This is a genomic window from Massilia sp. Root335 (genome assembly GCF_001425685.1).
GTDB classification, from domain to species: domain Bacteria; phylum Pseudomonadota; class Gammaproteobacteria; order Burkholderiales; family Burkholderiaceae_D; genus Telluria; species Telluria luteola.
On record NZ_LMCY01000005.1, the window covers coordinates 271 to 56941 of the forward strand.

At 65.2% G+C, this 56671-nt stretch carries 54 protein-coding genes and 2 pseudogenes (1 of these 56 cut by a window edge); 38 read left to right on the top strand and 18 right to left on the bottom strand.

Translation table 11 applies throughout. From position 1 onward, the window contains the following. Positions 1-39 precede the first annotated feature (39 nt). Positions 40-942 (bottom strand): LysR family transcriptional regulator, encoded by a 903-nt coding sequence (locus ASC93_RS04215; RefSeq protein WP_056437577.1) that lies wholly within the window; start codon positions 940-942, stop codon positions 40-42. A 102-nt stretch (positions 943-1044) separates the two neighbouring features. Here ASC93_RS04215 and ASC93_RS04220 point away from each other — a divergent pair, with 102 nt between their 5' ends. After that, positions 1045-1572 (top strand): ester cyclase, encoded by a 528-nt coding sequence (locus ASC93_RS04220; protein ID WP_082547763.1) that lies wholly within the window; start codon positions 1045-1047, stop codon positions 1570-1572. A gap of 11 nt (positions 1573-1583) precedes the next feature. Continuing rightward, positions 1584-2204 (top strand): annotated as a pseudogene (locus ASC93_RS04225) (SDR family NAD(P)-dependent oxidoreductase). Positions 2205-2208: 4 nt separating this feature from the next. Here ASC93_RS04225 and ASC93_RS04230 read toward each other — a convergent pair. Continuing rightward, the gene (locus ASC93_RS04230) at positions 2209-2808 is read right to left on the bottom strand and encodes an FMN-dependent NADH-azoreductase (protein WP_056437580.1); all 600 of its coding nucleotides are present in this window, start codon (positions 2806-2808) and stop codon (positions 2209-2211) included. Positions 2809-2959: 151 nt separating this feature from the next. On the opposite strand from ASC93_RS04230, the gene ASC93_RS04235 reads away from it, so the two are divergent. After that, positions 2960-3367: a MarR family winged helix-turn-helix transcriptional regulator gene (locus ASC93_RS04235; protein ID WP_056437583.1), complete on the top strand. Its 408-nt coding sequence runs from the start codon at positions 2960-2962 to the stop codon at positions 3365-3367. A 5-nt stretch (positions 3368-3372) separates the two neighbouring features. Here the strand turns inward: ASC93_RS04235 and ASC93_RS04240 are convergent, their stop codons facing one another. Further along, on the bottom strand, positions 3373-3915 hold the full coding sequence (locus ASC93_RS04240; RefSeq protein WP_056437586.1) for a PaaI family thioesterase: 543 nt from the start codon (positions 3913-3915) through the stop codon (positions 3373-3375). 132 nt (positions 3916-4047) lie between these two features. Between ASC93_RS04240 and ASC93_RS04245 the strand changes: the two genes are divergently transcribed. Continuing rightward, on the top strand, positions 4048-4509 hold the full coding sequence (locus ASC93_RS04245; protein ID WP_056437589.1) for a MarR family winged helix-turn-helix transcriptional regulator: 462 nt from the start codon (positions 4048-4050) through the stop codon (positions 4507-4509). A gap of 99 nt (positions 4510-4608) precedes the next feature. Then, positions 4609-5793: an acetyl-CoA C-acyltransferase gene (locus ASC93_RS04250; protein WP_056437591.1), complete on the top strand. Its 1185-nt coding sequence runs from the start codon at positions 4609-4611 to the stop codon at positions 5791-5793. 131 nt (positions 5794-5924) lie between these two features. Here ASC93_RS04250 and ASC93_RS04255 read toward each other — a convergent pair whose 3' ends face one another. After that, positions 5925-6311, bottom strand: a complete 387-nt coding sequence (locus ASC93_RS04255; protein ID WP_082547764.1) for a substrate binding domain-containing protein — start codon at positions 6309-6311, stop codon at positions 5925-5927. Positions 6312-6313: 2 nt separating this feature from the next. On the opposite strand from ASC93_RS04255, the pseudogene ASC93_RS04260 reads away from it, so the two are divergent. Next, a pseudogene (locus ASC93_RS04260) lies at positions 6314-7033 on the top strand (zinc-binding alcohol dehydrogenase family protein); the annotation flags it as partial. 3 nt (positions 7034-7036) lie between these two features. Here ASC93_RS04260 and ASC93_RS04265 read toward each other — a convergent pair. The 8 genes from ASC93_RS04265 to ASC93_RS04305 all read right to left on the bottom strand — a co-directional run bounded on the left by ASC93_RS04265 (position 7037) and on the right by ASC93_RS04305 (position 15684). Next, the gene (locus ASC93_RS04265) at positions 7037-8089 is read right to left on the bottom strand and encodes a hypothetical protein (RefSeq protein WP_056437598.1); all 1053 of its coding nucleotides are present in this window, start codon (positions 8087-8089) and stop codon (positions 7037-7039) included. 45 nt (positions 8090-8134) lie between these two features. Further along, positions 8135-8695, bottom strand: a complete 561-nt coding sequence (locus ASC93_RS04270; RefSeq protein WP_056437600.1) for a GNAT family N-acetyltransferase — start codon at positions 8693-8695, stop codon at positions 8135-8137. A gap of 7 nt (positions 8696-8702) precedes the next feature. After that, entirely contained in the window at positions 8703-9830 is a 1128-nt protein-coding gene (locus ASC93_RS04275) for an acyl-CoA dehydrogenase family protein (RefSeq protein WP_056437601.1), read from the bottom strand. A gap of 29 nt (positions 9831-9859) precedes the next feature. Further along, positions 9860-10528: an SDR family oxidoreductase gene (locus ASC93_RS04280; protein WP_056437604.1), complete on the bottom strand. Its 669-nt coding sequence runs from the start codon at positions 10526-10528 to the stop codon at positions 9860-9862. A 111-nt stretch (positions 10529-10639) separates the two neighbouring features. After that, positions 10640-11839 carry an acetyl-CoA C-acyltransferase gene (locus tag ASC93_RS04285; protein WP_056437607.1) on the bottom strand — a complete coding sequence of 400 codons (1200 nt, stop codon included), beginning with the start codon at positions 11837-11839 and terminating at the stop codon, positions 10640-10642. After that, positions 11832-13673 carry a bifunctional isocitrate dehydrogenase kinase/phosphatase gene (gene aceK, locus ASC93_RS04290; RefSeq protein WP_056437610.1) on the bottom strand — a complete coding sequence of 614 codons (1842 nt, stop codon included), beginning with the start codon at positions 13671-13673 and terminating at the stop codon, positions 11832-11834. Before aceK ends, ASC93_RS04285 begins: the two co-directional genes overlap by 8 nt. 303 nt (positions 13674-13976) lie before the next feature. Next, a complete protein-coding gene (locus tag ASC93_RS04300; protein ID WP_056437617.1) occupies positions 13977-15161 on the bottom strand; it encodes an isovaleryl-CoA dehydrogenase in 1185 nt (394 codons plus the stop codon). Positions 15162-15258: 97 nt separating this feature from the next. Beyond that, entirely contained in the window at positions 15259-15684 is a 426-nt protein-coding gene (locus tag ASC93_RS04305; protein ID WP_056437620.1) for a MerR family DNA-binding transcriptional regulator, read from the bottom strand. 135 nt (positions 15685-15819) lie between these two features. Here ASC93_RS04305 and ASC93_RS04310 point away from each other — a divergent pair, with 135 nt between their 5' ends. From ASC93_RS04310 to ASC93_RS31600, 3 genes are all read left to right on the top strand, one after another. Continuing rightward, positions 15820-16872 (top strand): MBL fold metallo-hydrolase, encoded by a 1053-nt coding sequence (locus tag ASC93_RS04310; protein WP_056437622.1) that lies wholly within the window; start codon positions 15820-15822, stop codon positions 16870-16872. 336 nt (positions 16873-17208) lie between these two features. After that, complete coding sequence (locus ASC93_RS04315; protein ID WP_056437625.1) at positions 17209-17622, top strand: hypothetical protein; 414 nt, start codon at positions 17209-17211, stop codon at positions 17620-17622. A gap of 224 nt (positions 17623-17846) precedes the next feature. Continuing rightward, the gene (locus ASC93_RS31600; protein WP_200958267.1) at positions 17847-18020 is read left to right on the top strand and encodes a hypothetical protein; all 174 of its coding nucleotides are present in this window, start codon (positions 17847-17849) and stop codon (positions 18018-18020) included. An 8-nt stretch (positions 18021-18028) separates the two neighbouring features. Here ASC93_RS31600 and ASC93_RS04320 read toward each other — a convergent pair whose 3' ends face one another. From ASC93_RS04320 to ASC93_RS04335, 4 genes are all read right to left on the bottom strand, one after another. Next, positions 18029-18655 carry a UbiX family flavin prenyltransferase gene (locus ASC93_RS04320; RefSeq protein ID WP_056437627.1) on the bottom strand — a complete coding sequence of 209 codons (627 nt, stop codon included), beginning with the start codon at positions 18653-18655 and terminating at the stop codon, positions 18029-18031. Next, positions 18648-18965 (bottom strand): Grx4 family monothiol glutaredoxin, encoded by a 318-nt coding sequence (grxD, locus tag ASC93_RS04325; RefSeq protein WP_056437630.1) that lies wholly within the window; start codon positions 18963-18965, stop codon positions 18648-18650. The genes ASC93_RS04320 and grxD overlap by 8 nt, the downstream gene beginning before the upstream one ends. A 202-nt stretch (positions 18966-19167) precedes the next feature. Next, positions 19168-21519, bottom strand: coding sequence for a Tex family protein (locus ASC93_RS04330; protein ID WP_056437633.1), 2352 nt, complete (start codon positions 21517-21519; stop codon positions 19168-19170). Positions 21520-21630: 111 nt separating this feature from the next. Next, on the bottom strand, positions 21631-22386 hold the full coding sequence (locus ASC93_RS04335) for an SDR family oxidoreductase (protein ID WP_056437636.1): 756 nt from the start codon (positions 22384-22386) through the stop codon (positions 21631-21633). A 208-nt stretch (positions 22387-22594) separates the two neighbouring features. Here ASC93_RS04335 and ASC93_RS04340 point away from each other — a divergent pair, with 208 nt between their 5' ends. From ASC93_RS04340 to ASC93_RS29435, 12 genes are all read left to right on the top strand, one after another. Next, complete coding sequence (locus tag ASC93_RS04340; RefSeq protein ID WP_056437640.1) at positions 22595-23512, top strand: LysR family transcriptional regulator; 918 nt, start codon at positions 22595-22597, stop codon at positions 23510-23512. 209 nt (positions 23513-23721) lie between these two features. Then, positions 23722-26832 carry a DEAD/DEAH box helicase gene (locus ASC93_RS04345; RefSeq protein ID WP_056437643.1) on the top strand — a complete coding sequence of 1037 codons (3111 nt, stop codon included), beginning with the start codon at positions 23722-23724 and terminating at the stop codon, positions 26830-26832. A gap of 167 nt (positions 26833-26999) precedes the next feature. Then, the gene (locus ASC93_RS04350; RefSeq protein WP_056437645.1) at positions 27000-28124 is read left to right on the top strand and encodes a PAS domain-containing protein; all 1125 of its coding nucleotides are present in this window, start codon (positions 27000-27002) and stop codon (positions 28122-28124) included. A gap of 72 nt (positions 28125-28196) precedes the next feature. After that, positions 28197-28877, top strand: coding sequence for a response regulator transcription factor (locus tag ASC93_RS04355; RefSeq protein WP_056437648.1), 681 nt, complete (start codon positions 28197-28199; stop codon positions 28875-28877). Between the two features lie 148 nt (positions 28878-29025). Continuing rightward, positions 29026-29733, top strand: a complete 708-nt coding sequence (locus ASC93_RS04360) for a transposase (protein ID WP_056437652.1) — start codon at positions 29026-29028, stop codon at positions 29731-29733. A 199-nt stretch (positions 29734-29932) separates the two neighbouring features. Then, on the top strand, positions 29933-34648 hold the full coding sequence (locus ASC93_RS04365) for a glutamate synthase-related protein (RefSeq protein WP_056437656.1): 4716 nt from the start codon (positions 29933-29935) through the stop codon (positions 34646-34648). A gap of 188 nt (positions 34649-34836) precedes the next feature. Beyond that, positions 34837-36300 carry a glutamate synthase subunit beta gene (locus tag ASC93_RS04370; RefSeq protein WP_056437659.1) on the top strand — a complete coding sequence of 488 codons (1464 nt, stop codon included), beginning with the start codon at positions 34837-34839 and terminating at the stop codon, positions 36298-36300. 159 nt (positions 36301-36459) lie between these two features. Then, positions 36460-37362, top strand: a complete 903-nt coding sequence (locus ASC93_RS04375; protein ID WP_162251792.1) for a PA14 domain-containing protein — start codon at positions 36460-36462, stop codon at positions 37360-37362. 43 nt (positions 37363-37405) lie between these two features. After that, complete coding sequence (locus tag ASC93_RS04380; protein ID WP_056437666.1) at positions 37406-38305, top strand: NAD(P)-dependent oxidoreductase; 900 nt, start codon at positions 37406-37408, stop codon at positions 38303-38305. A 161-nt stretch (positions 38306-38466) separates the two neighbouring features. Next, positions 38467-39051, top strand: coding sequence for a PAAR domain-containing protein (locus ASC93_RS04385; protein WP_056437669.1), 585 nt, complete (start codon positions 38467-38469; stop codon positions 39049-39051). 2 nt (positions 39052-39053) lie between these two features. Further along, positions 39054-40043, top strand: coding sequence for a hypothetical protein (locus ASC93_RS04390; protein ID WP_056437672.1), 990 nt, complete (start codon positions 39054-39056; stop codon positions 40041-40043). Next, the gene (locus tag ASC93_RS29435; protein ID WP_082547765.1) at positions 40040-41284 is read left to right on the top strand and encodes a type VI immunity family protein; all 1245 of its coding nucleotides are present in this window, start codon (positions 40040-40042) and stop codon (positions 41282-41284) included. Before ASC93_RS04390 ends, ASC93_RS29435 begins: the two co-directional genes overlap by 4 nt. A 53-nt stretch (positions 41285-41337) precedes the next feature. Here ASC93_RS29435 and ASC93_RS04400 read toward each other — a convergent pair whose 3' ends face one another. Next, the gene (locus ASC93_RS04400; protein WP_056437677.1) at positions 41338-42345 is read right to left on the bottom strand and encodes a CapA family protein; all 1008 of its coding nucleotides are present in this window, start codon (positions 42343-42345) and stop codon (positions 41338-41340) included. A gap of 1 nt (position 42346) precedes the next feature. Further along, positions 42347-42985: a dienelactone hydrolase family protein gene (locus ASC93_RS04405; RefSeq protein ID WP_056437680.1), complete on the bottom strand. Its 639-nt coding sequence runs from the start codon at positions 42983-42985 to the stop codon at positions 42347-42349. Between the two features lie 376 nt (positions 42986-43361). On the opposite strand from ASC93_RS04405, the gene ASC93_RS04410 reads away from it, so the two are divergent. The 17 genes from ASC93_RS04410 to hisA all read left to right on the top strand — a co-directional run. Then, positions 43362-44165, top strand: coding sequence for an ABC transporter ATP-binding protein (locus tag ASC93_RS04410; RefSeq protein ID WP_056437684.1), 804 nt, complete (start codon positions 43362-43364; stop codon positions 44163-44165). After that, a complete protein-coding gene (gene mlaE, locus ASC93_RS04415; RefSeq protein WP_056437687.1) occupies positions 44162-44941 on the top strand; it encodes a lipid asymmetry maintenance ABC transporter permease subunit MlaE in 780 nt (259 codons plus the stop codon). Before ASC93_RS04410 ends, mlaE begins: the two co-directional genes overlap by 4 nt. A gap of 21 nt (positions 44942-44962) precedes the next feature. Next, entirely contained in the window at positions 44963-45436 is a 474-nt protein-coding gene (gene mlaD / locus ASC93_RS04420; RefSeq protein ID WP_056437690.1) for an outer membrane lipid asymmetry maintenance protein MlaD, read from the top strand. Continuing rightward, positions 45433-46338 (top strand): VacJ family lipoprotein, encoded by a 906-nt coding sequence (locus ASC93_RS04425; protein ID WP_229412593.1) that lies wholly within the window; start codon positions 45433-45435, stop codon positions 46336-46338. Before mlaD ends, ASC93_RS04425 begins: the two co-directional genes overlap by 4 nt. Before the next feature lie 76 nt (positions 46339-46414). After that, entirely contained in the window at positions 46415-47068 is a 654-nt protein-coding gene (locus ASC93_RS04430) for a phospholipid-binding protein MlaC (protein ID WP_056437693.1), read from the top strand. Positions 47069-47070: 2 nt separating this feature from the next. Then, entirely contained in the window at positions 47071-47346 is a 276-nt protein-coding gene (locus tag ASC93_RS04435; RefSeq protein ID WP_082547766.1) for a lipid asymmetry maintenance protein MlaB, read from the top strand. Between the two features lie 220 nt (positions 47347-47566). Beyond that, positions 47567-48514: an ABC transporter ATP-binding protein gene (locus ASC93_RS04440; protein WP_056437696.1), complete on the top strand. Its 948-nt coding sequence runs from the start codon at positions 47567-47569 to the stop codon at positions 48512-48514. Beyond that, a complete protein-coding gene (locus tag ASC93_RS04445) occupies positions 48511-49278 on the top strand; it encodes an ABC transporter permease (protein ID WP_056437699.1) in 768 nt (255 codons plus the stop codon). Before ASC93_RS04440 ends, ASC93_RS04445 begins: the two co-directional genes overlap by 4 nt. A 6-nt stretch (positions 49279-49284) precedes the next feature. Further along, the gene (locus ASC93_RS04450) at positions 49285-49521 is read left to right on the top strand and encodes a BolA family protein (RefSeq protein ID WP_056437702.1); all 237 of its coding nucleotides are present in this window, start codon (positions 49285-49287) and stop codon (positions 49519-49521) included. A 2-nt stretch (positions 49522-49523) separates the two neighbouring features. Further along, positions 49524-50774: a UDP-N-acetylglucosamine 1-carboxyvinyltransferase gene (murA, locus tag ASC93_RS04455; protein ID WP_056437706.1), complete on the top strand. Its 1251-nt coding sequence runs from the start codon at positions 49524-49526 to the stop codon at positions 50772-50774. 156 nt (positions 50775-50930) lie between these two features. Beyond that, positions 50931-51602, top strand: a complete 672-nt coding sequence (gene hisG, locus ASC93_RS04460) for an ATP phosphoribosyltransferase (RefSeq protein WP_056437709.1) — start codon at positions 50931-50933, stop codon at positions 51600-51602. A 5-nt stretch (positions 51603-51607) separates the two neighbouring features. Beyond that, the gene (gene hisD / locus ASC93_RS04465; protein ID WP_056437712.1) at positions 51608-52939 is read left to right on the top strand and encodes a histidinol dehydrogenase; all 1332 of its coding nucleotides are present in this window, start codon (positions 51608-51610) and stop codon (positions 52937-52939) included. Then, complete coding sequence (locus ASC93_RS04470) at positions 52936-53766, top strand: site-specific DNA-methyltransferase (protein WP_056437715.1); 831 nt, start codon at positions 52936-52938, stop codon at positions 53764-53766. Before hisD ends, ASC93_RS04470 begins: the two co-directional genes overlap by 4 nt. Beyond that, on the top strand, positions 53763-54863 hold the full coding sequence (hisC, locus tag ASC93_RS04475; protein ID WP_056437718.1) for a histidinol-phosphate transaminase: 1101 nt from the start codon (positions 53763-53765) through the stop codon (positions 54861-54863). The genes ASC93_RS04470 and hisC overlap by 4 nt, the downstream gene beginning before the upstream one ends. 20 nt (positions 54864-54883) lie before the next feature. Further along, positions 54884-55474 carry an imidazoleglycerol-phosphate dehydratase HisB gene (hisB, locus tag ASC93_RS04480; protein WP_036233394.1) on the top strand — a complete coding sequence of 197 codons (591 nt, stop codon included), beginning with the start codon at positions 54884-54886 and terminating at the stop codon, positions 55472-55474. 16 nt (positions 55475-55490) lie between these two features. Next, the gene (gene hisH / locus ASC93_RS04485) at positions 55491-56129 is read left to right on the top strand and encodes an imidazole glycerol phosphate synthase subunit HisH (protein WP_056437721.1); all 639 of its coding nucleotides are present in this window, start codon (positions 55491-55493) and stop codon (positions 56127-56129) included. Between the two features lie 42 nt (positions 56130-56171). Further along, positions 56172-56671 carry the 5' portion of a 1-(5-phosphoribosyl)-5-[(5-phosphoribosylamino)methylideneamino]imidazole-4-carboxamide isomerase gene (gene hisA / locus ASC93_RS04490; protein WP_056437724.1) on the top strand. It continues 277 nt past the right edge of the window, so only the first 500 of its 777 coding nucleotides appear in the window; its start codon is at positions 56172-56174; its stop codon lies beyond the right edge, outside the window.

The following is a 56671-nucleotide window of genomic DNA, read 5'->3' on the forward strand; positions in this document are numbered from 1 at the left end:
TGCACCGCGGGAACGACGGTTCAAGGGCGTGGTCGTGTTTTACCAGCGCCACGCCTCCCGCAGCTTTTCCTTCAGATACCCCACGAACAAGCGCACCCGCGGCGGCAGATTCCGCTGGTGCGGATACACCGCATGCAGCGGCGCCGCCGCCATCGCGTGGTTCGGCAGCACGCGCAGCAGGCGGCCCGCCGCGAGGTCGTCGCCCACGTCCCAGATCGATTTCAATGCGATGCCGCTGCCGGCCAGCGCCAGTTGCTGCGCGGCGCCGCCGTCGTTCGTGAGGAAGGCGGCGTCCACGCGCACGGGCGCGGTGTCGCCGCCGTCGAATTTCCAGTCGGTGCGGCGCTGGTCGCCGATCACGATGAGGCGGTGGCCCGCCAGTTCGCCCGGGGTGCGCGGCTCGCCGTGGCGCTCCAGGTAGGCGGGCGACGCGCACAGCACGCGGTAGTTCGGCGCCAGTTCGCGCGCGACGAGCGAGGAATCAGCCAGCGCGCCGTAGCGGATCGCGAGGTCGTGGCCGCTGTCCAGCAGGTCGACGACCGCATCGCCCAGTTCCAATTGGATCGTCGCCTGCGGGTATAAATCCTGGAACGCGGCCGCGATGGGCGCGAGCCAGCGCCGCCCGAACTCGCCCGGCGCGGTGATGCGCAACAGGCCGTGCACGCCGTCGCGGCGCTGCGCGAGCAGGGCTTCGGCCTGCTCGACTTCATCGAGGATGCGCAGCACGCGCGCGTGGAACAGCCGGCCTTCTTCCGTCAGCGTCTGGCGCCGCGTCGTGCGCTGCAGGAGGCGCGTGCCCAGGCCCGCTTCCAGCAGGGACAGGCGTTTGCTGACGACGGACACGGGCACGTCCAGTTCGCGCGCGGCGGCCGACAGGCTGCCGGCGGAGACGATCCGCGCAAACGCGACGAGGGCAGGGAAGTTGTTGGCGAGCGTGTCCATCTTGCGCTTTTTGGAAATAATGATTTCGTATTCTGCCGCTATTTTTCGCCAGGCGTGAAATCTATGATGGCGCCATCGATCAACGCACGATGGAGCGATACCATGAAAGCCACCCACATCTTCGCGGCCGCAACCATGCTGGCGTCGCTGCCGACGTTCGCGGACGACGATCTCGTACGCGCCCATGAAACCATCGCCGACGCGTCGCTGGCGCCGGCGCAACGGGACGCCGAGCTGCTGGCGGCGCGCCGTTACGCGACGTTCTGGCACACTGGCGACGCACGCTACGCCCGCGCCGCGCTGGCCCCCGGTTTCACCGACCGCACCCTGCCGCCCGGCCGCGCGCAAGGCGTGCCGGGGCCGCTCGCGGCATCGGCATTCGTGCGCACGGCGATCCCCGACCTGCAGGCCGACCTGCAACAGATGATCGTCGCGGGCGACCGCGTCACGATGCACTACCGCTTCCGCGGCCATTTCACGGGACGGTGGGCGGATACGCAAGGCCGGGGGCAGGCGGTCGATTTCATCGCCACCGACATTTATCGCATCGCGGACGGCAAGATCGCCGACAACTGGCATATCGAAGACAACCTCACGCTGATGCAACAACTGGGCCTCGTCGCCCGCTGAAAGGAATCACCATGCTCGTCTCCGCATCGACGGCCGGCATCGGCCTGGCGACGGCCACCGGGCTTGCCCGCGCTGATCGCCGCCGAGCCGCGCGTCGACATCCTCGTCAACAACGCGGGCACGTACGGACCGCAGGATTTCTTCGAGATCGACGACGCCACCTGGGACCACTTTTTTCAACTGAAGGCGTGCGCCTGACGCGCCATTACCTGAAAGGGATGCTGGCGCGGGACTGGGGGCGGGTCGTGTTCGTGTCGTCGGAATCGGGGCTGAACATCCCCGCCGACATGATCCATTACGGCATGACGAAGACGGCCGAGCTGGCGATTTCGCGCGGACTGGCGAAACTGGCGGCCGGCAGCGGCGTCACCGTCAACGCGGTGCTGCCAGGGCCGACGCTGTCGGAAGGCGTGCGCGCCATGCTGCAAGGCGCGGCCGAGGAGGCGAATACATCGGTCGAGCAGGCCGCGACGGCCTTCGTTCGTGCGCAGCGTCCCAGCTCGATCCTGCGCCGGGCGGCGAGCACGGACGAAGTCGCGAACATGATCGTCTACGTGTGCTCGCCGCAGGCGTCGGCCACGACGGGCGCGGCGCTGCGGGTGGATGGCGGCGTCGTGGACACCATCGCGTGAGACCTCATGCCACGACTTCGTCGATCTGCGTCGTCACTTCCTCGAACGCGGCGCTGGCGCGCTCCGCGCCCATGTTCACGCCCTCGGCGTAGATGAACTCGACGTCCGTGATGCCGATCAGGCCCAGCACGCCTTTCAGGTGCGGCACCTGCGAGTCCAGCGGGGTGTCGCGGTAGATGCCGCCGCGGGCCAGGCCCACATAGACTTTCTTGCCGGTGACGAGGCCTTCCGGGCCGTTCGCCGTGTAGCGGAAGGTCTCGCCGGCACGGACGACGGCGTCGATCCACGACTTGATCTGCACCGACACGCTGAAGTTATACATCGGCACGCCCAGCACGATCACGTCGGCGCGTTTCAGCTGCGCGATCAGGGCGTCGTCCAGCGCGACGCGCGCGCTTTGCTCCGGCGTGCGCTGGTCGGCCGGCGTGAACAGGGCGGACAGCGCGGCTTCGTCCAGCACCGGATGCGGGTCGCGCGCCAGGTCGCGCAGCTCGACCGTCGCTTCCGGATGGCGCGCTGCCAGGCGCGCCGTGATGGCGTCGGCGACGCGGGTGGAATTCGAACCGTTGGCACGGGCGCTACCGTTGATCTGCAGGATGTTCATCGTTGTTCTCCAGAAGGATGGGGTCGATGGAGAACATTGTATTGGTTGTCGTTGACGGGATTAAGCCGGTTTATCGGATATCATTGTTCCGCTGGTGGGACGAATATTATCGATCGCTTGACTCGTGTGCATACGCACCTATCATGGGCCCATGACCGCATCCGAACGACTCCTGGCCTGCAACTGCTTTGCCTCGCGCAAGGCGGCGCGCCTGATCACGAAGATGTACGAAGACCACCTGGCGCGCGTGGGCCTGACGAGCACGCAGTTCTCGATCCTGGCCTACGTCGACGAGATCAAAGCTGCGTCGATGAAAGACCTCGCCGTCACGCTGGCGATGGAGCGCACGAGCGTGATCCGCGCCCTGCAGCCGCTGGCGCGCGACGGCCTCGTGGCCATCGGCCCGCACGAGGAAGACGCGCGCCGCAACGTCGTGCGCCTCACCGATGCCGGCAGCGCCAGGCTGGCGCAGGCGCTGCCCGTGTGGCAGGCGGCGCAGGCCGAGTTCGAGCGCCGGTTCGGCACGGCGCTGGGCGGCCAATTACGCGGGGTAGGGTGAGCGATTCAGCGCGCCTCGAACACGAGACACGTCGTGGTCGCATGCGCATACAACCGTCCCTGCGCATCGACGATTTTTCCTTCGGCCGTGGCGAGCTGGCGCCCGCAATGGAGCACCGTCCCGATCGCGCGCAGCGGCCCGCCGTCCAGCCGCGCGCCGCGCACGAGGTTCACGCTCAGCTCCGCCGTCGTGTAGGCGTAGCCCGGCGCCAGCGCCGTCTGCACGGCGCAGCCGACGGCCGAGTCGAGCAGGGTCGCGTACCAGCCGCCGTGCACGGTGCCCATCGGGTTCAGGTGCATGGCCTGCGGCGTGCCCTGGAACGTGGCCGAGCCCTGGTCCACCTCGACGAGGAAGAAGTCGAGCGTCTCGGCGATGTGCGCGTACGGGAAGCGGCCGTCGAGCAGCGCCTGCATCACCGCCAGTCCCGTCATCCCGCGCGCTTCCTGCGCCGGCACCACGCCCGGCCGGCCGCCGCCTTGCGCCACCCGCGCGCGCACCGCGCGCAGCTGCGCTTCCCATTGTTCCGCCACCGTCTGCTGCGTGTCCATGCAAATCTCCCTGGTCCGTTATTGAGTGTATATGCAGCTATTCGATGCCGATTATGCACAGGTTTCGGCATACCCGGGGTTATACTCGCTAGAGGGAGGGTACTAACGCCGTCCCGGCAAGGAACACCGGACATGACATCGCGCCCGCAATCGAACGACCCCCTGTGCAACTGCCTCGCCCTGCGCCAGGCGTCGCGTTACATCACCGGCGTGTACGACCAGGTACTGAGCGAGGCCGGCCTGCGCGTCACCCAGTTTTCGATCCTGTATAAACTGCTGGGGCTGGGGCCGATGACGGTCAACCAGATGTCCGCCGAACTGGTCATGGACCGCACGACCCTCACCCGCAACCTGAAACCCCTCGAGCGCGACGCGCTGGTGACGACCGGTCCCAGTGAACACGACAAGCGCGAGCGCGTCATCGGCCTGACGCCCGCCGGCAAGGCCAAGGTCAAGGCCGTGTTGCCGCTGTGGCGCCGCGCCCAGCAGACCTTCGAGCAGAACTTCGGCAGCGAGCGCGCGCTCGAACTGCGCATGCTGCTGCGCGCCGTCGTCGAGACGGGTATCCACGACATCGACGCCGGACAGTCCTGATTGCAAACAACCCGCAGCGACGCGCGTCATGCAATCTTCAAAATACGTGTATATACTCCTATTTGCAGCTTCCGGCCATTCACCCTGAAAGGAATCATCATGCCTGCCCGCGACATCGTCCTGTGTGCTCCCGTGCGTACCGCCATCGGTACGTTCAACGGTTCCCTGAAAGCCATCCCCGCCGTCGAACTGGGCGCGGCCGCCGTGCGCGCCGCCGTCGCGCGCGCGGGCATGTCGCCCGATGCCATCGATGCGGTCCTGATGGGCAACGTGATCCAGGCGGGCAACCGCATGAATCCGGCGCGCCAGGCGGCCATTCACGGCGGCATCCCCGTGAGCGTGCCCGCGATGACGCTGAACCGCGTATGCGGCTCGGGCGCCCAGGCCATCGCCTCGGCCGCGCACGAGATCCTGGCCGGCGAATCGAACGTCGTGCTGGCCGGCGGCATGGAGAACATGGACCAGGCGCCGTACCTGATGCCGCAGGCGCGCTGGGGCGCGCGCATGGGCCATGCGCAGATCTACGACAGCCTGCTGCACGACGGCCTGAACGACGCGTTCTCGGCCCAGCACTCGGGCTGGCACACCGAGGACCTCGTGAAGGACGTGGACATCAGCCGGTCCGCGCAGGATCGCTGGGCCGAGCGCTCGCAGCGCCGCTTTGCGGACGCCCAGGCGGCCGGTGCGTTCAAGGATGAAATCGTGGCGATCGAGATCGCGGGCAAGCGCGGCGTGCAGCTGTTCGACACGGACGAAGCGAACCGCCCGGACACCACGCTGGAGACGCTCGCGAAACTGAAACCCGCGTTTCGCCCGGACGGCACGATCACGGCCGGCAACGCGCCGGGCCTGAACAGCGGCGCGGCCGCCGTCATCGTCGCCGACCGCGCGACGGCCGAGCGCCTCGGCCTGCAGCCGATCGCGCGCCTCGTCGCATCCGGCGTGGCGGCCGTGGCGCCGGGCATGTTCGGCCTCGGACCCGTGCCGGCCGTGCAGAAGGCCCTCGCGCGCGCGGGCTGGAACGTCGCCGACGTCGACCGCTACGAAATCAACGAGGCGTTCGCCGCCGTGCCGCTCGCGGTGGCGCGCAAGCTGTCGTTGCCGGAAGACGTCATCAACGTCGAAGGCGGCGCGGTGGCGCACGGCCATCCGATCGGCGCGACGGGCGCCGTGCTGACGGTGCGCCTGCTGCATGCGATGCGCCGCGGCCTGGCGCGGCGCGGCGTCGTCACGCTGTGCATCGGCGGCGGGCAGGGGATCGCGCTGGCGCTGGAACGGGTCTGATAAACGGCGGGTTCGATAAACACGCGACCCTGAAACCGTCGCCCCGCGCAGGCGGGGGCCCAAGTGCTGCGCGCTCCAACGCTGCGCATGCAAATTGGGTTCCCGCCTGCGCGGGAACGACGAGGTGGGGGTCATTCCGCTACCGCCTCCCGCATTCTCTCCACCAGAAACTCCCTGAGCGCCCTGACGGCCGGCGACACCTGCCGCCGGCTCGCCAGCACCATGTACAGCGGCTGGCTGTTGCCCTGCCAGTCCGCGCACACGACGCGCAGCGCGCCGCGCGCGAGGTCGGCCTGCACGTCGATGCGCGAGCGGTAGCACAGGCCCAGGCCGTCCAGCGCCCAGCGCCGCACGATCTCGGAATCGTCGGCCACGCGGTCGCCGCGCACCGTCACCTCGATGTCTTCCCCATCCTTGCTGAAGCGCCAGCGGTCGTTGACCGTCTCGTCCAGCATGAAGCACAGGCAGTTGTGCGCCGCGAGGTCGTGCGGCGACGCCGGCGTGCCGTGGCGTGCCAGATAACAGCGAGCTGCAACTGGTCGACGAGCGCATCGCCGGCAAGATGCCGCAAGCGCTGGATTTCAGTGCCGCCGCCGCGCTGCCGCTGACGAGCCTCACGGCGTGGGAACTGCTGTTCGACCGGCTCGATGTCCCGCTCGACGAACGCGGCGACGGCAAGTCGCTGCTCGTGATCGGCGCGGCCGGCGGCGTCGGTTCGATCCTCGTGCAACTGGCGCGCAAGCTCACGCGGCTGACGGTCGTCGGCACGGCGTCGCGCGCCGAAACGCGCGACTGGGTCCTTGAACATGGCGCCCACCACGTGATCGACCACAGCCGGCCGCTGGCCGCCGAAATCCAGCGTGCCGGCTTGAGCGCGCCGGATTACGTGATCAGCCTCACGCACACGGACCAGCACTTCGACCAGATCGTCGAGGCCATCGCGCCGCAGGGCAAATTCGGCCTGATCGACGACCCCGCGCCGATCGACGTCCGTCAACTCAAGCGCAAGGCCGTCTCGCTGCACTGGGAACTGATGTTTACGCGGTCGCTGTTCTCGACGCCGGACATGATCCGCCAGCACGAGATCCTGGACCGCGTGGCGGACCTGATCGACGCGGGCACGCTCCGTTCGACGGCCAACGAGAATTTCGGGCGTATCGATGCGGCCAACCTCAAGCGCGCGCACGCGCTGATCGAGTCGAACCGGGCGCAGGGCAAGATCGTGCTGGCCGGGTTCTGAGCGTTATTGCAGGCGGTGCGTGATCTCCATCGCGAACGGGAACAGCATCTCGCACGGCTGGCCGTGGCAGACGGCAGGTTTATAACGCAGGGCCATGGCGGCACTGGCGACGTAGCGGATCACGTCGTCGTCGAAGCTGCCCACCTTGCGCACTTCCTTCGGGCGGCCGTCGGCGCCGACCAGCACGTGCAGGCGCAGCAGCCCGCGCGCGTTGTACTTGCCGGCGGCGGCCAGCGTGACCCGGTTGAATTCGACGGTGCCGTTCAACGGGTAGGGCGGCTCGTCGCCCGGCTCCAGCGCCGGGTAGCGGCTGCGCACGATGTCCTGCTGCTCCGGCGTGAGCCCATCCCAGCCGGCGTTGGTCGGCAGCGCGGACATCACCTCCGTCTTCGCCAGCAGCGTGCCCGTGTCCGGCTCGGCCTGGTGTTGCCTGAACTTGTTTTCCGGCTTGACGGCTTGCGTCTTGCGCGCGCTTGGATCGAACGTGCCGGTGCGGCCGCTGCCGGCATACGTGATGCGGTCACCGTCGACCGGATGCCCGTCGCGGAATTCGCCTTCGACCATGCCGCCGAGGGCAAAGGTGAGGCGGCCCTGGCCGTTCGGGCGGTCGGCGCGGAATTCGCCCTGGTAGGCGTCGCCGTTCGGATAGATCTGCACGCCCTTGCCTTCGCGCCGCATCATTGTGAGGCCGCCTTCGTAGCGCAGCTCGTCGGCGAAGTGCAGATAACCTTCACCGTCCGGGATGCCGTCGGTCAGCGAGCCGATATAAGTAAATTTGTCGCCTGCTTTCAGTTTGGCTTCGCCGCTGACCGCGCCGCGCGCGAACTTGCCTTCGATGCGCCGCGTGCTGCCATCCTGCGTCGTCCATTCGAGCACGCCGGCGCCGTCCGCAAAGCCGTCCTTGCACGGGCCGTTCCAGTGCACGGATCGGTCGGCGGGGACCGGCAGCAGTTTGCCGACCTGGCAGTCCGGCGCGCCGTAGTGGACAGGAAGGTCGTCCGCGTGGGCGGTCGACGCGATGCAGGACGCGAGCAGCAGGGGCACGATGGTTTTCATCCCGCGACTCTAGCATGCGGGTCCGGCCCGGATGCTCACCGATTGTCACCCCTGGCGCAACCTGAACGTCATGTAGCTCAGGTCATGGCTGGCGTCCGCGATGCGGAGCATGTCGGCCACGCGCGCGACCGTCGTGAAGCCGGCGCGCACGTACAGTTCGCACGCGGGGAGGTTGTCCGACAGGACTTCGAGATCGATCCAGCCGATGTCGGTGTCGTCGCGCGCCCAGCCGGCGGCCGTTGCGAGCAGGCGCCGTCCGAGCCCGCGCCGCCGCCACACGCGGTGCACGCCCATGCCGAGCATGGCGCGGTGCGTGGCGGCCGGTTCGGGCCGGCCGCGCAGGTCGACGTGGCCGGCGATGTCGCCGCCCGGTGCGATGGCCAGCCACAAACGGCGCCAGCCCGGCTGGCCGACGGCGATGTCGATACCCTTGATGAACGCGATGCGCAGCCCGGCCGGCAGGCGCGGCTGCCCGGGCGCCACCGGCTGGAACAGCGGCGTGCCGTCGGCGCCGTTGTCGCGCAGGTGGTCGTCCAGGTAGGCGAAGAACGGCGCCAGGTCGGCGGTGCCGGCCGGGCGGATCGTCAACGTTTGCGCGCTGTCCATCGATGCGTCACAGTGCGCGTGCGATCAGGATCTTCTGGATGTCGCTCGTGCCTTCGTAGATCTGGCACACGCGCACGTCGCGGTAGATGCGCTCGATGGGGAAGTCCGCCACGTACCCGTAGCCGCCGAACACCTGCATCGCGGACGACACGACGCGCTCGGCCATCTCGGACGCGAACAGCTTGGCCATCGCGGCTTCCTTGAGGCAGGGCAGGCCGGCGTCCTTCATCGACGCGGCGTGCAGGATCAGCTGGCGCGCGGCCTCGATCTGCATCGCCATCTCGGCCAGGCGGAACTGCACGGCCTGGTGGTCGAAGATCGGCGTGCCGAAGCTCTCGCGTTCCTTGGCATACGCCAGCGCGGCCTCGAACGCGGCGCGCGCCATGCCGACCGATTGCGACGCGATGCCGATGCGGCCGCCCTCCAGGCCGGACAGCGCGATCTTGTAGCCTTGCCCTTCTTCTCCGATCAGGTTCTCGACCGGGACGCGGCACTCGTCGAACACGATCTGCGCCGTGTCCGACGAATGCTGGCCCATCTTGTGCTCGATGCCCGCGACGATGTAGCCGGGGGTGTCCGTCGGCACCCAGAACGCGCTGATGCCCTTCTTGCCGGCCGCCTTGTCCGTGACCGCCATGACGATCGCGACGTCGCCGTGCTTGCCGCTCGTGATGAACTGCTTGGTGCCGTTCAGGACGTAGTGGTCGCCGTCGCGCACGGCCGTCGTGCGCAGGGCGGCGGCGTCGCTGCCCGTGTGCGGCTCGGTCAGCGCGAAGGCGCCCAGCAGATCGCCCTGCGCGAGTGGACGCAGCCAGCGTTCCTTCTGCGCGGGGTTCGCGTACGCCATCGCGATCGAGCACACGGGGCAGTTGTTGACCGAAATGATGGTCGACGTGCCGCCGTCGCCGGCCGCGATCTCTTCCAGCACGAGCGCCAGCGCCACGTAATCGAGGCCGGCGCCGCCGTACTGCTCGGGCACGGCCACGCCGAACGCGCCCAGCCGGGCCAGTTCCTTCAGCTCGTCCCTGGGAAAATGGTGCTCGCGGTCCCAGCGCGCGGCGTTGGGCGCCAGGCGCTCCTGCGCGAAGGCGCGCAGGGCGTCGCGGATCATCTGGTGTTCTTCGGTCAAAATCATTTGTCTCGTCTATCGTTATCGTCGAGGGCTCACCACGGGATGGGTGTGCCGTCGTAATTGAGGAAGGCGCCGTTCTGCGCTTGTGTTGCGGCGGCCAGCGTGGCGCGCAGCCCGGTCGCGCTCTGCTGCACGGTGAGCGTGGCGCCGGGGCCGCCCATATCGGTCTGCACCCAGCCCGGATGGAACGTGAGGCAGGTGGCGCCTTGCGGGCCCCAGGTCAGCGCGGCGTCGGCCAGCACGGAATTCAGCGCGGCCTTGCTGGCGCGGTACAGCGACGCCTCGCTGCTCTTGCGCGTGCCGATGGACCCCATGCGCGACGAGATCACGGCCAGCCTGCCGCGCGTGGCGGCGACCAGCGGCGCGACGATGGGCAGGATGCGCATCGCGGCCAGCACGTTCGTGTGCATGACGTCGTCGAACTCCCGCTCCGTCGGGAAGCCGGCGTGATCCGGGCCGTACACGCCGGCGACGAGCCAGGCGGCGTCGATCTTTTCGTCGTCCAGCTTCCAGCCCAGGCCACCGATCGATTCCGCGTTGGTGACGTCGACCTGGTGCGCTTGGGCGCCCAGTGCGCGCAGCGCATCGCAATCCGGAGTCTTGCGCGCGGTGGCGATCACGCGCCAGCCGTCGGCGCGGTATTGACGGGCAAGTTCGTGGCCGATGCCGCGCGAGGCGCCGATGATGAGAACGGTGGACATGGGAAGATCTTTCACGATATGGATGCGGTCCGTCACCTTACCGTGTTTTGAAAACACGCGCGTGACGTGGGCACGGGGTGCCCACCCTACCGGTCATTCGTCCGCCATCGATTACACCATCTCGATCGCCATCGCGGTCGCCTCGCCGCCGCCGATGCACAGCGAGGCCACGCCGCGCCTGCCGCCGGTCTTCTTCAGCGCGCCCAGCAGGGTGACGATGATGCGCGCGCCCGACGCGCCGATCGGGTGGCCCAGCGCGCAGGCGCCGCCGTGGATATTGATCTTGTCGTGCGGGATGTCCAGCTCGTGCATCGCGGCCATCGGCACGGCGGCGAAGGCTTCGTTGATCTCGAAGAGGTCGACGTCCTTCGCGGACCAGCCGGTCTTCTTGAACAGCTTTTGCAGCGAGCCGATCGGCGCCGTCGTGAACTGGTCCGGTTCCTGCGCGTGCGTCGTGTGGCCGACGATGCGGGCGATCGGCGTGAGGCCCAGTTCCCTGGCCGTCGATTCGCGCATCATGACGAGGGCCGCGGCGCCGTCGTTGATCGACGACGACGATGCCGCCGTGATGACGCCGTCCTTCTTGAAGGCCGGGCGCAGGGTCGGGATCTTGTCGACCTTGGCCTTGACCGGGCCTTCGTCTTTTTCGATGATGGTCTCGCCCAGGCGGTTCGCCACGGTCACCGGTGCGATCTCCCACTGGAAATCGCCGGACTCGGTGGCATTCTGCGCGCGCCTGACGGATTCGATCGCGAACGCGTCCAGCTGCTCGCGCGAGAAGCAGTATTTGGCCACGCACTCCTCGGCGAACGTGCCCATCGAGCGGCCTTCTCCCGTCTTCTCGTTGCGCGAATAGGCGTCTTCCAGGCCGTCCATCATCATGTGGTCGAACATGACGCCGTGGCCGATGCGGTAGCCGCCGCGCGCCTTCGGGATCAGGTACGGCGCATTGGTCATCGATTCCATGCCGCCGGCGACGACGACGTCCGCGCTGCCGGCCTTGAGCACGTCGTGCGCGAAGATCGCGGCCTGCATCGCCGAGCCGCACATCTTCGACAGGGTGACGGCGCCCGTCGACAGCGGCAGGCCCGCCTTGATCAGCGCCTGGCGCGCCGGGGCCTGGCCCTGGCCGGCCATCAGGCAGTTGCCGAAATAGACGTGCTCGACGAGGCTGGCGTCGACGCCCGCGCGCTCGACGGCCGCCTTGATCGCCACGGCGCCCAGGTCGCTCGCGGATTTCGAGGAAAAGTCGCCCTGGAAGGCGCCCATCGGGGTACGGGCGGCGCCGACGATAACGATTGGATCATTCATTGTGTAAGGTCTCCAAGTAATGGGGTTGCGGCGAGGGTAGCGCCGGGTTCGATTGGTCCGCGTGATGGAACCGGATGTGCTGCGGATAGGGAAAGACGTCCTCGACTTCGCCCGCCAGGATGCGGTCCTTGTGCGATTGCCACCAGACGCGCGTCAATAGTGCGGCGTGGTGTTTCATGAACGCCGCGCGTATCGTTGGATTCGCGAGCAGGAAGCGCGCGAACTGTTCGGGGAAGACGTCGTGCTTGCCGATCGGATACCACGGCTCGGCCGCCATCTCGTCTTCCTCGTTACGCGGCTGCGGGATGTCGCGGAAGTTGCAGTCGGTGAGGTACTCGATCTCGTCGTAGTCGTAGAACACGACGCGGCCTTGTCGGGTGACGCCGAAATTTTTGTACAGCATATCGCCCGGGAAAATGTTCGCGGCGACGAGGTCGCGGATCGCATTGCCGTATTCGAACACGGCATGTTCGATGCGGTCGTCGTCGCCGCTGCGGCGGGCATCGTCCAGGAAGATATTCAGCGGCACCATGCGCCGTTCGATGTACAGGTGCTTGATGATGATGCGGTCGCCTTCGATCTCGACGAGCGAAGGCGCGAACCGGCGCAGCTCGGCCAGCAGTTCCTCGTCGAAGCGCGACAGCGGAAAGGCCACGTCCGAGTACTCCAGCGTGTCGGCCATGCGGCCCACGCGGTCGTGGTGTTTCACCAGCAGGTATTTTTCCTTGATGCGGGCCCGCGTCGTCTCTTTCGGCGGCGGATAGAAATCCTTGATCACCTTGAACACGTACGGAAAGGAGGGTAGTTCGAACACGAGCATCACGAGACCGCGGATACCGGGCGCGCTGCGAAAGGCGTCGGAGCTGTGTTTCAGGTGCTGCAGGAAGTCGCGGAAGAACAGCGTCTTGCCCTGTTTTTGCAGGCCGAGCACCGTATAGATTTCGCTGCGCGGCTTCTTCGGCATCAGGCTGCGCAGGAATTGCACGAAGGCCGACGGCACTTCCATGTCGACCATGAAATAGGCGCGCGTAAACGAGAACAGCAGGATTACCTGTTCCGGGTCGGTCAGCACCGTGTCCAGGACCAGCCGGCCGGCCCGGTCGTGCAGGATGGGCACGACGAACGGGTGCTCGCGGGCGCCGTTGATGGCGCGGCCGACGATGTAGGCGGCCTTGTTGCGGAAGAACAGGCTCGACAGCACGTGCAGTTGCTGGTTCGGTTCGCGCTCGTGCAGGCCGAACTGCTCGGCCATGCGCGCCTCGACGAGGGCGATATCGCGGTCGAGGTTGGCGAACGGGCAGTCGAGCTGGAAATTCGTCACCATGCGCCGCAACGCGAAGCGCAGGCCGTCCGCCGCCGGGTAGTACACGCGGTACGTGGGCGCCGGTTCATCCGTCTCGATGTATTCGGTCGACACGGCCGGGCGCACGAAGATGAAATCGTTGCGGTAGTAGCTGCGGTGCAGGATGTGGCAGCAGACGGAATTGAAGAAGCTCTCGGCCAGTTCCGGACGTTTATGGCCCGTCTGCAGGCCGCTCAACAGGCCGATGTAATGCAGCTTCGTTTCGCGCCAGGTGTCGTCGGTCAGGTCTTCCGGCGCGTAGTCGTCTTCCAGCGCATGCACGCATTCCTGCACGCGCTTGTCGTAGAAATCGATGCGCTTGCGCGCGGCCTGCTGGGCCGTCGTCCAGTCGGCGCGTTCGAAATGGGTCTTGGCCGTCTTGCTGGCCTGGCGGAACAGCGAATAATGGCGGTCGAAGCCGTCCAGGATGGTGCGCGCGATGTCGAAGGCGATCTGGGACGACAGCAGCTTGGGGAAGGTGGCCTGGGTCATCGGGCGTCTCGCGCGGTGGACGGGGCAGCGGTCATTGTAGCTGCGAACGATATGAAACTCGGTGTGTCAGAATGCATCGTCATCGTAAGAAACGTCATTCCCGCGCGGGTGAGCATCGCGCCCCCCGGCACGATGCTCTTCATGCTGAGCTCACGACAACGCGGCAGTTGCGTGTGCCGGAGGCCGAGCATGAATCCCCGGTTTGCGGGAATGACGTTCTTATCTGCGGGCGGCGTGGAGTGTTATTGTTGTGCCGGCTCCTGCCGATCTTCTTGTTCGCCCCGGTCTCCTCTCTCCACAAACTTACATCGTCTCGCCGAACAGCTCGCGCCCGATCAGCATGCGGCGGATCTCGCTCGTGCCCGCGCCGATCTCGTACAGCTTGGCGTCGCGCCACAGACGGCCCACCGGGTACTCGTTGATATAGCCATTGCCGCCCAGCGTCTGGATCGCCTCGCCCGCCATCCACGTCGCCTTTTCCGCGCTGTACAGGATGGCGCCGGCTGCGTCCTTGCGCAGGGCGCGCACCTGCTCCGGGTTCGTCGCGCGGTCGCAGGCCTGGCCGACCGCGTAGACGTACGCACGGCACGCCATCATCGTCGAATACATGTCGGCGATCTTGCCCTGCATCAGTTGGAACTCACCAATTGCCTGACCGAACTGCTTGCGCTCATGGATGTACGGGACGACGACGTCCATGCAGGCGGACATGATGCCCAGCGGGCCGCCGGACAACACGGTGCGCTCGAAATCCAGGCCGGACATCAGCACGTTGACGCCCTTGCCCACGCCACCCAGCACGTTTTCCACCGGCACTTCGCAATCCTGGAACACCAGCTCGCCCGTGTGCGAGCCGCGCATGCCGAGCTTGTCCAGCTTTTGCGCGATCGAGAACCCCTTATAACCCTTTTCGATGAGGAAGGCGGTCATGCCGCGCGGGCCTGCGGCGATGTCCGTTTTGGCGTAGACGACGAGCGTGTCGGCGTCCGGGCCGTTCGTGATCCACATCTTCGTGCCGTTCAGGACGTAGCGGTCGCCCTTCAATTCGGCGCGCAGCTTCATGCTGACGACGTCGGAGCCGGCGTTCGGCTCGGACATGGCGAGGGCGCCGACGTGCTCGCCCGAGATCAGCTTGGGCAGGTATTTGCGCTTCTGTTCTTCGGTGCCGTTGCGCTTGATCTGGTTGACGCACAGGTTCGAGTGGGCGCCGTACGACAGTCCGACGGAGGCCGAAGCGCGCGAGATTTCTTCCATGGCAACGATGTGCGCCAGGTATCCCATGTTGGCGCCGCCGTATTCCTCGCCGACGGTGATGCCCAGCAGGCCCAGTTCGCCCATCTTTTTCCACAGGTCCATCGGGAACTGGTCGGTGCGGTCGATCTCGCCCGCGCGGGGCGCGATTTCGCTCGCGGCGAACTGTTGTACAGCTTCGCGCAGGGCGGCGATGTCTTCGCCGTGGTCAAAGGTCAAGCCAGGGAGATGCAGCATGTCGTCCTCGTTCTCGTCTAGGTTATGGCTGGTGGCCAGACTGGATGATAGCGCGGAGTGACGTTAACGTAAACGTCAAGTAGAGGTCCACGGCCGATTACGCCGCATCCTTCTCCCCGTCCACCAGCTCCCCGACCGCACCGGACTCCGCCAGCAGTCGCCGGCATTCTTCTTCGTGTACAGAAATTTCGGCCAGCGACATCTCGATATCCGCGCGCTGTTGTTCCAGCGTCTCGCGCTGATGCGACAGCACGCCGAGGAAGCGGTTGATCTGGGCCACCGTGTCCTTGGGCGTCTCGTACATGTCGATGATGCTTTTGATCTCCGACAAAGTGAGGCCAAGGCGCTTGCCGCGCAGCGTCAGTTTCAGCCGGGTGCGGTCGCGCGGGGTATAGACACGGTTGCGTCCGCCCTGGCCCTCGCGCATTGGGCTGAGCAGCCCCTGGTCTTCGTAGAAGCGGATCGCTCGGGCGGTAATGTCGAATTCGCGTGCCAGTTCGGCGATGGTGTAGGTCGTGGCCATGGTGTCCTGCGTGTCTCAAGTGGCGCGGTGCGGAATCGCTTAGAATCACATTCCGCGCCTTCCGTTTACGTTTACGTCAAAGCGTTTGCGGCATTGTAACGCGCTCCGTCCTGCATCAACACGAAAGTCGACCGCATGAATCCACTCGAATCCCAGCTCAGCTATCCGTTCGGCGACGTCATTCCGCCGCCCGGCACGGTGACGGATGTGGCGCCCGGCCTGTCCTGGCTGCGCATGCCGCTGCCGTTCGCCCTCGACCATATCAATCTGTGGCTGCTGGACGATACCGCGGAGACGCGTCATGGCTGGTCCCTCGTCGACTGCGGCGCCGGGACGGACGCGACCCGGGCGGCATGGGAACGCCTGTTCGTGGACGCAATGGACAACCGGCCTCTGCTGCGCGTGTTCGCAACCCACTGCCATCCCGACCACGTCGGCCTGTCCGGCTGGCTGTGCGAACGATTCCAGGCGCCGTTCTGGACGAGCACGGGCGAATTCGGGTTCGCGCGCATGATGGCCGCGGCGCTGCCCGGCGTCGACGGCCCGTCGGCCATCCCGCATTTCCAGCGCCACGGCCTCGTCGACGCGGGCATGCTCGAGCAGATGCAGAGCCGCAAGAATTACTATCCGTCGCTCGTGCCCGCCGTGCCGGCCGCATACACGCGCCTGCAGGATGGGCAGCGCGTCGCCGTCGGCGCACGGGAATGGCGCGTGATCACGGGGTTCGGCCATTCACCGGAGCACGTCTCGCTGTACGACGACAAGGACCGGATCCTGATCGCCGGCGACATGGTGTTGCCGCGCATTTCGACGAACGTCTCCGTATTCGCCGTCGAACCGGAAGGCAATCCATTGCAGCAATACCTGGATTCCTTGGCCAAGTTCGCGGACTTGCCCGACGACACCCTGGTCCTGCCCGCACACGGCAAGCCGTTCCGTGGCTTGCACACCCGCATCGCGCAACTGCGCGCGCACCACGCCGAGCGCCTGGAGGAAGTCCGCGCCGCGTGTGCAGAGCCCAGGTCGGCAGTTGACATTGTTCCGCTGATGTTCAAACGGCAACTCGACGCCCACCAACTCAGTTTCGCGATCGGCGAGGCGCTGGCCCATCTTCATTATCTTTGGTACAACGGTATCTTGACCCGTGTAACCGGCGACGACGGCATCCTCCGTTTTGAGTTGACGTAAAACAACATATTTGGGCAACATGCTTGTCGCAAAAATTGCGACAAGCTAGCGGCATTTCGGCTGATTTTGTTGACTCTTGGCATCATTTTGCGTACCAAGAGGAACACTTGTTCCCTTTCTTCACGAGAATTTGGACGAGCAAACGTTTTTCTTTTCCTGTAGGATATTTTTCACACATCGCTCACGATGCGCTGGAAAGCCTGGGAATTGCTGGACAGCACTGTGAGAATTGGTCAATACTCACTTATTTGTTACCTATAGTCTTTCCTGCCGTCACAGACGGTCTGGTCAACGGAGCGACCTATGACGGCTTTGCATGAACCCTTAGTGCCACCCATGAATTCGACTAACGAGCGGGAGAGCTTCAGCGAGCGCCTGCAGCAAGCCCTGAAAAATGCGCATTATTCTCCGGACAGCCCGACCCGGCTGGCGCGGGAATTTAACATTCGCTTCGAGGGCCGTCCGATTACGGTCCACGCGGCGCGTAAATGGCTGGTCGGCGAGGCGATCCCGACCCAGGAAAAATTGCGCATGATCGCGCAATGGCTGGGCGTACCGGCCGACTGGCTGCGCTTTGGCGGTTCGGAAAACGCCGCCGCCAGCGGCGACAGTGCCGACGGCAGCGCGCGCTTCGAATCAGCGGACGTCAAGCTGATCGCCGACCTGCAGCGCCTGGACGAGCATCACAAGCAGCTGGCACGCGAATTCATCCGCATGCTGGTGCGCATGAATCACCAGCAGCAGAAATAATCCTGCCGCTCGTCATCGAGTCTCGCGACGGCCGCCTTCGGGGCGGCCGTGTCTCACGGCGCGCCTGCGCCTTCCATACTGCAATTTTTTTCTGCGACAGTCCGCACAAATGGCCGAGTCTCGCGCATAATCGATAACGCTAACGGAACGTCGAGAACGGTCGAGTTCGCGTTCCTGCCTGGCGCTCCGCCAGTGTTATCGGTCAATAAGGATGCAGTCGCCTCATGATTAATAACTACAGCAACACCGCGCAGTTGAAGGACCTCATGACCGCACCGCCGATGACGGCGGCCCAGCACGCAGAAATCATGCGCAAACGTAACGAGCAGCGCAGAAAAATCGAAGACGCAAAGGAACAGAGACAGGCCGAGAAGGATCTGTACGGCGAAGGCGCCTGAACGCCGCTTCAGGCGGCGCCGTCGTCTTTCATGCCGCCCCAGCGCGGGGCGAGCGCATTCGTCACGCCCAGCAGGTCCATGACGCGTGCGGCCGTGTGGTCGACCATCTCGTCTATCGTGGCGGGACGGTGATAAAAGCTTGGCAGCGGCGGGAAGACGATCCCGCCCATTTCCGTGACCGCCGTCATGTTGCGCAGGTGCGCCAGGTTGAACGGCGTCTCGCGCACCATCAGGATCAGGCGGCGGCGTTCTTTCAGCACAACATCGGCGGCACGCGCGATCAGGTTGTCCGACAAACCATGTGCGACCGCGGCCAGGGTCTTCATCGAACAGGGTGCGATCACCATGCCGTCCGTCTGGAACGAGCCGCTCGCGATCGATGCCCCGATCTCGCGGTTACGGTGCACCACGTGGGCGAGCGCTTCCACGTCGCGCCGTTGCAGGCCGACTTCCTGGTGCAGGGTGAGGGAGGCGGCGTCGGAAATGACGAGGTGCGTCTCGACGCCGGGTGCGGCGGACAGCCGTTGCAACAGCCGCACGCCATAGATTGCGCCGGTCGCGCCCGTGATGGCGACGATGATCCGGCGGCGCGGGCCGCCGGGTTCGCCATCCGGGCACGGGCCGGGATCAGCCATTCTTGTTGATCAGCGTTTGCAGTTCGCCGGACTCGTACATTTCCGTCATGATGTCGGAACCGCCGACGAATTCGCCGTTCACGTACAGCTGCGGGATGGTCGGCCAGTTCGAGTATTCCTTGATGCCCTGGCGGACTTCCGCGTCTTCCAGGACGTTCACGGTGGCGATGTTGTCGACGCCGCAGGCCTTCAGGATTTGGATCGCGCGGCCGGAAAAACCGCATTGCGGGAACTGGGCCGTGCCCTTCATGAACAGCACGACGGGCGTGTTGGTCACGGTCTCTTTGATCCAGGATTGTACGTCGCTCATTTGGTTCTGCCTTTGGTGAGAATTGGAGTGGATGACGGCATTTTATAAGAAAACGGGAACGCCGGCATAAGGCGCGCCGCCTGTCCACGTAGGGTGGGCACGCCGTGCCCACGCGTGACGTTTGCGGTTCGCCGGCGTTTGCGTGGGCGGAGCGCGCACGCCGTGCAAACGTCCGCGTGGGCGGAGGCCGCCCACCCTACGATTACCGCTTGAGTTTGGCGAATGCGGCCGCCATCGCGCCGCCCGCCTGTGGTGCTGGGCGCTCCTGCTTCTGATGCTGGCCCATGCGCTTGCGATCCTCGCGGTCCCCGCGCTGCTGCGGTTGCGCCCCCGCCTGCGGCGCGCTGTCCGACAAGCGCATCGTGAGCGCGATGCGCTTGCGCTTGACGTCCACTTCCAGCACTTTCACTTTGACGACCTGGCCCGCTTTCACGACCGTGTGCGGGTCCTTCACGAACGTGTTCGACAGCGCCGAGATGTGCACGAGGCCATCCTGGTGCACGCCGACGTCGACGAACGCGCCGAACGCCGCCACGTTGGTCACGACGCCTTCCAGGATCATGTCCGGACGCAGGTCCGCAATGGCTTCGACGCCTTCCTTGAACGTCGCGGTCGTGAACTCCGGACGCGGGTCGCGGCCCGGCTTTTCCAGCTCCTTCAAAATGTCGGTCACGGTCGGCACGCCGAATTTGTCGTCCGCATATTTTGCCGGATTCAGGCGTTTGACGAGGGTGCTGTCGCCGAGCACCGACTTGATGTCCTTCTGGATATCGGCCAGGATTTTTTCGACGACGGGATACGACTCCGGGTGCACGGCCGATGCGTCGAGCGGATTGTCGCCGTTCACGATGCGGAGAAAACCCGCCGCCAGTTCAAAGGTTTTGTCGCCCAGGCGCGGCACCTTCTTCAGCGCCGCGCGCGACGCGAAAGCGCCTTGCTGGTCGCGGTAGTTGACGATGCTTTGCGCGACGCTGGACGACAGGCCCGACACGCGCGCCAGCAGCGGCGCCGATGCCGTGTTGACGTCCACGCCGACCGCGTTCACGCAATCCTCGACGACGGCGTCGAGCTGGCGCGCGAGCTGCGTCTGCGACACGTCGTGCTGGTACTGGCCCACGCCGATCGATTTCGGATCGATTTTCACCAGCTCCGCCAGCGGGTCCTGCAGGCGGCGCGCGATGGAGACGGCGCCGCGCAGCGACACGTCCAGCTCCGGCAGTTCGCGCGACGCGAATTCCGACGCCGAGTACACCGACGCGCCGGCTTCCGACACGACGATCTTCGTGAGCTTGAGCTCCGGCTGCTGCTTGATGAGGTCCTGCGCGAGTTTATCGGTCTCGCGCGACGCGGTCCCGTTGCCGATCGAGATCAGCGACACGTTGTGCTTCGCGGCGAGTTTGGCCAGCGTGTGCAGCGAACCGTCCCAGTCGTTGCGCGGCGCGTGCGGGTAGATCGTCGACGTGTCGACCACCTTGCCGGTCGCGTCGACGACGGCCACCTTCACGCCCGTGCGCAGGCCCGGGTCGAGGCCCATCGTCGCGCGCGGGCCCGCGGGCGCGGCGAGCAGCAGGTCTTTCAGGTTACGCGCGAACACGTGGATCGCATCGCCCTCGGCCTTCTCGCGCAAGGCGCCCATCAGCTCCGTCTCGATGTACATGAAGCTTTTTACGCGCCACGTCCAGCGTGCCGTGTCGAGCAGCCATTTGTCGGCCGGGCGGCCCGCGCCCTTGATGCCGAAGCGCGCCGCGATGCGGTTTTCGCACGGGTTGTGCGGCGCGTCCCACTTCGGCTTTTCCGGCTCGGAATCGAGGCGCAGGGTCACGTCCAGCACGCCCTCGCGGCGGCCGCGCATCAATGCCAGCGCGCGGTGCGACGGGACGGTGGCGAGCGTCTCCGAATAATCGAAGTAGTCGGCGAATTTTTCGCCTTCTTCCTGCTTGCCGTCGACGACCTTCGACTCGACGACGCCGTGCTCCTGCACGTATTCGCGCAGCGATTGCAGCAATTGCGCGTCTTCCGCGAAGCGCTCCATCAGGATCTGGCGCGCGCCGTCCAGCGCGGCCTTCGTGTCCGCCACGCCGGGGTTCGCGACGCCGTCCGCGTTCGTGAACGCTTCGCGCAGGTATTTCGCCGCCTCGCTTTCCGGATCGCGCGCCGGATCGTCGAGCAGGCTTTCCGCCAGCGGTGTCAGGCCGGCCTCGATCGCGATCTGCGCCTTGGTGCGGCGCTTCTGCTTGTACGGCAGATATAAATCTTCCAGGCGGGTCTTGTCTTCCGCAAGCGAGATCGCCTGCAGCAGTTCCGGCGTCATCTTGTTCTGCTCCGTGATGGACGCGATGACGGCGGCGCGGCGGTCTTCCAGCTCGCGCAGGTAGCGCAGGCGTTCTTCCAGCAGGCGCAGCTGGATGTCGTCGAGGCCGCCCGTGGCTTCCTTGCGGTAGCGGGCGATGAAGGGCACGGTCGCGCCTTCGTCGAGCAGGGCGATGGCGGCGGCCACCTGTGCCGGTTTGGCGGACAGTTCTTGAGCGAGGCGTTGTTCGATCGAAGGCAGCATGGTACGAAAGGTTCGGTGAGTCGAGCGGGCAATGATACGCAATCGCGGGCGATGTGCCAGTCTTGACAGTGCGGCATTCTCATGCCCGCCTCGGACTCACCGGCGTACCGCTCAGATCTGGGCCTGCCCGCCGTCCACGAACAGTTCGGTGCCGTTGACGAAGCTGGCGTCGTCGGACGCGAGGAACACGGCGACTTTCGCGATCTCGTCCGGCTCGCCCACGCGGCCCAGCGGGATCTGCGCGGCCAGGTAGTCGACGAGGCCCTGCTGCGCGGCGGCGTCGGTGCCGGCCAGTTCGACGAGGCCCGGCGTGCGGGTCGCGCCCGGGCTGATCGTGTTGACGCGGATGCCGCGGTCCTTCAGGTCCAGGATCCAGTTGCGGGCGAAGGCGCGCACGGCGGCCTTGCTGGCGGCATAGACGCTGAACGCCGGGGTGCCGCTGCTGCCGGCCGTCGAGCCGGTCAGGATCACCGAGGCGCCCTGCGACAGCAGCGGCAGCGCCTTCTGCACGGTGAACAGCGTGCCTTTCACGTTGCGGCCGAAGGTGTCGTCGAATTGTTCTTCCGTGATCTCGCCCAGGGGCAGCATCGAGCCGCCGCCGGCGTTGGCATACAGGACGTCGAGGCCGCCGAAGCGGGCGCGGATCTCGTCGTACAGGCCGTCCAGGGCCGCGAGGTCGCTGGAGTCCACACGCAGGCCGACCGTGTCGTGGCCGATGGCCTTGACGGCGGCATCCAGTTCGGCCTGGCGGCGGCCGGTGATGATCACTTGTGCGCCCTCGAGGGCGAAGCGTTTGGCGGTGGCCAGGCCGATGCCGCTGGTGGCACCGGTGACGAGGGCGATTTTGTTGGCGAGTCTGGCGGTCACGATCTTCTCCTTTGGTTGAGGCCGGGACTGTTCGTTGTCCCGATGTGAAGCATCGTACCGGGTGTGTCGGTCGATTAAAATGGCACTGATCGCAAACTATCGTTGCAGATTTGGCGTTGTTGCGACCGACAATCGGTAGGCACCCGCGCCCGGATGCCGTAACATGTCGGGTTCGATAACTCATCGGCTCTCACGCCGACGATGAACGATGTCCCTGCTTCCCGATTTCGAAGGTCTCGCGATGTTCGCCAAGGTGGCCGAGGAACGCTCGTTCGCCGGCGCCGCGCGTGCGCTCGGGGTGTCGGTGGCGACCGTGTCGCGGGGCGTCGCGCGGCTCGAGGAGCGGCTCGGCGCGCGCCTGCTGAACCGCACGTCGCGCCAGCTGGCGCTGACGGAATTCGGCCGCACGATCGCGGACAGCGCGCTGAAGATCTATCGCGAAGCGGAAGAGGCCGAGGGCGCCGCGCGCGAGATGTCCGCGCGGCCGCGCGGGCTCGTGCGGCTGGCCGTGCCGATGTCGTTCGGCCTGCGCTGGGTGGCGCCGCTGATGCCCGCGTTCTTCCGCGACTATCCCGACGTCAAAGTCGACCTGCACCTGTCCGATGCCACCGTCGACCTCGTCGGGCAGGGCTTCGACGCCGCGCTGCGCATCGCCGTGCTGCCCGATTCGTCGCTCGTCGCGCGCAAGCTGTGTCCGGTGGCGCAGTTGGTCGTGGCAGCGCCCGGCTATCTGCAAACGCGGGGCACGCCGCGCCATCCGTCCGACCTTGCCGATCACCCCTGCCTGGGCTATGCCTACCGCGCGCGCAGCGATGTGTGGCGCTTCACCAACGCGGAGGGCGAAGAAGTCGTCGTCAAACCGGAAGGTCCGCTGCGGGTGACGAATTCCGACGCATTGCTGCCCACCGTGCTGGCCGGACTGGCGATTGCCGAGTTCCCGGAATTCATTGCGGCAGATCATGTGCGCGCCGGGCAGCTTGTCCCCATACTGGAAGACTGGAGCCTGGCGCGGGGCGGCTTGTACTTCGTCACGCCATCGGCGCGCACGCGGCCCGCCAAGGTCGAAGCCCTGGCCGAGTTCTTCGTACGGCACCTGAGTTCGCCGAGCTGGCGCCTGATGTCATGACGCCGATGCCAGATAAGCTCAATTTCTCGGAAGAATACAAGCAAAAAAATGCTTGGTGGGGGCTGGCAAAGCAGGGCGGCAGAGTGTAACTTCTACTCCTTTCGGCTCGTAAAGTTTTGCCCACTACGTGCGATTCCGAACAAAACTGTACGGATCGCATGAGGGATAATAGGAATTGTTGTTTTTTCAAATATAGACTCGTGAGACCCATGCACACAGTTGATTTTCATCGCGACGACACCAGCGACGCACCTCCGGCCCGAGCACCCGCACGCGCTCCCGCCCTGCCCGCACCGGTGTTGAGCTGGCTGCAAAGGGTCGAGGCGGCAGCACATCCCCAGCCGAAGCTGACCGCGGAAGTCACTGACCCCAAGGCCGTCCAGTACAAATTCGTTTATGTCATGGCCCCGACCAGCGGCGGCCGCCACGTCGCGATCTGCCTGTGCAAGGCGCGCCTGCGCCCGAACGGGGACGTGGCCGCGGCCAGCCCGGTGAGCGAGGTGTTCTCGCTGCTGTCGGCGCCGCCGGCCTACCTCGAAGGCGACGACGAGGACCTGGTCCGGTTCTTCATCGCCATGCGCAGCGGCTCCAACCAGAGCACGAGCGCGACCGAGCCCAAGGGCAAGGTCGGCGCCATCCTGCTGCAGCAATTGCTCGACCAGGGAAAACTGCTGTGGGCGAACTCGTGGTCCGACATGACCAACGGCCTGCTGTATCCGCTGCAGGCCGGTCCCGTGCGCAAGGCCGATCTCACGTGGCGCGACGAAGGCCGCGCGGCCAAGCTGGGGTGGTCGGTGGAACCGTCCAAGGGCGCGACGCATGCCGGCGCCGACCTCGTCGACTACATGCTGCCGACCGACCCGCCGTGGTACATCGACAACCTGTCGTGCGGGCCGCTGGACCTGAACCGCGGCGGCATCGACATCTCGCTGGCCGAGTTGCAGGCCCTCGTGTCGCAGGCGCCGCCGCTGGCCGGCAACGATAAGAAGCGCGTGTCGCAACTGTTGCTGGCGCATGGCCTGCAGCAGCTGATGCCGCTGCCGCAGCCGCTCACGCAGCGCATCCGCACGGATGTCGAGCCGCAGCCGCACCTGCTGCTCGACGCCATCCCGCAAGCCGAAGGCAATGGCCAGCGCTGGCAGGACTTCGCCGTGCTGTCGTTCGACTACGACGGCCAGCGCATCTCGTTCGACCCGGCCCAGCGCGTCGTGCGCCAGATCGGCGACGTCACCGAGATCATCCAGCGCGACGACGCGCTGGAGGCCGCCGCGCTGGACGCGCTGCACAAGCTGGGCTTCCGCAAGCCGGCCACGGCGCCGTTGTCGGCGTTGTCCGGCGCGCAGGTGCTCGACAGCCAGGCGCACTGGCTGCGCTTTGCCGAGAACGATCTCGACGCGCTGTCCGACCTCGGCTGGCACGTCCAGAAGTCGCCGAAATACCGCTACGACGTGGTGCCGGTCGAGGACTGGTATGCCGAGATCGACGAGCCGCCCGAGGCCGGCAATGCCTGGTTCGAGCTGGAGCTGGGCATCGTCGTCAACCGCAAGCGCGTGCCGCTGCTGCCCGTGCTGGTGCAACTCATCCGCACGGCGCCGCTCGACTTCAATCCGGACGTGCTGGCCGCGCATGCCGAGGCCGACCAGATGCTGGCGACCTTGCCCGACGGCCTGCGCGTGGCGCTGCCGTGGGGCCGTGTAAAACCGATCCTGTCGACCCTGGGCGAGCTGTATTTCAACGACAAGATCAAGAACAAGGTCCGCCTGTCGACCCTGGACGCGGCGCGCCTGGAAGAACTCGCGAAAGGCACCGAGCTGAACTGGTCGGGCGGCGAGCGCCTGCGCGAAACGGGCCGCAAGCTGAGCCAGTTCGGCAAGGTGAAAAAGGTCGACGCGCCGAAAGGCCTGCAAGCCACCTTGCGCGACTACCAGCTCGACGGCCTCGCCTGGATGCAATTCCTGCGCGAATACGACTTCGGCGGCATCCTCGCCGACGACATGGGTCTCGGCAAGACCGTGCAGACGATCGCCCACATCCTGACGGAAAAGGAAGCGGGCCGCCTGACGAATCCGGCGCTCGTGATCGCGCCGACGAGCCTCATGACGAACTGGATGGAAGAAGCCGCGCGCTTCGCCCCGGACCTGAAGGTGCTCCTGCTGCAGGGCAAGGAGCGCATGGAGCTGTTCGACCGGATCGACGGCGCCGACATCGTGCTGACGACGTACGCGCTGCTGCCGCGCGACGAGGAAAAGCTGCGCGAGCACCAGTACCACCTCGTGATCCTGGACGAGTCGCACTACATCAAGAACACGCGCTCGAAGGCGGCGCAGACGGCCGGTTCGCTGAACGCGCGCCACCGCCTGTGCCTGTCCGGCACGCCGCTGGAAAACCACCTGGGCGAGCTGTGGTCGCAATTCCACTTCCTGCTGCCGGGCCTGCTGGGCGACGAAAAGACCTTCAATACGCAGTTCCGCCACCCGATCGAGCGCCAGGACGACCCGGTGCGCCGCATGCTGCTGAACCGCCGCATCAAGCCGTTCCTGCTGCGCCGCACGAAGGACAATGTGGCGAAGGAATTGCCTGAAAAAACGGAGATGATCCGCCGCATCGAGATCAGCGGTCCGCAGCGCGACCTGTACGAGACCGTGCGCCTGGCGATGGACAAGAAGGTGCGCGAGGAAATCGACCGCAAGGGCGTGGCGCGCAGCCAGATCGTCATCCTGGAAGCGCTGCTGAAGCTGCGCCAGGTCTGCTGCGACCCGCGCCTGGTGAAAGCCATGCCGGGCAAGAAGAACACGGCGGCCGTGTCGGCCAAGCTGATCGACCTGATGCAGATGGTCGACGACCTGCTGGGCGAAGGCCGCAAGATCCTCGTGTTTTCGCAATTCACCAGCATGCTCGGCCTCATCGAGGAAGAACTGGATGCGCGCAAGATCCCGTACGCCATCCTGACGGGCGAAACGCGCGACCGTTCCGCACAGGTGGCGGCATTCCAGCAGGGCGCCGTGCCGATCTTCCTGATCAGCCTCAAGGCCGGCGGCGTGGGCCTGAACCTGACGGCGGCCGACACCGTGATCCACTACGACCCGTGGTGGAACCCGGCGGCCGAGAACCAGGCGACCGACCGCGCTTGGCGCATCGGGCAGGACAAACCCGTGTTCGTCTATAAACTCATCGCGAAGGGCACGCTGGAAGAAAAAATCCAGCTGCTGCAGCAAAAGAAATCGGAGCTGGCGGCATCGATCCTGGCCGAAGGCGAGTCGCAGAAGATGGCGCTCACGCAGGAAGACCTGCAGGCGATCTTCGCGCCGCTGGACGAATAAGCGGCCATCGTGCACCACATGAGGGCAAGCCGGCCGGCTTGCCCTTTTTATTTGCACATGCATATATCGAATATGCGTGATTCGTGCAACGGCCAGCCCCTGGTTGTCTATGCAAAGTATTGCTTCGGACACTATACTTATCTGCTGCATAACCTCTGGAAAGTTTTATGACGGACATCGCCACGGCAGACGCCTTTCGCACGATTGCCGAACTGGGCGGCGACCTGGCCTTCATTCTCGATTGCGCCACCCGGCGGCCCGCATACGTCAGCCCCGGTGTCGACGAGATGCTCGGCTATTCCATCGCCGACATCCGCGCGCAGCTGGAGAATGGCGGCGACGGTCCGCTGGCGGTCCTGTGCGCCGGCTTGCCCGAGCGCCTGGCCCGGTTTGCCGCCGGCGACGGTTCGCGCCTGCGCGTGATGCGCGAGTTCGACCTGCGCCGGCCGGACGGGAGCGAGGTGGCCGTCGAGGTGATCTCGACCCTGGCGCTGGACGACGGCGGTCAGCCGCAGGCGCTGCTGGGCCTCGTGCGCGACGTGTCCGCGCGGCGCGAGCGGGAGCGCGAGCGCAAGCGTTTCGCCAGCATGCTGAACCACGAATTCCGCACGCCGCTGTCGACCATCGACGGCGCCATCCAGCGGTTGGAAGCCTTGTGCACGAAGGCCGACGAGGCGACGCGTCAGCGCTACCGCAAGATCGCCACGGCAACGGACCGCCTGATCGCGATGCTGGACGATTATCTGTCGCCGGAGCGCATGGCCGCGCTCGGCAGCCAGCGGCGCGAGAATACGGTGGGGCCGCGCCTGTTGCTGGAAGAACTGGTGGCGCAGGCGCGCGTGGCCGGGCGTCCCGTGACGCTGGCGGCGGGCGAGTTGCCGGCAACGCTGCGCGGCGAACCGTCCGGCCTGCGGCTGGCGCTCAAGGTTTTATTGGACAATGCCTTGCGCTACACGCCGGCCGGCACGACGCTGCACGCGACGGGACGGCGGGTCGACGGCGGCATCGAACTGGCGTTGCGTGACGAGGGCGCCGCCGTGCCGCCGGGCGACGTCGGCCGCATCTTCGACAAAGGCTATCGCGGCGCGAACGCGGAGGGCATCGCGGGCAGCGGTCTCGGGCTGTACATGGCCCGCTCCGTCGTTGAAGTGCATGGCGGCAGCTTGACATATGCATGTCATCCCGAGGGGGGCGCCGAATTCAGGCTATGGCTACCGGTACAGGAAAGCGGGGCAAAAGCTCTTGCTTCCGGATTGACCAGCAGTGATAATCGGAATGGCGACCGGGGTTAGCCGCCCGACAACGGAAGGCACAAGACCTGCCCGAGGCCGGGAAATACGAAACAAGGAAACATGGCAAAACCCATGACGCAAATACTGATTGTTGAAGACAATGGCGAATACGCAGGCGACATGGCCGATTTCCTCAAGGAACTCGGCCATGAGGTCACGATCGCGACCACCGCCAGCGACATGTGGGCCGCGCTGACGCGCACGCCGGCGGCCGTGGTCGTGCTCGACCTGGGCCTGCCCGACGAGGATGGATTCAATGTGATCCCGCGGATGCGCCAGCTGTATCCCGAAATCGGACTGCTGGTGCTGACGGGCCGGGTGGCGTTCGACAACCGCATCCTCGGCCTGCGCCTCGGCGCCGACCATTATTTGACCAAGCCGATCAAGTTTCCGGAACTGGCCGCCCACATCGAGGCGCTGGACCGCCGCGTGCGTCCGTCCGAGCCGGCACCCACGCCGAGCAAGTGGACCCTGCGCGTCTCTGCCCGCCAGCTGGAGCTGATGGGCAAGGTGATCGACCTGACGGAAAAAGAGTGCAATTTCCTGCACCTGCTGACCATCAACACCCGGCCCGTACCGCGCCAGGTGATCGTGGCCGGCATGGGCGGCGACGACCCGGACGCCAGCCGCCGCGTCGACATGCTCGTCTACCGCCTGCGCAAGAAGGCGCGGACGGGCCTCGGCCAGGACCTGCCGCTGCGCAGCGCATACGGCGAAGGCTACAGCCTGTCGGCCGGGTTCACGCTGGCCTGATTATCAGGGACAGGGTCGTCCGGGACCGGTTGCTGCTTGTAAATAAATGGGGACAATGCAGGTCCCCATTTTAACGTCTGCGAATTTAATCGGGGACAGAGCGGGGTGGTTGCGCTAGAATCGCGTTTTCGACGCTTTACACGACGCCATGGCCCGCCAACCCCGCCTGATCCTGCCGAACCAGCCGCACCTGATCATCCAGCGCGGCAACGACAACCAGCTGATCTTCCGCGACGACGACGATCACGAGCGCTTCCTCGGCTGGCTGAAGGAGTGCGCCCGTTTCTACAAGGTGGCCGTGCACGCTTACGTGCTGATGCCGGACCACGTCATCATCCTGGCCACGCCCGCCAACGAGACGGGGTTGGCCCTCATGATGCAGAAGGTCGGCCGCTATTACGTTCCCTGGTTCAACAGCCGGCATGGCCGGACGGGCACCCTGTTCCAGGGCCGTTTTCGCACGTCTCTCGTCGATGCCGCCGCCTACCTGCTGGCCTGCACCCGCTACCTCGAACTCGCACCGGTGCAGGCCGGACTGGCGTCGGCGCCCTACGAATACCGCTGGTCCAGCTATGCCCACCATGCGGGCATCCGGCCGGATCCGCTCGTCACCGAACACATGCTGTACTGGGGCCTGGGCAACACGCCGTTCCAGCGCGAAGCGGCCTATATCGAATTCGTGCAGCAGGGCTATGGCAGCGACGAAGGGGGATTGATCGCGACGGCATTGAGCAAAGGCTGGCCGGTCGGCTCGCATGCGTTCAAGGCCGAGCTGGAGGTCAGGACGAAACGCCAGATCCTGCCGGCCAAGCGGGGGCGGCCGTTCAAGGTCAAGGACACCGCCGCGGCCGATTGAATCCACCGTTCGTCGCGCCGGGCCGGCCAATCGCGTCCGCGACGTCCTGAAATCGTCCTCATTCACTATGTCCCCAATTGTTTTTAACCGTTAAAAAAGCTGATTTAATTCGACTCCGACCCTAATTGTTGTCATTGATGTTTACTGAAGTCTGTTTTATTCTCGGCCTTCAATATCTTCAAAATGCAGCGGAGCCCCCATGATTGCCCAAGGTTTGTACGATCCCGCCAATGAACACGACGCCTGCGGCGTCGGTTTCGTCGCCCATATCAAGGGCAACAAGAGCCATTCCATTGTTGAACAGGGTCTGTTGATCCTGAAGAACCTGGACCACCGGGGCGCCGTCGGCGCCGATGCCCTGATGGGCGACGGCGCGGGCATCCTGATCCAGATCCCCGACCAGTTCTACCGCGACGAGATGGCCAAGCAGGGCATCGAACTGCCGCCGCCGGGCGAATATGGCGTGGGCATGGTCTTCCTGCCGAAGGAAAACGCGTCGCGCATCGCCTGCGAACAGGAAATCGAGCGCGCCGTGCGCGCCGAAGGCCAGGTCGTGCTGGGCTGGCGCAACGTGCCGGTGGACGACGCCATGCCGATGTCGCCGACCGTCCGCGCCAAGGAACCGGTCATCCGCCAGATCTTCATCGGCCGCGGCCCGGACGTGATGGTCACCGATGCGCTCGAGCGCAAGCTGTACGTGATCCGCAAATCGTCGGGCCACGCGATCCAGGCGCTGAAGCTGAACCACGGCAAGGAATTCTTCGTGCCGTCGATGTCGGCGCGCACCGTCGTCTACAAAGGCCTGCTGCTGGCGGACCAGGTCGGCGTGTACTACAAGGACCTGCAGGACCCGCGCTGCGTGTCGGCCCTGGCCCTCGTGCACCAGCGCTTCTCGACCAACACCTTCCCGGAGTGGCCGCTGGCCCACCCGTACCGCCTGCTCGCGCACAACGGCGAGATCAACACCGTCAAGGGCAACTTCAACTGGACCCGCGCGCGCGAAGGCGTCATGAAGTCGGCCGTGCTGGGCGACGACCTGAACAAACTGTTCCCGCTGATCTATGAAGGCCAGTCGGACACCGCCTGCTTCGACAACGCGCTCGAACTGCTGGTCATGGCCGGCTACCCGATCGCCCAGGCGATGATGATGATGATCCCGGAAGCCTGGGAAAACCACGCGACGATGGACGAGAACCGCCGCGCGTTCTACGAATACCACGCCGCGATGATGGAACCGTGGGACGGCCCCGCCGCCATGGCCTTCACCGACGGCCGCCACATCGGCGGTACGCTGGACCGCAACGGCCTGCGTCCGGCCCGTTACATCGTCACCGACGACGACCTGGTCGTGATGGCGTCGGAATCGGGCACGCTGCCGATTCCCGAATCGCGCATCGTCAAGAAATGGCGTCTGCAGCCGGGCAAGATGTTCCTCATCGACCTGGAAGCCGGCCGCATCATCGACGACAAGGAACTGAAGGACACCTACTCGAACGCCAAGCCCTATAAGGCATGGATCAAGTCGGTGCGCATCAAGCTCAACGAAATCAAGCTGTCGGAAAGCCAGCTGTCGCAGAACCGTGCGAAGGATGCGCAGGGCGAGAAGGCGGCCATTTCCCTGCTGGACCGCCAGCAGGCGTTCGGCTACACCCAGGAAGACCTGAAATTCCTGATGGCCCCGATGGCCGTGCTGGGCGAGGAAGCCACCGGCTCGATGGGTAACGACTCGCCGCTGGCGGTCATGTCGAACAAGCTGAAGCCGCTGTACTCGTACTTCAAGCAGCTGTTCGCCCAGGTCACGAACCCGCCGATCGACCCGATCCGCGAAGCGATGGTGATGTCGCTCGTGTCGTTCATCGGTCCGAAGCCGAACCTGCTGGACACGAACAACGTGAACCCGCCGATGCGCCTCGAAGTGTCGCAGCCGATCATCGGCTTCGACGACATGGCACGCCTGCGCAACATCAGCCTGCACACCGGCGGCAAGTTCAAGTCGTATGAACTGAACATCAGCTACCCGGTCGCCTGGGGCAAGGAAGGCATCGAAGCGTCGCTGGCCTCGCTGTGCGCGGAAGCCGTCGACGCGGTGAAATCGGGCCACAACATCCTGATCGTCTCGGACCGTAACCTCAACGCCGACCAGGTCGCGATCCCCGCGCTGCTGGCGACGTCCGCGATCCACCAGCACCTCGTGCAGCGCGGCCTGCGCGCATCGACGGGCCTCGTCGTGGAAACCGGTTCGGCGCGCGAGACGCACCACTTCGCGCTGCTGGCCGGCTACGGCGCGGAAGCCGTGCACCCGTACCTGGCGCTGGAAACGCTGGTCGACCTGGCGCACACGCTGCCGCACGAGATGGCCGCCGACAAGGCGATCACCAACTACACGAAGGCGGTCGGCAAGGGCCTCATGAAGGTGATGTCGAAGATGGGCATCTCGACCTACATGTCGTACTGCGGCGCCCAGATCTTCGAAGCCATCGGCCTGAACAAGTCGCTGGTCGACAAATACTTCCGCGGCACGTCGTCGACGGTGGAAGGCATCGGCCTGTTCGAAGTGGCCGAGGAAGCGCTGCGCCTGCATGCGCAGGCCTTCGGCAAGGACCCGGTCCTGGCCCACTCGCTGGACGTCGGCGGCGAATACGCCTTCCGCGTGCGCGGCGAAGACCACCTGTGGACCCCGGACGCCATCGCCAAGCTGCAGCACTCGACCCGCGCCAACAACTTCAGCACGTACAAAGAGTACGCGCAGATCATCAACGACCAGAGCCGCCGTCACCTGACGCTGCGCGGCCTGATGGAATTCAAGATCGATCCGGCCAAGGCGATCCCGCTGGACGAAGTCGAGCCGGCCAAGGACATCGTCAAGCGTTTCGCCACCGGCGCGATGTCGCTGGGCTCGATCTCGACCGAAGCGCACGCCACGCTGGCCATCGCCATGAACCGCATCGGCGGCAAGAGCAACACCGGCGAAGGCGGCGAGGACCCGGCGCGCTACATGGGCGAGTTCAAGGGCATCAAGATCGCCAAGGGCGAGTCGCTGGCGTCGATCCTGGGCAAGGACCGCGTCGTCGCCGACATCCCGCTGCTGGAAGGCGATTCGCTGCGTTCGAAGATCAAGCAGGTGGCATCGGGCCGTTTCGGCGTGACCGCCGAATACCTGGCGTCCGCCGACCAGATCCAGATCAAGATGGCGCAGGGCGCCAAGCCGGGCGAAGGCGGCCAGCTGCCGGGCCACAAGGTGTCCGAGTACATCGCATCGCTGCGCTTCTCGGTGCCGGGCGTGGGCCTGATCTCGCCGCCGCCGCACCACGACATCTACTCGATCGAAGACCTGGCGCAGCTGATCCACGACCTCAAGAACGCGAACCCGCACGCATCGATTTCGGTGAAGCTGGTGTCGGAAGTGGGTATCGGCACGGTCGCCGCCGGCGTCTCGAAGGCGAAGGCCGACCACGTCGTCGTCGCCGGCCATGACGGCGGCACCGGCGCATCGCCGCTGTCGTCGGTGAAGCACGCCGGTACGCCGTGGGAACTGGGCCTCGCCGAGACCCAGCAGACCCTCGTGCTGAACGGCCTGCGCAGCCGCATCCGCGTCCAGGCCGACGGCCAGATGCGTACCGGCCGCGACGTCGTCATCGCCGCCCTGCTGGGCGCGGACGAAATCGGCTTCGCGACGGCACCGCTCGTCGTCGAAGGCTGCATCATGATGCGCAAGTGCCACCTGAACACCTGCCCGGTGGGCGTGGCGACCCAGGACCCGGAACTGCGCGCCAAGTTCTCGGGCAAGCCGGAACACGTCGTGAACTACTTCTTCTTCGTCGCCGAAGAAGCGCGCCAGATCATGGCCCAGCTGGGCATCCGCACCTTCGACGAACTGATCGGCCGCGCCGACCTGCTGGATAAATCGAAGGCCGTCGGCCACTGGAAAGCGCAAGGCCTGGATTTCTCGAACATCTTCTATCAGCCGAAGGTGGACGACAAACGCCAGCTGCTGCACACGGAAGTCCAGGACCACGGCCTGGACAAGGCCCTGGACCACAAGCTGATCGCGCAGGCCAAGGCCGCGCTGGAGAAGGGCGAGCGCGTCTCGTTCATCTCGCCGGTGAAGAACGTCAACCGCACGGTCGGCACGATGCTGTCGGGCGAAGTCGCCAAGCGCTACGGCCATGCCGGCCTGCCGGACGACACGATCCACATCCAGCTGCAGGGCACCGCGGGCCAGTCGGCCGGCGCGTTCCTGGCGGCGGGCATCACGCTGGACCTGGTGGGCGAAGGCAACGACTACGTCGGCAAGGGCCTGTCGGGCGGCCGCATCATCGTGCGTCCGAACACGGAGTTCCGCGGCTGGGCCGTCGACAACATCATCGTCGGCAACACGGTGCTGTACGGCGCGATCGCCGGCGAAGCCTTCCTGAACGGCGTGGCCGGCGAGCGTTTCGCGGTGCGTAACTCGGGTGCGACGGCGATCGTCGAAGGCGTGGGCGACCACGGCTGCGAATACATGACCGGCGGCACCGTCGTCGTGCTGGGCGACACCGGCCGCAACTTCGCGGCGGGCATGTCGGGCGGCGTGGCGTACGTCTACGATCCGAAGGGCGAGTTCGAGCAGAAGTGCAATACCGCGATGGTGGCACTGGAGAGCGTGCAGTCGACCAAGGAACAGAGCGACAAGGCCAGCTGGCACAGCCAGACCCGCAACGGCGAGCGCGAGTCGGACGAAGCGATCCTGAAGCGCCTGATCGAGCGTCACTTCAAGCACACCGGATCGACCCGTGCGCGCAACCTGCTGGACGACTGGGCCAACAGCCGCAGCAAGTTCGTCAAGGTCTTCCCGACCGAGTACAAGCGCGCGCTGGAAGAGATGCACAACAGCAGCATGGAAGAAGCCAACGACAAGATCGAACTGGCTGCCTGATGCCGCAACGGCTGCGTGCCTGCTGAACTTGGGCCCCCGCCTGCGCGGGGGCGACGGAACAAACTTAGCGTTCATTATCACCGTTAGCGTTTGAACGTCGTTCCCGCGGAGGCGGGAATCCAAGTTGAGTGACCGAAGCCACGCGCTTCGCATCTCTTTAGACCGAACCGAAAACGATAGGAATACAAATGGGTAAGATCACCGGCTTCATGGAATTTCAGCGCCAGGAAGAAGACCACCTGGAACCCGCTGCCCGTCTCAAGAACTACAAGGAATTCTCGATCACCCTGACCGACGCGCAAGCGAAGGTACAAGGTGCGCGCTGCATGGATTGCGGCATCCCGTTCTGCAACACCGGCTGCCCCGTCAACAACCAGATCCCCGACTGGAACGACCTGGTTTATCACGGCAATTACCGCTACGCCGTCGACAACCTGCACTCGACGAACAACTTCCCGGAATTCACGGGCCGCATCTGCCCGGCACCGTGCGAATCCGCCTGCACGCTCGGCATCAACAACGAACCGGTCGGCATCAAGTCGATCGAGCGCAAGATCGCCGACGCCGGCTGGGAACACGGCTGGATCGTCCCGCAACCGGCTGCCAATAAAACCGGCAAGAAGGTCGCGATCGTCGGTTCCGGCCCCGCGGGCCTGGCCGCCGCCCAGCAGCTGGCGCGCGCCGGCCACGACGTGACGGTGTTCGAGAAGAGCGACCGCATCGGCGGCCTGCTGCGCTACGGCATCCCCGACTTCAAGATGGAGAAAGACCTGATCGACCGCCGCGTCGAGCAGATGAAGGCCGAGGGCGTGACCTTCCGCACCTCGACCCTGATCGGCAAGGACTTCCCGGCCGCCGTCAGCAACATGGCGCGCGACACCATCTTCCCGGAAGACCTGGCGAAAGACTTCGACGCCGTCATCATGGCCGGTGGCGCCGAGCAGCCGCGCGACCTGCCGGTCCCGGGCCGCGACCTGAAGGGCGTCCATTTCGCGATGGACTTCCTGCCGCAGCAGAACCGCGTCAACGCCGGCGACAAGGTCAAGGACCAGATCAAGGCCACCGGCAAGCACGTGATCGTGATCGGCGGCGGCGACACCGGCTCCGACTGCGTGGGCACGTCGAACCGCCACGGCGCCGCATCCGTGACCCAGTTCGAACTGATGCCGATGCCGCCGGAGCAGGAAAACAAGCCGCTCGTGTGGCCGTACTGGCCGACCAAGCTGCGCACGTCGTCGTCGCACGAAGAGGGCTGCGAGCGCGACTTCGCCGTCGCCACCAAGCGCTTCGAAGGCAAGGGCGGCAAAGTGGAAAAAGTGATCGCCTGCCGCGTCGAGTGGAAAGACGGCAAGATGGTCGAAGTGGCCGGTTCGGAATTCGAACTGAAAGCCGACCTCGTGCTGCTGGCGATGGGCTTCGTCTCGCCGGTGCAGCAGGTGCTGGACGCGTTCGGCGTGCAGAAGGATGCGCGCGGCAACGCCCGCGCCACGACGGATGGCGACGTGTGCTACCAGACGTCGGTGCCGAAGGTCTTCACGGCCGGCGACATGCGCCGCGGCCAGTCGCTCGTCGTGTGGGCGATCCGCGAAGGCCGCCAGTGCGCCCGCTCGGTTGACGAATTCCTGATGGGATCGTCGGTACTGCCGCGCTGATCGCCGACCGGCGCGCTCGACCCCGGACACCCTGCAACGCTTCGGCTTGCAGGGTGTTTTTATTTTGATATTATTGTTCGACTAACGAACGTATTCCTTTCGAAGTGGCCACCATGGAGGCGTATGCATCCCATGCAGCGGACCGCCAACCGGCGCGCAATGGCGATTGCGCTACTGCTTCATCTGTTGTTGTTGCTCGCCCTCCTGCGCTGGCGGTCCCGGCCGCCCGAACCATCCGTGCCCCCGGTGCGCAGCACGGTCGTCATGATCAGGCTGCCCAAGCCGCCGGTAAAAAAGATCCCCAAACCCGCCGCTGCCGGCATCAAGCTCGCCGCGCGTCCCAGCGTCGGGTTGCCGACCGCCAGGACGATCGAACGCCAGCTGGCGACCGCGCCCAAGCTCGACGTCGAGCCCCAGTTGAGCCGCATCGCGGTGACTGCCCCGCTTCCGAACCTGGCGGCGATCGACGTCGCGGCGACGACGGTCGGCACCGGCGGCACCGGTAGCGCGGGGGCCGGCGCCGGATCGACCGGCAGCGGCAGCGGCGGCACCGGCAACCTGTTCGAGGAATGCGCGGACGCGCCCGGCCGGCCGATGGTGGCCGACGTGTATCGCCTGCCGTCGCGGACCGACTCGGTGGCGGCGATGCGCCAGCGTACGCCGGTCAAGCGCGTGTGCCTGTCCCAGCTCGACATCACGCCGCGCTCGTTCCGCGAGGGCTTCCCGGGCCTGGGCACGTTGGTCGAATGGTTCGGCCTCGACATCCGTTTTAACGTCAATATCGCCCAGGCCGGCACGTGGGACCTGGCGCTGGTGTCCGACGACGGCGCGATCCTCAGCATCGACGATGCGGACGTCATCGACAACGACGGCGTGCACGGACCGACGGCGCGGCTCGCGCGCGTCAGGCTGCCCGGCGGCGTCCGTCATTTCCGCGTGCGCTACTTCCAGGGGCCGCGCGAGCAGATCGCACTCGTCCTGGTATGGAGAAAGCAGGGGGAGAAGGACTTCGACTACATTCCCGGCAGCCTCCTCGGCCGTTCCGCCATGCCAGCCCGATGAAACTGCTAGCATGCGGTTTCTGACCAATTCATGGAGACAACGGATGGATATCGGCTACGTGGGCCTGGGCGGCATGGGACATGCCATGGCCAGCAACCTGATTAGTAAAGGCCACACGCTGCGCGTCTGGAACCGCTCGCCGGGCAAGGCGGCCGACCTCGTCGCGCAAGGTGCGATGCGCGTCGACCATCCCGGCCAGGCGGTCGCCAGCGACGGCATCGTGTTCACGATGGTGGCGGATGACGCCGCGCTGGACCAGGTCGTCGGCGGGCCGGACGGCATCGCCGCCAGGCTGGGGCCGGGCGGCATCCACGTGTCGATGAGCACGGTCTCTCCCGAGACGACGCAACGCCTCGCCGCCCTGCACGCCGAGCGCGGCGCCGCGTTCATCGCGGCGCCCGTGTTCGGCCGTCCGGTCGCGGCGGCGTCCGCCATGCTGTTCATCCTGTGCGCAGGTGACGCCGCCGCGCGCGCACGCGTGCTGCCGCTGCTCGCGACGATGGGCCAGCGCGTGTTCGAGCTGGGCCCCGACCCCGTGTCCGCCAGCATCGTCAAACTGGGCGGCAATTTCATGATCATGGGCGTCATCGAGGCGATGGCGGAAGCGGCGACCCTGTGCGAAAAATACGGCGTGCCGCGCACGGCCATGATGGACGTGATGACGCAATCCATTTTCGCGACGCCCTTGTACGTCAACTACGGCAAGTTGATCGCGCAGCACGACTACGCCAATCCCGGTTTCAAATTGTCGCTGGGGCTCAAGGATGCGAAGCTCGTGCTGGGCGCCGCCAGCAACGCGCGCGTGCCGATGCCGCTGGCCAGCATGATGCACGACCGTTTTCTGTCCGCGCTGGCGAAGGATCGCGGCGAGCTCGATTGGACCGCGGCCGCGCTGAACGTGTCGGAAGAGGCGGGGCTACGTTCTCCACTTTCGCGGCCATAGTTTCCCGATACGGGCAGCCAGCCTGTCACATCCGCGGGCGTCGATCACATCGGCGCCCGTTTTTTTTTGCGAGCCATCAAGCCCCGTTCAGTTCAATCACGCGACGATACGGCCTTGCGCAAAGTAAATCTTTACGACAAGATTGTTAAAAAAGGAAACATATGGCAATTGTCGGCTTCATCGTCAAGGGGGACAGGACGTCGCACGGCGGTCAGGTGGTCGAATGCACCTCGCGTCGCTCGATCGACGGCCTGCTGGTGGCGCGGGTCGGCGATCTGGTCTGGTGCCCACGTTGCAACCGCATGACAAAGATCGTTACCAGCCGCTTTCCGCAGGTAACGGACAACGGCGTACCGAGTGCCTTCGACCTGGACACGACGGACTGCGGTGCGGTGCTCTACTCGCGGCACAACAATCATGCGGGTTATGGCTCCAACGACGCTCCCGCAAGCAGTCCGGCAACCGCGCAGGCGGCAGCGCCCGCGCCGCGCAGCACGGAGGAAGCGGCAAACGTCCAGGAGCATTTCGTCCTTCGCGCGGATGGCACAGGAAAGGAGCTTGCTGGCGTGAAGTACACGCTGCGTACTGCCGACGGGCGGGAGATCGAGGGGGAAACGGATGAGCATGGGCGTACCGGCGTGGTATGGACCGATAGCCCCGAAGGAATGCAGCTCGTGCTGGGCATGGTGAACGATGCCGGCGACGACCCCTACCATTATTCGGAAACGATCACGGACACCCTCTGACCATGCCGGACGATCAGACCAAACCCCGGCGGCGCGTCGTCGGACGCTCGAAAACACATGCGGGATCGCACGGCAAGACGCTGGTCCTTTCGAATCCGCTGGACCGCGGCTACCTGTGCCAGAAAATGTGCGGGTGCAATGCCGGGACGACGATACTTAACACGCTCGGGCACGAACTGAAACAGCGCTGCACGACCGCGCGGATCTGGGCGGACGAGGAAATCAACCAGCTGGTCTGGCGTTACAAGGCCGAGGTTGGATTCAGCATGAAGACGAATCCGCCCAAGCCGCTGATGAGCATCGAGCAACCGAACCGGCCGAGCCGCTTCCCGCTCGGACGTGCGATGGGCGAGGGATTGTTCAAACGCGATCTGGAAGGCCGGCCGCAAAAAGGACTGCTGCGCATACCCGATTGCATCATCCTGAACGCCACTGGCGCGGAACTCGCGGCGATGCGGGCGAGTGGAAAAATCGACTGGGAGCGCTTGATACCGGTGAAGCAGAATATTGAAATCGTTCTTGAAATTAAGTTCGCTGGCGATAACCTCAAGCGAAGCCAAAAACTTGCATATCAAGAAATTGCTGGAAGAGAGCGCTTCAGGATACTAAAAATAAGTGACTGCGATTGTGGGAGGAAGCGCCCTGAACCTGCTACCGAGCCGGTACGAGTTCCTGTGATAACACCAATGAAACGTGAATCAGAGGACGTACGGCGCTGGTATCAGCTTTTGCCGCCTCAGCCGTCGCCAGCACCACCTCCACAGCCACAAATGCCTCAATATGGCCCAGCGGAGGTATCGAGCGAACATCGCACCCTTGCCGCGTATTTGAAAGAGCATCCCGGCAAGACCGGGGTGGTACTGGTGGGTGCGATTCTACTGCTCATCCCAGCAACGCGCGCGCTCATCGTTGGGGTCGCTGGCGCAACGCTGCTCGTCACGTCAACAGTTGCGAACGCCGCACCAAACCAGAAGAAAAAGGAAACAAAATGACGATCAGTACCGAACTCGAAAAAATCGAATCATTGCGGTCGGATTTCGAGTACATCGATGGCGATACCGATGGGATTGTCATGACCGTCGGTTTTGTTGCTTCTTTCTATTTCTGGGGCGGGCATACTACAACCACACGACTAGCCTTGGCCGAATGCTTCGATGCTTACAAAGAAGCGTACGGTGCCAGTCTCAAGTGGGCACGCGACCCTGACAGTTGGGATGCGATTAAGCTATCGAAGATTACGTCCTCTTCGTTTCGAGATTACATCAAACTGTTGGATGAAGACGACTGTATTGAATGGTATGAATCATCAGGCAATGATCCGGATGAAGTTGGCGATTATGTCGTCAGTTGTCTGACAGAGCGCGGCTGGCAAGAACAGCACATTTCGTGTTTTCAATTTCAAGTCCCGTTTGCACATGCATTTGAGACGGAAAAATGGGAAGTCCTAAAAAGTTTATTAGCGCGATGTGTCGAACGTCTCGTTCCATTTCACGGCGTTGCCGGGTTGGCTGCGGCGACCATCGAACAGGGAGAAGATTGGGAACCTGAAGCTCTGGATTTGGCGACCCGTTATCGTGCACTATCTATCGAAGACATGGTGGCCGACTTACCCCATGCACCGGATGGCTTGAAAGGGATTAATTGGCTCACCTTCGTCGGTGATCTCCTTACCGAACGCCTCGGCGGCCCGAAGGCATTCGCCACATATTGCCAACGATTTAACGTCCATCCAGAGCGATATGCAAATGGCTTCATCATCCGCGCCGGTGACACGCCGCAGCTCGGCCCGGTTGACGAACCGCCGCCGGAAGCCTACGTACGCGCCAACGCGGCGATACGCCCACTCCGCAACGGCAAGTACGAATCGATGGGCAGCGGCTCCATCGACGGTGAACTGCGTTTCAATCGATGCACGTCCGACCTCTGGATACGCCGCTTCGACGGCCCGGGCATCTGGCCGCCGGCATCCTTTGCCGGACTGCCGCGCGGTCCGGTCGGCACCGAGCCTGCGAAGAAAGTGCGGATCGAAACCGGAAAACCATGCGTTGTTCATGGCCGCTACCGCAAGTACCCGCTGGAGCCGGCGCAACCCGGCGACGGCGCCGACGACATTCGCGGCCCGATGGTCGTCCTTCTGCCCGGCGATCTCGCCCCGTTCCACGTCACGCTCGGCCCGCACGGCGAATTCGTGAGCCGTGAAGTCGCCACGTGGGAACTGGTCGCTGAATTGTGATGGTGCAAAATAGTGTCGGAAGAGGCGGGCCTGCGCAGTTGATCGTGCGCCGATCACTCGTGCGCCGGCGTCGCATCCGGCTCGATGACGAGCAGATCGCCGTCCAGCCGAGCCGTCGTGCCGAGGTCGCGGCACAGTGCCTGCATGCGGGTATCGATCCACGTGCGCTGCGTATGGCCGGCCGGCGCCGCGCGGCCCTGGCGGATGAATATGGGGTGCAGCACGATGCGGCGCAGCGCGTCGGCGCCCAGCTGCACCTCGAACAGCAGTTGATGGTCGTTGCGCAGGTCCGGATCGACGGCGTAGTCGTCGACGAGGTCGCCGGCCGCGTACAAGATCGGCCAGCCCCGGTACAGCTCGATGCCGTGGAAGACGTGGGCGCTGTGGCCGTAGACGATCTTCCAGCCGATGTCGATCGCGGCGTGCGCCAGGCGGCGCAGGTGCGGGCCGGGCGCCGTCACCCTGTTCGGCCCCCAGTGCAGCGACAGGATGGGCCAGCGCACGCCGGCCGCGCGCAGGGGCGCGAGCGCGCGTGCGAAGGCGTCGATGGCGGCCGCCTCGTCGTGCAGGTCCAGCCAGGCGATGCCGGGATGGTCGTCCGTGGCGGCGAAATCGTCCTGATGGTCGCAGAACGCCGCCATGCCGACCAATACGTCGCCGCAGGGCACGACGGCCGGCGACTGCGCCCAATCCAGGTCGGGGCCGGCGCCCGTGTGGGCGATGCCGTGCGCGTCCAGGATGCGCAGGGTGTCGGCCAGGCCCTGCACGTCGTAGTCGAGGCTGTGGTTGTTCGCCAGGCTGACGAGCCGGATGCCGGCGTCCAGCAGCGCCTGGCCGGCCTCGGGCAGGGCGGCGAAGTAATATGCCTTGGGGGCGCCGTGCCAGCGCCCGGTGCTGTCAGTGAGTGCACACTCCAGGTTGACGATGGCGAGGTCGGCGGCGCGCAGCAGGGGAGACACGGCGTCCAGCGGCGCGTGGATGCCGTCGCGCCGCATGACGTCGCGCACGTGGCGGCCCAGCATGGCGTCGCCGCCGAACATGAGGCGCAGGTCGGCGGCCATTTTAGTGGCGCGGGAACTGCCCGGTGAACCAGTCGGACGCCTGTCGCGCCACCTCTTCCAGCGTGCCCGGTTCTTCGAACAGGTGCGTCGCGCCGGGCACGATCACCAGCCGTTTCATGCAGCCCAGTTCCGCATAAGCCTGCCGGTTCAGGGCGATGACGGGTTCGTCGGCGCCGCCCACGATCAACAGGGTGGGCGCTTCGACGGCGCGCAGCGCGTCGACGCCGGCCAGGTCCGGCCGCCCGCCGCGCGAGACGACGGCCGCGACGGGCACCGCCGGATCGGCCGCCAGTTGCAGTGCGGCGGCCGCGCCCGTGCTGGCGCCGAACAGGCCGAGGGGCAGGGCCAGCGTCGCTTCCTGTGCGCCCAGCCAGGCGGCGGCCGTGCGCAAGCGGTGCGTGAGCAGGGCAATGTCGAAGCGGTTGTGGTATTGCCGGTCCTCGCCCGGCGTGAGCAGGTCCAGCAGCAGGGTGCCGATGCCGGCGTCGCGCAGCACGTGCGCCACATGGTTGTTGCGCGGACTGAGCCGGCTGCTGCCGCTGCCGTGCGCGAACAGGACGATACCCAGCGCGCCGTGCGGCAGTTCGAGCATGCCTTCCATCGTCGCCGCGCCGCTGTCGATGTGGACCAGGGATTTCATGATCGTTGGACCGCCACGACGGGCAAAAATTCGCCGCCCGATTGTTAAACATGGCAGGTGCCGCACCGTTTTGAAGACCGGGATCGTCCCGTTCCCGGCGCCAGGGACATGCCTTCCCGGCGGTGGCCGCGAGCCCGGAGGCGCGACTCTCGAACGCGGGTTTCCACGTGGAATTTGTTACGATATTTTAATGATGCGAAACAATGGGCGTATGCATAAGTTAGTAAAAACAAGCACTTATGTTCAAAAATATCTGACTCATGATTTATTAATGTTGTAATATCACGTCGATAACATGGCTGGAATTCGGCCGTGTCCTGCAGGCCTTGCCGTTTCTGCACTACAATACGGGATTCTCCAAATACCAATATTCACTGTGTCCAACCTCGTCGAAATCCGCGATCTGCATTTTTCGTATGGCGATCGCCCGATCCTGCAGAACCTGAGCATGGACTTCCCGCGCGGCAAGCTGATTGCCGTCATGGGCGGCTCCGGTTCGGGCAAGACGACGGTGCTGCGTCTGATCGGCGGGCAGATCAAGGCCCAGCGCGGGACCGTCGCGGTGAATGGCGAGATCGTGAACCAGCTCGATACGGACGGCCTGTATCGCCTGCGCCGCAAGATGGGCATGCTGTTCCAGTTCGGCGCCCTGTTCACCGACCTGACCGTGTTCGAGAACGTCGCCTTCCCGCTGCGCGAGCACACGGACCTGCCGGAGGAACTGATCCGCGACCTGGTGCTGATGCGCCTGAACGCCGTCGGCCTGCGCAATGCGGCCAATCTGAAGCCGAACGAGATCTCGGGCGGCATGGCGCGCCGCGTGGCGCTCGCGCGCGCCGTCGCGCTCGACCCCGCCCTGATCATGTACGACGAACCGTTCGCCGGCCTCGACCCGATTTCGATGGGCGTGACCGCGAACCTGATCCGCAACCTGAACGACGCGCTCGGCTCGACGTCGATCGTCGTCTCGCACGACGTGAACGAGACCTTCATGATCGCCGATTATGTGTATTTCCTGTCCGCCGGCAGGATCGTCGCCGCGGGCACGCCGGACGAGATGCGCCGCTCGGCCGACCCGTACGTCAAACAGTTCGTGAATGCCGAGCCGGACGGGCCCGTGCCGTTCCACTATCCCGGCAAGTCGCTGGCCGAAGACCTGGGCCTCGGAGGCAAGCGATGACCAATTTCCTGGCAGCCATCGGCGGCTTCGTCCTCGATACCTTTGCCCGCGTCGGCTTCGTCACGCGCTCGTTCTTCGGCCTGGCCGCCAAGGCGCCCGGCGCGCTGCGCCGTCCGGCGCTGATTTCGGAACAGGTCCACTTCATCGGCAATTATTCGCTGCTGATCATCACGGTGTCCGGCCTGTTCGTCGGCATGGTGCTGGCCCTGCAGGGGTATTACACGCTGAGCCAGTTCGGCGCCGAGGAAAAGCTGGGCCAGCTCGTGGCGCTGTCGCTGCTGCGCGAACTCGGTCCGGTCGTGACGGCGCTGCTGTTCGCCGGCCGCGCCGGCACGTCGCTGACGGCGGAAATCGGCCTCATGAAGGCGGGCGAGCAATTGACCGCGATGGAAATGATGGCCGTCAACCCGATCCAGCGCGTGCTGGCGCCCCGTTTCTGGGCCGGCCTGGTCGCCATGCCGGTGCTGGCCGCCGTGTTCTCCGCCGTCGGCGTGATCGGCGGCTACCTGGTCGGCGTGCAGCTGATCGGCGTGGACGAGGGCGCGTTCTGGTCGCAGATGCAGGCGAACATCGACGTGCGTCGCGACATCCTGAACGGGGTCATCAAGAGCTTCGTGTTCGGCATGGCCGTGACGTTCACGGCGCTGTTCCAGGGCTATGAAGCGCAGCCGACGCCGGAAGGCGTGTCGCGCGCCACCACGCGGACCGTCGTGATCGCGTCGCTGATGGTGCTGGGGCTGGACTTCATCATGACCGCCTTGATGTTCAACAAGTAATCTGAATAGTTGGGAAAATTTATGCATCGTAAATCCATTGACGTCTGGGTCGGCCTTTTTGTCCTGTTGGGTGCGTTAGCGCTCCTTTTCCTTGCACTCAAAGCCGGTAACATGAGCACGATTTCGTTCAGCAAGACCTATGCGATCACGGGCCGGTTCGACAATATCGGCGGCCTCAAGCCGCAATCGCCGGTCAAGAGCGCGGGTGTGGTCGTGGGCCGCGTGGGCGCCATCGCCTTCGACGACAAGACTTTCCAGGCCCTCGTGCGCCTCGATTTGAACCCTGCTTACAAGTTTCCGAAAGACAGTTCCCTGAAGATCCTGACGTCGGGTCTGCTGGGTGAGCAATACATCGGCATCGAAGCCGGCGGCGACACGAACAATCTCGTCGAAGGCGACCGCATCACCCGTACGCAGTCGGCCGCAGTGCTCGAAGACTTGATCAATCAATTTATTTATAGCAAGGCAGCCGAAGGAAAGGACAGTAGCAAATGATGAACCGCAATGACTCCGCCCCGCCGCGCACGCGCACCGGCCTGGCGCTGGCACTCGGTGCAGCCGTACTGTTGAGCGGCTGCGCGACGACCGCCAATCCCAAGGACCCGTTCGAGAAGTTCAACCGCGCCATGTTCAGCTTCAACGACTCGGTCGACCGCGTCGCCCTGAAGCCGGCCGCCACCGCGTACAAGAACGTCACCCCGATCTTCGTGCAAACGGGCGTGAACAATTTCTTCGGTAACTTGACGGACCTGTGGAGCTCGCTGAACAATTTCGCCCAGCTCAAGGGCAAGGACGGCCTGAACGATTTCATGCGTTTTGCCGTCAACTCGACCCTCGGCCTGGTCGGCGTGCTCGACATCGCCACCCCGGCCGGCATGCGCAAGCATAACGAGGACTTCGGCCAGACCCTCGGTTTCTGGGGCGTGCCGAGCGGTCCGTACTTGATGTTGCCGTTGCTGGGCCCATCTACGGTGCGTGACACCGCGGCCTTGCCGGGCGACTGGTGGGGCGACCCGTGGACCCACGTGAACGATGTGCCGTGGCGTACCGGCGGCGTCGTCCTGCGCGCGGTCGACCAGCGCGCCAGCGTGCTGGACGCGTCGAACCTGCTGGAAGACGCCGCCCTCGACCGCTACGAGTTCATCCGTGACGGCTATATGCAGCGCCGCAGCAGCAAGGTGCTCGACACGGACAAGGCGCAAGAGCGCGCCGACAAGGTCCACGAAAAGCTGGAAAAGGTTCAGGAGAAGGTCGAGTCGAAGCTGGGCGTGAAGCTGGGCCCGAAACCGGCCCCGGAAGACGGTGCGGACGAGCCCGCAACCGCGCCGGAGACGGGTTCGGCGCCGAATAATCCGCCTGTGCCGGCGCCCGTGTCATCCGAACCGGTCCGGAAATAGTTAACTACGGTACAGCCAGGCCGTCCGCGCACTACGCGGGACCGCCGGGTCAGACCCAACCCAATAAAGGAAGCGTATGAAGCCCATCGCAAAACTGATCGTGACCGCCGCCGCCGTGGCCATGTCCACCGCCGTTCTCGTGGCGCCGGCCCGTGCCGCCGTCGAAGCACCGGACGCGCTCGTCAAGCGCGTCAGCACCGACGTCATCGACAGCGTCAAGGCCGACAAGGACATCCAGGCCGGCAATACCCACAAGATCATGGATCTGGTGAACTCCAAGATCCTGCCGTACGTGGACTCGGACAAGATGACCGCCCAGGCCGCAGGCCGCTTCTGGCGCCAGGCGACGCCGGCGCAGCAGAAGCAGCTGGCGGAAGAATTCCGCACGCTGCTCGTGTACACCTACGCCGGCGCGCTGTCGCAGATCAAGAATGAAACCATCGAGTTCAAGCCGTTCCGCGCCGACCCGGCCGACACGGAAGTCGAGGTGAAATCGCAGGTCAACCTGACCCGCGGCGAGCCGATCACCCTGAACTACCGCCTGTCCAAGGGCCCGCAGGGCTGGAAGATCTTCGACCTGAACGTGCTGGGCGCCTGGCTGGTCGAGACCTACAAGAGCACCTTCGCGTCGGAAATCGGCAAGAACGGCATCGATGGCCTGATCAAGAAGCTGCACGACCGCAACGAGCAGCTGGCCAACAAGCCGCTGGCCAAGGCGGCGCAAAAGTAAGCATGGCGGAAGCGAACCCCATGCTCTCGCTCGACGCCCTGACGTTCGGCAACGCGGAAGCGGCGCTGGCGCAGGGCTGCGCGGCCGTGTCCGCCGGCGAAACCGTGTTCGACCTCGGCGGCGTCAAGGCCGCCGACTCCTCGGCCCTGGCCCTGATGCTGGCGTGGCAACGCCGCGCACAGGAGCAGGGGCGCAGCCTCAAGTTCATCAATGTGCCGGCCAACGTCGATGCGTTGGCAAAGTTGTACGGCGTCGACGGACTTCTCGGCCGGGCCTGATCACGCACCGATGCCGTGGGCGGCGTGTCCGTTACGCGATCGTTACGCGTGGGCGGAGGCCGCCCACCCTACGGTCCGTGACATCGGGGCTCGCCGAGCCCACGCGAACGCCGGCATGACGCCGGCGTCCGCAAACATGCCATGTCCGGTTGGATATGGCATTTTCTTCTATAATGGCCCGTTTCCCCCGCACGGTTCCGTCCTTTCGGATTCCCAACGCATGACAGCAGCCATCCAGATCGACAGCGTCGAGAAAAGCTACAAGGGCTTCAAGGCCCTCAAGGGCGTTTCATTGAACATCGAGCAAGGCGAGTTCTTCGGCCTGCTCGGACCGAACGGCGCCGGCAAGACCACCCTGATTTCGACCATCGCCGGCCTGATCCGCCCGGACGTGGGCAGCGTGCGCATCCACGGCCATGACGTCGTCAAGGATTTCCGTGCCGCCCGCATGGCGCTGGGCGTCGTACCGCAGGAACTCGTGTTCGATCCGTTCTTCACCGTGCGCGAAACCCTGCGCCTGCAGTCCGGCTACTTCGGCCTCAAGAACAACGACGCCTGGATCGACGAGGTGATGGAAAACCTCGACCTGACGCCCAAGGCGGACGTCAACATGCGCGCGCTGTCCGGCGGCATGAAGCGCCGCGTCCTCGTCGCCCAGGCCCTCGTGCATAAACCGCCCGTGATCGTGCTGGACGAGCCGACGGCCGGCGTCGACGTCGAACTGCGCCAGACCTTGTGGAAGTTCATCTCGCGCCTGAACCGCGAGGGACACACGGTCGTCCTGACGACGCACTACCTGGAAGAAGCGCAGGCCATGTGCCAGCGCGTCGCCATGCTCAAGACCGGCAACGTCGTCGCGCTGGACACGATGTCGCAGCTGCTGCGCCGCGTGTCCGGCTCGTCGCTCGTCGTGCACCTCAAGCACGGCACCCTGCCGGACGGCCTGCGCCACCTCGTCGCGCACAACGAACACGACGAGGGCAAGAACAACGGCGGCAACACGTACACGCTGCGCGTCAACGAGTACGGCGAAGTGGAAGGCATCCTCGCGCGCCTGCGCGAATCCGGCGCCGAAATCGACGAGATGCAGCTGCAACAGGCCGACCTGGAAGACATTTTTATCCAGATCATGGAAGGCGCATCTCAAGCTGGAGCATCGGTACGATGAATCTGTTCTCCGTGGGCTTCAAGACCCTGTTTTTTAAAGAAATCCTGCGCTTCTGGAAGGTCGCGACGCAGACCATCGCCGCGCCCGTCGTCAGCGCGATGCTGTATCTGCTGATCTTCGGCCACGTGCTGGACGGCCGCGTGCAGATGCTCGACGGCGTGAGCTACACGTCGTTCCTCGTGCCCGGCCTCGTGATGATGAGCGTGCTGCAGAACGCGTTCGCCAACTCGTCGTCCTCGCTGATCCAATCGAAAATCACGGGCAACCTCGTGTTCATCCTGCTGCCGCCGCTGTCGCACGTCGAGATCCTGTCGGCCTACGTGGTGGCCTCCGTCGTGCGCGGGCTGGCCGTCGGTTTCGGCGTGTTCATCATCACGGCGTGGTTCGCGCACCTGAGTTTCGTGGCGCCGCTGTGGATCGTCGTGTTCGCGCTGCTGGGCGCCGGCATCCTGGGCACGCTCGGCGTCATCGCCGGCATCTGGGCGGAAAAATTCGACCAGCTGGCCGCGTTCCAGAACTTTTTGATCACGCCTGCAACATTTTTGGCCGGTGTGTTCTATTCCATTAAGAAACTTCCGCCGTTCTGGCTGGCGGTCTCGCATTTCAACCCGTTCTTTTATATGATTGACGGGTTCCGCTATGGTTTCTTCGGCCAGTCCGACGTGTCGCCCTGGACCAGCCTGGCCATCGTCGCCGTCTTCTTCGTGGCCCTGGCCGCTATCGCAATCAATCTGCTTCGCCGCGGCTACAAGCTGCGCCACTGACAAAACATGGTTACTACACCCGAACTCATCCACGGCTACATCCAAAACGGCCTGGCGTGCACCCACCTGGAAGTCGAGGGCGACGGCCAGCATTTCAGCGCCGTCATCGTCTCGCCCGCATTCGCCGGCAAGAGCCGCATCCAGCGCCACCAGATCGTCTATGCCGCACTGGGCGACCGCATGCGCGAAGAAATCCACGCGCTGTCGATGAAGACGCTGACCCCTGAAGAGTACCAAGGATAAGCATGGACAAGCTCCAGATCGTCGGCGGCAAGCGCCTGAACGGTGACATCCCCATCTCGGGCGCCAAGAACGCGGCGCTCCCGATCCTGTGCGCGGGCCTGTTGACGGCCGGCGACCTGCGCCTGTCGAACGTGCCGCGCCTGCACGACGTGCGCACGATGCTGCGCCTGCTCGAACAGACCGGCCTGAAAGTCACGCAGGACGACGAGAACGTCGTGCTGAACGGCGCCGCCATCGACACCCTCGTCGCACCGTACGAGCTGGTCAAGACGATGCGCGCGTCCATCCTCGTGCTGGGCCCGATGCTGGCGCGCTTCGGCGAAGCCAAGGTGTCGCTGCCGGGCGGCTGCGCGATCGGTTCGCGTCCCGTCGACCAGCACATCAAGGGCCTGCGCCAGATGGGTGCCGACATCACGATCGAGGGCGGCTACATCTACGCGAAAGCGACCCGCCTCAAGGGCGCGCGCATCCACACCGACATGATCACCGTGACCGGCACGGAAAACCTGCTGATGGCCGCCACGCTGGCCGATGGCGAGACGATCCTGGAAAACGCCGCGCGCGAGCCGGAAGTGACGGACCTCGCGAACATGCTGGTCGCGATGGGCGCCAGAATCGACGGCATCGGCACCGACCGCCTCGTGATCCAGGGCGTCGACAGCCTGCACGGCACCGAGCACTCGGTGATCTCGGACCGCATCGAAGCGGCTACTTTTCTCTGCGCCGTGGCGGCGACGGGCGGCGACATCCGCATCACCCGCACCCGCACCGACATCTTCGACGCGGGCCTCGACAAGCTGCGCGAGATGGGCGTTGCGCTCACCATCGAAGGCGACAGCATCCGCGCGCGCATGGACGCCAGGCCGCAGCCGGTCTCGTTCCGCACCACGGAATACCCGGGCTTCCCGACCGACATGCAGGCGCAGTTCATGGCCGTGAACACGATCGCGAACGGCCCGAGCCGCGTCACCGAAACCATCTTCGAGAACCGCTTCATGCACGTGCAGGAAATGAACCGCCTGGGCGCGCAGATCTCCACCGAGGGCAACACGGCCTTCATCAAGGGCGTCGACCGCCTCGTCGGCGCGCCCGTGATGGCGACCGACCTGCGCGCCTCGGCTTCGCTGGTGATCGCCGGCCTGGCCGCCGAGGGCACGACCCTCGTCGACCGCATCTATCACCTCGACCGCGGGTATGACCGGATGGAGGCGAAGTTGTCGGCGGTGGGGGCGGACATCGTCCGGATCAAATAAAGACAAGAACAGGGACGACCGCGCTCTCAACCCACGTCGTCCCCGCGCAGGCGGGGACCCAATTTTGCAAGCGCTAACGAAACGCAAACAGCACTTGGGTTCCCGCCTCCGCGGGAACGACGGTGTAGGGCGCGGGTCCAAAACTAACGCAGTCACATGAACGACACCACTCAGGACAGCTCCCAGCTGATCCTCGCCCTCTCGAAGGGCCGCATTTTCGAAGACACGCTGCCGCTGCTGGCCGCGGCCGGCATCGAGGTACTGGAAAATCCGGAAACCTCGCGCAAGCTGATCCTCGCCACCAACGACCCCGGCGTGCGCGTGCTGATCGTGCGCGCCACCGACGTGCCGACCTATGTCCAGCATGGCGCCGCCGACTTCGGCGTCGCCGGCAAGGACGTGCTGCTCGAGCATGGCGGCGAAGGCCTGTACCAGCCGATCGACCTCAAAATCGCCTGCTGCCGCATGTCCGTGGCCGTCAACGCCGGCTTCGACTACGAGAACGCCGTGCGCCAGGGCGCGCGCCTGCGCGTGGCGACCAAGTTCGTGCACACGGCGCGCGAGCACTTCGCCAAGAAGGGCGTGCACGTCGACCTGATCAAACTGTATGGTTCGATGGAGCTGGCGCCGCTGGTCGGCCTGTCCGACGCCATCGTCGACGTCGTGTCGACGGGCGGCACGCTGCGCGCCAACAACCTGGTCGAAGTCGAAAAGATCATGGAGATCTCGTCGCGCCTCGTCGTCAACCAGGCCGCGCTGAAACTCAAGCGCGAGCGCCTGCAACCGATCATCGACGCGTTCGAACGCGCGTCCAAGCGCGAAGGCTGAACGCTATGTCCATCACGATCCGCAAACTCGATTCCACCGCCGCCGGCTTCCAGCAGACGTTGAACACCCTGCTCGCGTTCGAAGCCGAGACCGACGACGCCATCGAATCGGCCGTGGCGAAGATCCTCGCCGACGTGAAGGCGCGCGGCGACGCCGCCGTGCTGGAATACACGAACAAGTTCGACCGGATTCCCGGCGGCGCAACGAGCATGGCCGCCTTCGACGTCAAACAGGACGAACTGCAGGAAGCATTGGACTCGCTGCCGGAGTCGCAACGCGCCGCGCTGCGCACGGCCGCCGAGCGCATCCGCGTGTTCCACGAGCGCCAGAAGCAGGAACTGAACGGTTTTACCTACACCGAACCTGACGGCACGGTGCTGGGCCAGCGCGTCACGCCGCTGGACCGCGTGGGCATCTACGTCCCGGGCGGCAAGGCCGCGTATCCGTCGTCCGTGCTGATGAACGCGATCCCTGCCAAGGTCGCGGGCGTGCAGGAAATCGTGATGGTCGTGCCGACGCCGGATGGCGTCAAGAACCGCATGGTGCTCGCGGCCGCCGCGATCGCCGGCGTGACCCGCGTGATCACGATCGGCGGCGCGCAAGCCGTCGGCGCGCTCGCTTACGGCACCGCGACGATTCCGCCGGTCGACAAGATCGTCGGCCCGGGCAACGCGTATGTCGCTAGCGCCAAGCGCCGCGTGTTCGGCACGGTCGGCATCGACATGATCGCGGGCCCGTCGGAAATCCTCGTGCTGTGCGACGGCACGACGGACCCGGACTGGGTTGCGATGGACCTGTTCTCGCAGGCCGAGCACGACGAACTGGCGCAGGCCATCCTGCTGTGCCCCGACGCCGACTACATCGCGCAGGTCGAGGCGAGCATCCACAAGTTGCTGCCGACGATGCCGCGCAAGGCGACGATCGCCACGTCGATGACGGACCGCGGCGCCTTGATCAAGGTGCGCGACATGGACGAGGCGTGCGCGATTGCGAATGCCATCGCGGCCGAGCACCTGGAAATCTCCGCCGAGGACCCGCAGCAGTGGGCCGACAAGATCCGCCACGCGGGCGCGATGTTCCTGGGCCGCTTCTCGTCCGAATCGCTGGGCGATTACTGCTGCGGCCCGAACCACGTGCTGCCGACGTCGCGCACGGCGCGCTTTTCGTCGCCGCTGGGCGTGTACGATTTCCAGAAGCGCTCGTCGATCCTGTTCGTGTCGCAGGCCGGCGCGCAAACATTGGGCCGCGTCGCGGCCGAACTCGCGTACGGCGAAGGCTTGCAGGCGCACGCGCGCAGCGCGGAGCTGAGGATCGAAGGGAAGAGTCAAACATCATGACGGCCTGGCTCGATCAGGTCTTCTGCGAGGATGCGCTGGCCGGCATGGCGCGCATCCCCGACGGCAGCATCGACCTGATCCTGACGGACCCGCCGTATAATCTCGGCAAGGATTACGGCAACGGCTCGGACCAGCAGAGCGTGGAAGATTACCTCGCCTGGACCGAGCGCTGGATCGATTGCGTGCTGCCGAAGCTGAAAGACAACGGCAGCCTGTACATCTTTCTCACCTGGCGCTTCGCGCCGGAGATCTTCGTCATGCTCAAGCGGCGCATGACGATGATGAACGAGATCATCTGGGACCGCCGCGTCCCTTCGATGGGGGGCAGCACCAGGAGCTACAGCTCGGTGCACGACACCATCGGCTTCTTCGTGAAGCGCAAGGATTATTATTTCGACTTGGACGCCGTACGTATCCCGTACGACGCCCAGACGAAGAAGGCGCGATCGCGCTCGATCTTCGTGGGCGCCAAGTGGCTGGAAGTGGGTTACAACCCGAAGGACTTGTGGAGCGTGTCGCGACTGCATCGCGAACATGCGGAACGGGTCGACCATCCGACGCAGAAACCGCTCGAGATCATCGAGCGCATGGTCAAGGCGTCATGCCCGCCGGGCGGCGTCGTGCTCGACCCGTTCATGGGCAGCGGCACGACGGCGCTGGCCGCCAAACGCCTCGGCCGGCATTTCACCGGTTTCGAACTGAACCCCGCTTACTGCGCGACCATCGCGGAACGTTTGTCCGCCCCCGCGCAGCCGGCCACCAGGAAACGCAAAGGCGTCCGCGCCGACGTTTCAACCACCGCCACCGAAGGAGTGAACCAGGAATGAGCAGGACCAGCATCGACAACCTCATCGCCAACACGATCCGCGAAGACGTCCGGTCCGGCCATGGCTACAACGTCCCGGATTCGAGCGGCTACATCAAGCTGGACGCGATGGAGAATCCGTACCAGCTGCCGGACGCGCTGCGCGCGGAACTGGGCCGGCGCCTGGCCGACGCGGTCCTGAACCGCTATCCGGCGCCGTCGTACACCGGCATCAAGGAACGCATCCGCGCCCGGCTGGGCGTGCCGGCCGGGTTCGACGTCATCCTCGGCAACGGCTCGGACGAGATCATCTCGATTTTGTGCACCGCGACGGCGCGCCAGGATAAACGTGCCGTCGTGCTGGCGCCGATCCCGGCCTTCGTGATGTTCCAGCGCTCGGCCCAGTTCGCGGGCATGGACTTCGTCGGCGTGCCGTTGAAGGCCGACTTCTCGCTCGACCGCGCCGCCATGCTGGCCGCGATCGCCGAGCACAAGCCGAGCCTCGTGTTCCTGGCCTACCCGAACAACCCGACCGGCAACCTGTACGACGAAGCGGACATGATCGCCATCATCGAGGCGCTGGGAGAAAACGGCATCGCCGTCGCCGACGAGGCGTACCACCCGTTCGCCCGCACGAGCTTCATGGACAAGCTGCCGCAGTATCCGAACCTGGTCGTGATGCGCACGCTGTCGAAGCTGGGCCTGGCCGGCATCCGCCTCGGGTATCTGGCCGCGGCGCCCGCCCTGCTGGAGCAGTTCGACAAGGTGCGCCCGCCGTACAACGTCAACGTACTGACCCAGGTGGCGGCGGAATTCGCGCTCGACCACGTGGAAGTGCTGGACGAGCAGGCCGCCCGCCTGAACGAGGCGCGCGCGATTCTCTCCGCCGCGATGGCCGCGCTGCCGGGCGTGACGGTGTTTCCGTCGAGCGCCAATTTCATCACCCTGCGCGTGCCGGACGCCGACAAGACCTGCGCTAAACTGTTCGCGGAACGGGTGTTGATTAAAAATTTGAGTAGAATGCATGAATTGCTGGCCAATTGCATCCGTGTTACGGTCAGCACCCCGGAAGAAAACTCCGTATTCCTGAATGCCCTGAAGGCTTCGCTGCAAGCCTGAACACCGCCGAGCACCTAGCAATGACCCGCACCGCAGAAATCACGCGCAATACGAGCGAGACGCAGATTCGCGTCGCGCTCAACCTGGACGGCACCGGCCGCCAGAAACTCAATACCGGGGTGCCGTTCCTGGACCACATGCTGGACCAGATCGCCCGCCACGGCCTGATCGACCTGGAAGTCGAGGCCGTCGGCGACCTGCACATCGACGACCACCACACCGTCGAGGACACCGGCATCACGCTGGGCATGGCGGTGGCCAAGGCCATCGGCGACAAAAAAGGCATCCGGCGCTACGGCCACGCCTACGTCCCGCTGGACGAGGCGCTGTCGCGCGTCGTGATCGACTTTTCCGGCCGTCCGGGCCTGGAATGGCATGTGCCGTTCACCCGCGCGACGATCGGCCGTTTCGACGTGGATCTCACCATCGAGTTCTTCCGCGGCTTCGTCAACCACGCCGGCGTGACACTGCATGTGGATAACCTGCGCGGCGTGAATGCCCACCACCAGTGCGAGACCGTCTTCAAGGCGTTCGGCCGCGCGCTGCGCATGGCATCCGAGCTGGATGCGCGCGCCGCGGGCACGATCCCGTCGACCAAGGGCAGCCTGTAACGGCACGGATTTCCAGATGACGAACAAGATTGTTGTAATCGATGGCGTAGGCAACCTGCGCTCGGTGGCACAAGCGCTGCGCGCCGTCGCGCCCGAGGCCGATGTGCAGATTTCCAACGACCCGGCCGTGATCGACGCGGCCGACCGCGTCGTGCTGCCGGGCCAGGGCGCGATGCGCGACTGCATGCAGAGCCTGCGCGAATCCGGCGCCGAGGACGCGCTGCTGCGCGCGACCCGCACCCGTCCCGTGATGGGCGTGTGCGTGGGCGAGCAGATGCTGTTCGAGATGAGCGAGGAGGGCGATGCGCCCGGCCTGGGCCTGCTGCCCGGGAAGGTGGTGCGCTTCCAGCTCGACGGCAAACTGCAGGCCGACGGCTCGCGCTTCAAGGTGCCGCAGATGGGCTGGAACCGGGTGCGCCAGTCGCGCGCCCACCCGCTGTGGAACGGCGTGGCCGACAACAGCTATTTCTATTTCGTGCACAGCTATTTCGCGGTGCCGGACGACGCCGCGCACACCATCGGCGAGACCGACTACGGCGCGCCGTACTGCTGTGCGGTCGCCAGGGACAACATCGTCGCCACCCAGTTCCACCCCGAGAAAAGTGCCGCTGCCGGTTTGCAGCTGTACAAGAACTTCGTTCACTGGAATCCGTAATTTCCGCCGTCAACCCGGCCATTAACCTAATCGATACCGACCATGCTGCTGATCCCCGCCATCGACCTGAAAGACGGTCACTGCGTTCGCCTGAAACAAGGCGATATGGACCTCGCCACCGTGTTTTCCGAAGATCCCGCCGAGATGGCGCTGCACTGGCTGAAGAAGGGTGCGCGCCGTCTGCACCTGGTCGATCTGAACGGCGCGTTCGCGGGCAAACCGAAGAACGAAGACGCGATCAAATCGATCCTGCGCGTCGTGCAGGACTACGCCACGGACAATGAACTGGACGAGATCCCCGTCCAGCTGGGCGGCGGCATCCGCGACCTCGACACCATCGAGCGCTACCTGGACGACGGCATCACCTACATCATCGTCGGCACCGCCGCGGTGAAGAACCCGGGCTTCCTGCACGACGCCTGCGGCGCCTTCCCGGGCAGCATCATCGTCGGCCTGGACGCCAAGGACGGCAAGGTCGCGACGGACGGCTGGAGCAAGATGTCCGGCCACGAAGTCATCGACCTCGCGCAGAAATTCGAAGG

Bases quoted from the DNA above. Each gene is read 5' to 3' on its own strand.
- hisH (WP_056437721.1), top strand. From the start codon at position 55,491: ATGACGAACAAGATTGTTGTAATCGATGGCGTAGGCAACCTGCGCTCG.
- ASC93_RS04250 (WP_056437591.1), top strand. From the start codon at position 4,609: ATGCCTGCCCGCGACATCGTCCTGTGTGCTCCCGTGCGTACCGCCATC.
- grxD (WP_056437630.1), bottom strand. From the start codon at position 18,965: ATGAGCGACGTACAATCCTGGATCAAAGAGACCGTGACCAACACGCCC.
- ASC93_RS04315 (WP_056437625.1), top strand. From the start codon at position 17,209: ATGAATTCGACTAACGAGCGGGAGAGCTTCAGCGAGCGCCTGCAGCAA.
- ASC93_RS04285 (WP_056437607.1), bottom strand. From the start codon at position 11,839: ATGAATGATCCAATCGTTATCGTCGGCGCCGCCCGTACCCCGATGGGC.
- ASC93_RS04320 (WP_056437627.1), bottom strand. From the start codon at position 18,655: ATGGCTGATCCCGGCCCGTGCCCGGATGGCGAACCCGGCGGCCCGCGC.
- ASC93_RS04405 (WP_056437680.1), bottom strand. From the start codon at position 42,985: ATGAAATCCCTGGTCCACATCGACAGCGGCGCGGCGACGATGGAAGGC.
- mlaD (WP_056437690.1), top strand. From the start codon at position 44,963: ATGCATCGTAAATCCATTGACGTCTGGGTCGGCCTTTTTGTCCTGTTG.
- hisC (WP_056437718.1), top strand. From the start codon at position 53,763: ATGAGCAGGACCAGCATCGACAACCTCATCGCCAACACGATCCGCGAA.
- ASC93_RS04340 (WP_056437640.1), top strand. From the start codon at position 22,595: ATGTCCCTGCTTCCCGATTTCGAAGGTCTCGCGATGTTCGCCAAGGTG.
- ASC93_RS04425 (WP_229412593.1), top strand. From the start codon at position 45,433: ATGATGAACCGCAATGACTCCGCCCCGCCGCGCACGCGCACCGGCCTG.
- ASC93_RS04330 (WP_056437633.1), bottom strand. From the start codon at position 21,519: ATGCTGCCTTCGATCGAACAACGCCTCGCTCAAGAACTGTCCGCCAAA.
- ASC93_RS04355 (WP_056437648.1), top strand. From the start codon at position 28,197: ATGACGCAAATACTGATTGTTGAAGACAATGGCGAATACGCAGGCGAC.
- ASC93_RS04370 (WP_056437659.1), top strand. From the start codon at position 34,837: ATGGGTAAGATCACCGGCTTCATGGAATTTCAGCGCCAGGAAGAAGAC.
- ASC93_RS04310 (WP_056437622.1), top strand. From the start codon at position 15,820: ATGAATCCACTCGAATCCCAGCTCAGCTATCCGTTCGGCGACGTCATT.
- ASC93_RS04470 (WP_056437715.1), top strand. From the start codon at position 52,936: ATGACGGCCTGGCTCGATCAGGTCTTCTGCGAGGATGCGCTGGCCGGC.
- ASC93_RS04430 (WP_056437693.1), top strand. From the start codon at position 46,415: ATGAAGCCCATCGCAAAACTGATCGTGACCGCCGCCGCCGTGGCCATG.
- ASC93_RS04390 (WP_056437672.1), top strand. From the start codon at position 39,054: ATGCCGGACGATCAGACCAAACCCCGGCGGCGCGTCGTCGGACGCTCG.
- ASC93_RS04230 (WP_056437580.1), bottom strand. From the start codon at position 2,808: ATGAACATCCTGCAGATCAACGGTAGCGCCCGTGCCAACGGTTCGAAT.
- ASC93_RS04215 (WP_056437577.1), bottom strand. From the start codon at position 942: ATGGACACGCTCGCCAACAACTTCCCTGCCCTCGTCGCGTTTGCGCGG.
- ASC93_RS04360 (WP_056437652.1), top strand. From the start codon at position 29,026: ATGGCCCGCCAACCCCGCCTGATCCTGCCGAACCAGCCGCACCTGATC.
- hisD (WP_056437712.1), top strand. From the start codon at position 51,608: ATGTCCATCACGATCCGCAAACTCGATTCCACCGCCGCCGGCTTCCAG.
- hisB (WP_036233394.1), top strand. From the start codon at position 54,884: ATGACCCGCACCGCAGAAATCACGCGCAATACGAGCGAGACGCAGATT.
- ASC93_RS04345 (WP_056437643.1), top strand. From the start codon at position 23,722: ATGCACACAGTTGATTTTCATCGCGACGACACCAGCGACGCACCTCCG.
- ASC93_RS04275 (WP_056437601.1), bottom strand. From the start codon at position 9,830: ATGATTTTGACCGAAGAACACCAGATGATCCGCGACGCCCTGCGCGCC.
- ASC93_RS04435 (WP_082547766.1), top strand. From the start codon at position 47,071: ATGGCGGAAGCGAACCCCATGCTCTCGCTCGACGCCCTGACGTTCGGC.
- ASC93_RS04445 (WP_056437699.1), top strand. From the start codon at position 48,511: ATGAATCTGTTCTCCGTGGGCTTCAAGACCCTGTTTTTTAAAGAAATC.
- ASC93_RS04300 (WP_056437617.1), bottom strand. From the start codon at position 15,161: ATGCTGCATCTCCCTGGCTTGACCTTTGACCACGGCGAAGACATCGCC.
- ASC93_RS04350 (WP_056437645.1), top strand. From the start codon at position 27,000: ATGACGGACATCGCCACGGCAGACGCCTTTCGCACGATTGCCGAACTG.
- ASC93_RS04305 (WP_056437620.1), bottom strand. From the start codon at position 15,684: ATGGCCACGACCTACACCATCGCCGAACTGGCACGCGAATTCGACATT.
- ASC93_RS29435 (WP_082547765.1), top strand. From the start codon at position 40,040: ATGACGATCAGTACCGAACTCGAAAAAATCGAATCATTGCGGTCGGAT.
- aceK (WP_056437610.1), bottom strand. From the start codon at position 13,673: ATGACCCAGGCCACCTTCCCCAAGCTGCTGTCGTCCCAGATCGCCTTC.
- mlaE (WP_056437687.1), top strand. From the start codon at position 44,162: ATGACCAATTTCCTGGCAGCCATCGGCGGCTTCGTCCTCGATACCTTT.
- murA (WP_056437706.1), top strand. From the start codon at position 49,524: ATGGACAAGCTCCAGATCGTCGGCGGCAAGCGCCTGAACGGTGACATC.
- ASC93_RS04440 (WP_056437696.1), top strand. From the start codon at position 47,567: ATGACAGCAGCCATCCAGATCGACAGCGTCGAGAAAAGCTACAAGGGC.
- ASC93_RS04400 (WP_056437677.1), bottom strand. From the start codon at position 42,345: ATGGCCGCCGACCTGCGCCTCATGTTCGGCGGCGACGCCATGCTGGGC.
- ASC93_RS04280 (WP_056437604.1), bottom strand. From the start codon at position 10,528: ATGTCCACCGTTCTCATCATCGGCGCCTCGCGCGGCATCGGCCACGAA.
- ASC93_RS04240 (WP_056437586.1), bottom strand. From the start codon at position 3,915: ATGGACACGCAGCAGACGGTGGCGGAACAATGGGAAGCGCAGCTGCGC.
- hisG (WP_056437709.1), top strand. From the start codon at position 50,931: ATGAACGACACCACTCAGGACAGCTCCCAGCTGATCCTCGCCCTCTCG.
- ASC93_RS04235 (WP_056437583.1), top strand. From the start codon at position 2,960: ATGACCGCATCCGAACGACTCCTGGCCTGCAACTGCTTTGCCTCGCGC.
- ASC93_RS04270 (WP_056437600.1), bottom strand. From the start codon at position 8,695: ATGGACAGCGCGCAAACGTTGACGATCCGCCCGGCCGGCACCGCCGAC.
- ASC93_RS04385 (WP_056437669.1), top strand. From the start codon at position 38,467: ATGGCAATTGTCGGCTTCATCGTCAAGGGGGACAGGACGTCGCACGGC.
- ASC93_RS04380 (WP_056437666.1), top strand. From the start codon at position 37,406: ATGGATATCGGCTACGTGGGCCTGGGCGGCATGGGACATGCCATGGCC.
- ASC93_RS04365 (WP_056437656.1), top strand. From the start codon at position 29,933: ATGATTGCCCAAGGTTTGTACGATCCCGCCAATGAACACGACGCCTGC.
- ASC93_RS04245 (WP_056437589.1), top strand. From the start codon at position 4,048: ATGACATCGCGCCCGCAATCGAACGACCCCCTGTGCAACTGCCTCGCC.
- ASC93_RS04450 (WP_056437702.1), top strand. From the start codon at position 49,285: ATGGTTACTACACCCGAACTCATCCACGGCTACATCCAAAACGGCCTG.
- ASC93_RS04375 (WP_162251792.1), top strand. From the start codon at position 36,460: ATGGCGATTGCGCTACTGCTTCATCTGTTGTTGTTGCTCGCCCTCCTG.
- ASC93_RS04220 (WP_082547763.1), top strand. From the start codon at position 1,045: ATGAAAGCCACCCACATCTTCGCGGCCGCAACCATGCTGGCGTCGCTG.
- ASC93_RS31600 (WP_200958267.1), top strand. From the start codon at position 17,847: ATGATTAATAACTACAGCAACACCGCGCAGTTGAAGGACCTCATGACC.
- ASC93_RS04265 (WP_056437598.1), bottom strand. From the start codon at position 8,089: ATGAAAACCATCGTGCCCCTGCTGCTCGCGTCCTGCATCGCGTCGACC.